General features: G+C 69.1%; 51 protein-coding genes and 1 pseudogene (2 of these 52 only partly in view). 21 read left to right on the top strand and 31 right to left on the bottom strand.

The window, feature by feature from the left end; genetic code table 11:
• From BDD16_RS03475 to BDD16_RS03445, 7 genes are all read right to left on the bottom strand, one after another.
• A protein-coding gene (locus BDD16_RS03475; RefSeq protein ID WP_179632661.1) for an ABC transporter ATP-binding protein crosses the window boundary here: on the bottom strand, nt 1-18 show its 5' end (the start). It extends 795 nt beyond the left edge of the window; only the first 18 of its 813 coding nucleotides appear in the window; the start codon lies at nt 16-18; the stop codon falls past the left edge of the window.
• Between the two features lie 52 nt (nt 19-70).
• Nucleotides 71-1,408, bottom strand: a complete 1,338-nt coding sequence (locus BDD16_RS03470; RefSeq protein WP_179632660.1) for an ABC transporter substrate-binding protein — start codon at nt 1,406-1,408, stop codon at nt 71-73.
• Nucleotides 1,409-1,469: 61 nt separating this feature from the next.
• On the bottom strand, nt 1,470-2,534 hold the full coding sequence (locus BDD16_RS03465) for a branched-chain amino acid ABC transporter permease (protein WP_179632659.1): 1,065 nt from the start codon (nt 2,532-2,534) through the stop codon (nt 1,470-1,472).
• A 12-nt stretch (nt 2,535-2,546) separates the two neighbouring features.
• Nucleotides 2,547-3,476, bottom strand: coding sequence for a branched-chain amino acid ABC transporter permease (locus BDD16_RS03460; protein ID WP_179632658.1), 930 nt, complete (start codon nt 3,474-3,476; stop codon nt 2,547-2,549).
• Nucleotides 3,477-3,480: 4 nt separating this feature from the next.
• Nucleotides 3,481-4,437, bottom strand: a complete 957-nt coding sequence (locus BDD16_RS03455; protein ID WP_179632657.1) for an IS1595 family transposase — start codon at nt 4,435-4,437, stop codon at nt 3,481-3,483.
• 117 nt (nt 4,438-4,554) lie between these two features.
• Nucleotides 4,555-5,352 carry an ABC transporter ATP-binding protein gene (locus BDD16_RS03450; RefSeq protein ID WP_179632656.1) on the bottom strand — a complete coding sequence of 266 codons (798 nt, stop codon included), beginning with the start codon at nt 5,350-5,352 and terminating at the stop codon, nt 4,555-4,557.
• Entirely contained in the window at nt 5,353-7,299 is a 1,947-nt protein-coding gene (locus tag BDD16_RS03445) for an AMP-dependent synthetase/ligase (RefSeq protein ID WP_179632655.1), read from the bottom strand.
• Nucleotides 7,300-7,475: 176 nt separating this feature from the next.
• On the opposite strand from BDD16_RS03445, the gene BDD16_RS03440 reads away from it, so the two are divergent.
• On the top strand, nt 7,476-8,213 hold the full coding sequence (locus tag BDD16_RS03440; protein ID WP_179632654.1) for a Crp/Fnr family transcriptional regulator: 738 nt from the start codon (nt 7,476-7,478) through the stop codon (nt 8,211-8,213).
• A gap of 156 nt (nt 8,214-8,369) precedes the next feature.
• Entirely contained in the window at nt 8,370-10,103 is a 1,734-nt protein-coding gene (locus BDD16_RS03435) for a diguanylate cyclase (protein WP_179632653.1), read from the top strand.
• Here BDD16_RS03435 and BDD16_RS03430 read toward each other — a convergent pair.
• Nucleotides 10,100-11,110, bottom strand: a complete 1,011-nt coding sequence (locus BDD16_RS03430) for an AAA family ATPase (RefSeq protein ID WP_179632652.1) — start codon at nt 11,108-11,110, stop codon at nt 10,100-10,102. The two genes, BDD16_RS03435 and BDD16_RS03430, sit on opposite strands and share 4 nt — an antisense overlap.
• A gap of 214 nt (nt 11,111-11,324) precedes the next feature.
• On the opposite strand from BDD16_RS03430, the gene BDD16_RS03425 reads away from it, so the two are divergent.
• The 3 genes from BDD16_RS03425 (at nt 11,325) to BDD16_RS03415 (ending at nt 14,626) form a co-directional block, all read left to right on the top strand.
• On the top strand, nt 11,325-13,109 hold the full coding sequence (locus BDD16_RS03425) for a diguanylate cyclase (protein WP_179632651.1): 1,785 nt from the start codon (nt 11,325-11,327) through the stop codon (nt 13,107-13,109).
• Between the two features lie 84 nt (nt 13,110-13,193).
• Entirely contained in the window at nt 13,194-14,363 is a 1,170-nt protein-coding gene (locus tag BDD16_RS03420) for a WD40/YVTN/BNR-like repeat-containing protein (protein ID WP_179632650.1), read from the top strand.
• 5 nt (nt 14,364-14,368) lie between these two features.
• Nucleotides 14,369-14,626 (top strand): MoaD/ThiS family protein, encoded by a 258-nt coding sequence (locus BDD16_RS03415; RefSeq protein ID WP_179632649.1) that lies wholly within the window; start codon nt 14,369-14,371, stop codon nt 14,624-14,626.
• 27 nt (nt 14,627-14,653) lie between these two features.
• Here the strand turns inward: BDD16_RS03415 and gspF are convergent, their stop codons facing one another.
• The 11 genes from gspF to gspG all read right to left on the bottom strand — a co-directional run bounded on the left by gspF (nt 14,654) and on the right by gspG (nt 25,316).
• A complete protein-coding gene (gspF, locus tag BDD16_RS03410; protein ID WP_179632648.1) occupies nt 14,654-15,877 on the bottom strand; it encodes a type II secretion system inner membrane protein GspF in 1,224 nt (407 codons plus the stop codon).
• Nucleotides 15,878-15,901: 24 nt separating this feature from the next.
• Entirely contained in the window at nt 15,902-17,317 is a 1,416-nt protein-coding gene (gspE, locus tag BDD16_RS03405; RefSeq protein WP_179632647.1) for a type II secretion system ATPase GspE, read from the bottom strand.
• 2 nt (nt 17,318-17,319) lie between these two features.
• Entirely contained in the window at nt 17,320-19,503 is a 2,184-nt protein-coding gene (gene gspD / locus BDD16_RS03400) for a type II secretion system secretin GspD (RefSeq protein WP_179632646.1), read from the bottom strand.
• Between the two features lie 2 nt (nt 19,504-19,505).
• The gene (gene gspN, locus BDD16_RS03395) at nt 19,506-20,414 is read right to left on the bottom strand and encodes a type II secretion system protein N (RefSeq protein WP_179632645.1); all 909 of its coding nucleotides are present in this window, start codon (nt 20,412-20,414) and stop codon (nt 19,506-19,508) included.
• Between the two features lie 18 nt (nt 20,415-20,432).
• The gene (gene gspM, locus BDD16_RS03390; RefSeq protein WP_179632644.1) at nt 20,433-20,957 is read right to left on the bottom strand and encodes a type II secretion system protein GspM; all 525 of its coding nucleotides are present in this window, start codon (nt 20,955-20,957) and stop codon (nt 20,433-20,435) included.
• Nucleotides 20,954-22,198, bottom strand: a complete 1,245-nt coding sequence (gene gspL, locus BDD16_RS03385; protein ID WP_179632643.1) for a type II secretion system protein GspL — start codon at nt 22,196-22,198, stop codon at nt 20,954-20,956. The genes gspM and gspL overlap by 4 nt, the downstream gene beginning before the upstream one ends.
• Nucleotides 22,199-22,280: 82 nt before the next feature.
• Nucleotides 22,281-23,270, bottom strand: a complete 990-nt coding sequence (gene gspK / locus BDD16_RS03380) for a type II secretion system minor pseudopilin GspK (protein WP_179632642.1) — start codon at nt 23,268-23,270, stop codon at nt 22,281-22,283.
• Between the two features lie 11 nt (nt 23,271-23,281).
• Complete coding sequence (locus tag BDD16_RS03375; RefSeq protein WP_179632641.1) at nt 23,282-24,022, bottom strand: PulJ/GspJ family protein; 741 nt, start codon at nt 24,020-24,022, stop codon at nt 23,282-23,284.
• 14 nt (nt 24,023-24,036) lie between these two features.
• Nucleotides 24,037-24,414: a type II secretion system minor pseudopilin GspI gene (gene gspI / locus BDD16_RS03370; RefSeq protein ID WP_179632640.1), complete on the bottom strand. Its 378-nt coding sequence runs from the start codon at nt 24,412-24,414 to the stop codon at nt 24,037-24,039.
• Nucleotides 24,395-24,883, bottom strand: coding sequence for a pilus assembly FimT family protein (locus tag BDD16_RS03365; protein WP_310732868.1), 489 nt, complete (start codon nt 24,881-24,883; stop codon nt 24,395-24,397). The genes gspI and BDD16_RS03365 overlap by 20 nt, the downstream gene beginning before the upstream one ends.
• Before the next feature lie 4 nt (nt 24,884-24,887).
• Nucleotides 24,888-25,316 carry a type II secretion system major pseudopilin GspG gene (gspG, locus tag BDD16_RS03360; protein ID WP_179632639.1) on the bottom strand — a complete coding sequence of 143 codons (429 nt, stop codon included), beginning with the start codon at nt 25,314-25,316 and terminating at the stop codon, nt 24,888-24,890.
• 112 nt (nt 25,317-25,428) lie between these two features.
• On the opposite strand from gspG, the gene BDD16_RS03355 reads away from it, so the two are divergent.
• Nucleotides 25,429-26,001, top strand: a complete 573-nt coding sequence (locus BDD16_RS03355; protein WP_179632638.1) for a hypothetical protein — start codon at nt 25,429-25,431, stop codon at nt 25,999-26,001.
• A 3-nt stretch (nt 26,002-26,004) separates the two neighbouring features.
• Here BDD16_RS03355 and BDD16_RS03350 read toward each other — a convergent pair whose 3' ends face one another.
• Both BDD16_RS03350 and ilvA read right to left on the bottom strand, forming a co-directional pair.
• Nucleotides 26,005-27,096 carry a nicotinate-nucleotide--dimethylbenzimidazole phosphoribosyltransferase gene (locus BDD16_RS03350; RefSeq protein ID WP_179632637.1) on the bottom strand — a complete coding sequence of 364 codons (1,092 nt, stop codon included), beginning with the start codon at nt 27,094-27,096 and terminating at the stop codon, nt 26,005-26,007.
• Between the two features lie 122 nt (nt 27,097-27,218).
• Nucleotides 27,219-28,751 (bottom strand): threonine ammonia-lyase, biosynthetic, encoded by a 1,533-nt coding sequence (ilvA, locus tag BDD16_RS03345; RefSeq protein WP_246332454.1) that lies wholly within the window; start codon nt 28,749-28,751, stop codon nt 27,219-27,221.
• Between the two features lie 258 nt (nt 28,752-29,009).
• Here ilvA and BDD16_RS03340 point away from each other — a divergent pair, with 258 nt between their 5' ends.
• Nucleotides 29,010-29,450 carry an OsmC family protein gene (locus BDD16_RS03340; RefSeq protein WP_179632635.1) on the top strand — a complete coding sequence of 147 codons (441 nt, stop codon included), beginning with the start codon at nt 29,010-29,012 and terminating at the stop codon, nt 29,448-29,450.
• A 25-nt stretch (nt 29,451-29,475) separates the two neighbouring features.
• On the opposite strand, the gene coq7 is transcribed toward BDD16_RS03340, so the two are convergent.
• Nucleotides 29,476-30,123, bottom strand: a complete 648-nt coding sequence (coq7, locus tag BDD16_RS03335; protein ID WP_179632634.1) for a 2-polyprenyl-3-methyl-6-methoxy-1,4-benzoquinone monooxygenase — start codon at nt 30,121-30,123, stop codon at nt 29,476-29,478.
• Nucleotides 30,124-30,417: 294 nt separating this feature from the next.
• Between coq7 and BDD16_RS03330 the strand changes: the two genes are divergently transcribed.
• The 7 genes from BDD16_RS03330 to BDD16_RS03300 all read left to right on the top strand — a co-directional run bounded on the left by BDD16_RS03330 (nt 30,418) and on the right by BDD16_RS03300 (nt 37,826).
• Nucleotides 30,418-31,410 (top strand): porin, encoded by a 993-nt coding sequence (locus BDD16_RS03330; protein ID WP_179632633.1) that lies wholly within the window; start codon nt 30,418-30,420, stop codon nt 31,408-31,410.
• A gap of 79 nt (nt 31,411-31,489) precedes the next feature.
• On the top strand, nt 31,490-32,185 hold the full coding sequence (locus BDD16_RS03325) for a DUF3047 domain-containing protein (protein WP_179632632.1): 696 nt from the start codon (nt 31,490-31,492) through the stop codon (nt 32,183-32,185).
• Nucleotides 32,186-32,288: 103 nt separating this feature from the next.
• On the top strand, nt 32,289-33,272 hold the full coding sequence (locus BDD16_RS03320; protein WP_179632631.1) for an ABC transporter permease: 984 nt from the start codon (nt 32,289-32,291) through the stop codon (nt 33,270-33,272).
• 69 nt (nt 33,273-33,341) lie between these two features.
• A complete protein-coding gene (locus BDD16_RS03315; protein WP_179632630.1) occupies nt 33,342-34,916 on the top strand; it encodes an ABC transporter substrate-binding protein in 1,575 nt (524 codons plus the stop codon).
• The gene (locus BDD16_RS03310; RefSeq protein WP_179632629.1) at nt 34,913-35,836 is read left to right on the top strand and encodes an ABC transporter permease; all 924 of its coding nucleotides are present in this window, start codon (nt 34,913-34,915) and stop codon (nt 35,834-35,836) included. The genes BDD16_RS03315 and BDD16_RS03310 overlap by 4 nt, the downstream gene beginning before the upstream one ends.
• Nucleotides 35,837-35,844: 8 nt before the next feature.
• Nucleotides 35,845-36,834: an ABC transporter ATP-binding protein gene (locus tag BDD16_RS03305; RefSeq protein ID WP_179632628.1), complete on the top strand. Its 990-nt coding sequence runs from the start codon at nt 35,845-35,847 to the stop codon at nt 36,832-36,834.
• Nucleotides 36,831-37,826 carry an ABC transporter ATP-binding protein gene (locus BDD16_RS03300; RefSeq protein ID WP_179632627.1) on the top strand — a complete coding sequence of 332 codons (996 nt, stop codon included), beginning with the start codon at nt 36,831-36,833 and terminating at the stop codon, nt 37,824-37,826. The genes BDD16_RS03305 and BDD16_RS03300 overlap by 4 nt, the downstream gene beginning before the upstream one ends.
• Before the next feature lie 99 nt (nt 37,827-37,925).
• On the opposite strand, the gene BDD16_RS03295 is transcribed toward BDD16_RS03300, so the two are convergent.
• A complete protein-coding gene (locus BDD16_RS03295) occupies nt 37,926-38,963 on the bottom strand; it encodes a quinone-dependent dihydroorotate dehydrogenase (RefSeq protein ID WP_179632626.1) in 1,038 nt (345 codons plus the stop codon).
• A 58-nt stretch (nt 38,964-39,021) separates the two neighbouring features.
• On the opposite strand from BDD16_RS03295, the gene rpiA reads away from it, so the two are divergent.
• The gene (gene rpiA, locus BDD16_RS03290) at nt 39,022-39,684 is read left to right on the top strand and encodes a ribose-5-phosphate isomerase RpiA (RefSeq protein WP_179632625.1); all 663 of its coding nucleotides are present in this window, start codon (nt 39,022-39,024) and stop codon (nt 39,682-39,684) included.
• Nucleotides 39,685-40,016: 332 nt separating this feature from the next.
• Here rpiA and BDD16_RS03285 read toward each other — a convergent pair whose 3' ends face one another.
• Entirely contained in the window at nt 40,017-41,096 is a 1,080-nt protein-coding gene (locus tag BDD16_RS03285; RefSeq protein WP_179632624.1) for an IS5 family transposase, read from the bottom strand.
• Between the two features lie 63 nt (nt 41,097-41,159).
• Between BDD16_RS03285 and BDD16_RS03280 the strand changes: the two are divergent.
• The 5 genes and pseudogenes from BDD16_RS03280 to BDD16_RS03260 all read left to right on the top strand — a co-directional run.
• Nucleotides 41,160-42,335, top strand: a pseudogene (locus BDD16_RS03280) (GTP cyclohydrolase II); the annotation flags it as partial.
• A 2-nt stretch (nt 42,336-42,337) separates the two neighbouring features.
• Complete coding sequence (locus tag BDD16_RS03275) at nt 42,338-43,615, top strand: DUF1688 family protein (protein ID WP_179632623.1); 1,278 nt, start codon at nt 42,338-42,340, stop codon at nt 43,613-43,615.
• Nucleotides 43,599-44,276: a uracil phosphoribosyltransferase gene (gene upp, locus BDD16_RS03270; RefSeq protein ID WP_179632622.1), complete on the top strand. Its 678-nt coding sequence runs from the start codon at nt 43,599-43,601 to the stop codon at nt 44,274-44,276. Before BDD16_RS03275 ends, upp begins: the two co-directional genes overlap by 17 nt.
• Nucleotides 44,277-44,278: 2 nt before the next feature.
• Entirely contained in the window at nt 44,279-44,959 is a 681-nt protein-coding gene (locus BDD16_RS03265) for a TetR/AcrR family transcriptional regulator (RefSeq protein ID WP_179632621.1), read from the top strand.
• The gene (locus BDD16_RS03260; RefSeq protein WP_179632620.1) at nt 44,952-46,217 is read left to right on the top strand and encodes an amidohydrolase family protein; all 1,266 of its coding nucleotides are present in this window, start codon (nt 44,952-44,954) and stop codon (nt 46,215-46,217) included. The genes BDD16_RS03265 and BDD16_RS03260 overlap by 8 nt, the downstream gene beginning before the upstream one ends.
• An 8-nt stretch (nt 46,218-46,225) precedes the next feature.
• On the opposite strand, the gene BDD16_RS03255 is transcribed toward BDD16_RS03260, so the two are convergent.
• Complete coding sequence (locus BDD16_RS03255) at nt 46,226-48,103, bottom strand: hypothetical protein (protein ID WP_179632619.1); 1,878 nt, start codon at nt 48,101-48,103, stop codon at nt 46,226-46,228.
• 142 nt (nt 48,104-48,245) lie between these two features.
• Here BDD16_RS03255 and BDD16_RS03250 point away from each other — a divergent pair, with 142 nt between their 5' ends.
• Nucleotides 48,246-49,556, top strand: a complete 1,311-nt coding sequence (locus BDD16_RS03250) for a spherulation-specific family 4 protein (protein ID WP_179632618.1) — start codon at nt 48,246-48,248, stop codon at nt 49,554-49,556.
• A 926-nt stretch (nt 49,557-50,482) separates the two neighbouring features.
• Here the strand turns inward: BDD16_RS03250 and BDD16_RS22785 are convergent.
• From BDD16_RS22785 to BDD16_RS03220, 6 genes are all read right to left on the bottom strand, one after another.
• Nucleotides 50,483-51,322: a BRO-N domain-containing protein gene (locus BDD16_RS22785; protein WP_218897678.1), complete on the bottom strand. Its 840-nt coding sequence runs from the start codon at nt 51,320-51,322 to the stop codon at nt 50,483-50,485.
• 77 nt (nt 51,323-51,399) lie between these two features.
• Nucleotides 51,400-51,741: a hypothetical protein gene (locus BDD16_RS03240; RefSeq protein WP_179632617.1), complete on the bottom strand. Its 342-nt coding sequence runs from the start codon at nt 51,739-51,741 to the stop codon at nt 51,400-51,402.
• Complete coding sequence (locus BDD16_RS03235) at nt 51,722-52,258, bottom strand: hypothetical protein (RefSeq protein ID WP_179632616.1); 537 nt, start codon at nt 52,256-52,258, stop codon at nt 51,722-51,724. The genes BDD16_RS03240 and BDD16_RS03235 overlap by 20 nt, the downstream gene beginning before the upstream one ends.
• The gene (locus BDD16_RS03230) at nt 52,258-55,431 is read right to left on the bottom strand and encodes a DUF927 domain-containing protein (RefSeq protein ID WP_179632615.1); all 3,174 of its coding nucleotides are present in this window, start codon (nt 55,429-55,431) and stop codon (nt 52,258-52,260) included. The genes BDD16_RS03235 and BDD16_RS03230 overlap by 1 nt, the downstream gene beginning before the upstream one ends.
• A complete protein-coding gene (locus BDD16_RS03225) occupies nt 55,428-55,748 on the bottom strand; it encodes a hypothetical protein (RefSeq protein ID WP_179632614.1) in 321 nt (106 codons plus the stop codon). The genes BDD16_RS03230 and BDD16_RS03225 overlap by 4 nt, the downstream gene beginning before the upstream one ends.
• A protein-coding gene (locus BDD16_RS03220) for a hypothetical protein (RefSeq protein ID WP_179632613.1) crosses the window boundary here: on the bottom strand, nt 55,745-55,933 show its end. 315 nt of this gene lie beyond the right edge of the window; the window shows 189 of its 504 coding nt (coding positions 316-504); its start codon lies off the right edge, out of view; it ends in the stop codon at nt 55,745-55,747. The genes BDD16_RS03225 and BDD16_RS03220 overlap by 4 nt, the downstream gene beginning before the upstream one ends.

The raw sequence follows: 55,933 nt of genomic DNA, 5'->3' as shown, positions 1-55,933 counted from the left end.
AATGTTCGGAGTGCTCATGGGGCGTGTGTCACCTAGGGTTGCGGCGCAGGACGTTCAGCCAATCAGCCGATCAGGACTGGCAGTCTTCCGGCTTGCGGCGCTCGATCTTCTTCTCGGCGGCGTACTTGTCGGCGGCCGCACGGACCATCGGCTTGAGGATCATGTCGTCGGCCTGCAGCCAGTCGGAGGTGAAGTTCCACTTCTTGCCGTCCCAGGTGTGCACGCGCACCCAGCCGGCACCGACGTGGTCCTGGCAGCTGGTCGAGACCGGGCGCATCACGCCGGCGAAGCCCATGCCATCCAGCTTCTTCTGGTCGAGCGCGAGGTTCTCCAGACCCCAGCGGACCTGCTCGCCGGTCATGACCTTGCCCTTGCCGAAGCGTTCCTGGGCGCGCCTGACGCCTTCGACGCCCAGCATGGACGACAGCATGCCGCGCATGTAGAGCACCGAGCCGACCTCGTCCTTCGGCCCCGTGCCCTGGCTCTTGCCGTGGACCTTGGCGAGGATGTCCTGCACCACCTTGGCTTCAGGCTGTGCACCGTGCTGCATGGCGGCGGCGTTGTAGCCCTTGGCAGCGTCGCCGACGTCCTTCACGTCCGGCTCGGCGCCGGCCCACCACACGCCGTACATCTTCTCGCGCGGGTAGCCGGTGGCGACTGCTTCCTTCAGCGCGGTCGAGTTCATCACGCCCCAGCCCCACAGCATCACGTAGTCGGGACGGCTCTGGCGGATCTGCAGCCAGGTGGACTTCTGCTCCACGCCCGGTGCGGTCACCGGCAGCAGCTGCAGCTCGAAACCGTGGGTCCTGGCGCGTTCCTGGATCAGCGGGATCGGTTCCTTGCCGAACGGCGAGTCGTGGTAGACGAGGGTGATCTTCTTGCCCTTGAGCTTGTCGAGGCCGCCTTCCTTCTTGCCGATCTGCTGGATCAGCGCATCGGCGGCGATCCAGTAGGTGCCCAGCAGCGGGAAGTTCCACTTGAACACGCCGCCGTCGGCCGATTCGCTGCGGCCGTAGCCGGCGGTGATCAGCGGGATCTTGTCGTTGGGGGCTTTCTCGGTCAGCGCGAAGGTGATGCCGGTGGACAGCGGCTGGAACACGGTCGCGCCCTTGCCCTTCATGCGTTCGTAGCACTCGACGCCGCGGTCGGTGGCGTAGCCGGTCTCGCACTCCTCGAACGAGATCTTCACGCCGTTGATGCCGCCATTGGCGTTGACGAGCTTCAGGTAGTCCACATAGCCGTTGGCGAAGGGCACGCCGTTGGGGGCGTAGGGGCCCGTGCGGTACACCAGCACCGGGAAGAACTGCTCCTTGCCAGCCTGGGCGAAGGCGGCGGGTGCGGCGACAGCGCCTGCAACGGCTGCAACGATGGATGCAGCGAGGGCGAGTGACTTGAACTGGAGTTTCATGGCTGCCTCTGGGTGGTGGTGACGGTCAACGTCAGGTGGGACTGAGGTGGGACGGGACAGGTCAGTGCGGGAACGGCCACAGGCGGAGCTTTTCCTTGCCGATGGACCAGAGTCGGGCCAGCCCGTGCGGCTCGACGATCAGGAAGAACACGATCAGCGCGCCGAAGATCATCGACGTCAGGTGGGCGGCCAGCGCGGTGTCGATCGGGATGCCGAACAGCTGCGGCACGTTGTCCAGGAAGATCGGCAGCAGCACGATGAAGGCCGCGCCGAAGAAGCTGCCCATGATCGAGCCCAGCCCGCCGATGATCACCATGAACAGCAGCTGGAAGGAGCGGTCGATCGAGAAGGCCGCCGGCTCCCAGGAACCCAGGTGCACGAAGCCCCACAGGCCGCCAGCCACGCCGACGATGAAGCTCGACACCGCGAAGGCGGTCAGCTTGGCGTAGACCGGGCGGATGCCGATCACGGCGGCGGCCACGTCCATGTCGCGCATGGCCATCCACTCGCGGCCGATGTTGCTGCGCACCAGGTTCTTGGCCATCAGGCCGAACACGCACAGGAAGGCCAGGCAGAACAGGTACTTCTGCACCGGGGTCTCGATCGGCATGCCCAGCACCTGCAGGCCTGACACGCTGACCGAACCCGACGACGAATCGAGCGTGAACCACTTGATGCGCAGGAAGCTCCAGTCGATGAAGAACTGCGCCGCCAGCGTGGCCACTGCCAGGTACAGCCCCTTGATGCGCAGCGACGGGATGCCGAACAGCACGCCCAGCACCGTCGAGCAGGCCCCCCCCAGCAGCAGGGCCGGGATCAGCGGCATGCCGTCGATGCGGGCGAAGAAGTTGTAGGCCGCGTAGGCGCCGACCGCCATGAAGCCGCCGGTACCCAGCGAGATCTGGCCGCAGTAGCCCACCAGGATGTTGAGCCCGAGTGCCGCGAGCGACAGGATCAGGAAGGGGATCAGCACGGCCCGGAAGGTGTATTCCGAGGCCATGAAGGGCACGGCGATCGCAGCGAAGGCGATCAGTGCCAGCACGCCGAGGCGGTCCTGCGTGATCGGGAAGATCTGCTGGTCCGACGCGTAGCTGGTCTTGAACTGGCCGTTCTCACGGTAAAGCATGGATTTTTCTCCTCAGACGCGGTCGATGATCTTTTCGCCGAACAGCCCTTGCGGCCGCACCAGCAGGAAGATCAGCGCCAGGGCATAGGCAAACCAGATCTCGATGCCGCCGCCGACCATCGGGCCGATGTAGACCTCGGAGAGCTTCTCGCCGACGCCGATGATCAGCCCGCCGATGATCGCGCCGGGCACCGAGGTCAGCCCGCCCAGAATCACCACCGGCAGCGCCTTCAGCGCCACCAGCGACAGCGAGAACTGCACGCCGAGCTTGGAGCCCCAGATGATCCCGGCCACCAGCGCCACGAAGCCCGCCACCGACCAGACGATGACCCAGATGCGGTTCAGCGGGATGCCGATGGACTGTGCGGCCTGGTGGTCGTCGGCCACCGCGCGCAGGGCGCGGCCGGTCGAGGTGTACTGGAAGAACGCGGCCAGCACGGCCACCATCGTCGCGGCGATCAGCGCGGCGTAGAGGTCTTCCGACCCCACCAGCACGCCGCCCTGGAACACGGTCTCGAACAGGAAGATCGGGTCCTTGGGCAGGCCGACGTCGATCTTGTAGATGTCCGATCCGAACAGGGTCTGGCCGGCGCCGTCCAGGAAGTAGGTGATGCCGAGGGTGGCCATCAGCAGCGTGATGCCCTCCTGGTTCACCAGCTTGCCCAGCACGTAGCGCTCGATCACCCAGGCCACGATGACCATCACGCCCATGGCGCCGATGAACGCGAGGATGTTGCCGATGGTCTTGTTGTCGATGTGCAGCAGGGCCGGAATCCATTCGGCGAACCGCGCCATGGCGAGGGCCGCGAACAGCACCATGGCCCCTTGCGCGAAGTTGAAGACGCCGGACGCCTTGAAGATCAGCACGAAGCCGAGCGCGATCAGCGAATACAGCATGCCCGTCATCAGGCCGCCGATGAGTGCTTCGAGGAAAAATCCCACCTGATTAGCAACGATCCTCAGCATTCCCCCGAACGACCCGCTGAGCCCGAGGCTTGCACCGCGAGACATCGATGATGAGCCGAGCCACCAACTCGCGCAGGTCGAACCGACGGTTGAAGCGGTAGGCGAACGCTGCCAGGTAGCTGCTGGCGTACTTGGGGTACTTGAACGCATGGAACGCACCCGACAACGTCGTCTTCAGGTTGCCCAGCACCGTGTTGACCCAGGTGAACTCGGGCAGCTCGCGCGGCTTGCGCTGCCCCACCACGATCGGCGTGTGCAGACAGCCCGCGCTGGTGACCGCGGCGAAGCACCCCAGCCCGTCGCTGACCACCCGCGCTCCCGGCATCAGCGCCGCCTGCGCCCACTGGCCCACCGCCTCCAGCGTGAAGCCGCTCACCGGCGCGAGCTTGACGTACTGCGGATGCCCCTGGTCATTGACCGAGACCGCCGCCACGAACGGCACCTTGTTCTCCGAACCCCGACCCGCCTTGCCGCCGCTGCGCTCCCCGCCGAGGTAGGCATCGTCGAGCTGCACCGTGCCGTCGAGCCGGTGCTGGCTCTCCCGCTCGGCCATCGCGTGCATGATCTTCTGGTGCATCAGCCACGCCGTCGGGTAGCTCACGCCCACCTGCCGCTTGAGCGCCAGCGCCGACAGCCCCGTCTTGGCCTGGCTGAGCAGGTAGATCGCCAGGAACCACGTTCTCAGCGGCAGCTTGGTGCTCGCGAACAGGCTGCCCGCGGTCAGCGAAGTCTGGTGGCGGCAGCCGTTGCATTGATACAGCTTGCGTGCGCCCTGGCCCACCACGTAGTGCGCCGCAGTGCCGCAGCGCGGGCACTCGAAGCCCTGGGGCCAGCGTGCCTGCTTGACCGCCTCGGCGCATTGCTCTTCCGTGCCGAAGCTGCTCATGAACTCCGGCAGCGACATCCCTTGCTGGAACTGGATTCGGTTCATCGGCATGTGCTCGCTCCTGCGCTTTGTCTGCCTTCTACGCTACGCCTGATCGTCGGCTAGGGCCTTGCTGAAGATCATTGCTAATCAGGAAATCCCATGTCAGTGCTCCCGTGATCGTGGCGTTCAGTGGCTGGTGCCCAGATAGGCACTGATCACGTCTTCGTTGGCGCGGACTTCGTCCGGCGTGCCGTCCCCGATCTTCTTGCCGTAGTCCAGCACGACGACGCGGTCCGAGATGTCCATCACCACGCCCATGTCGTGCTCGATCAGCACGATGGTGGTGCCGAACTCCTCGTTGATGTCGAGCACGAAGCGGCACATGTCCTGCTTCTCCTCGACGTTCATGCCGGCCATCGGCTCGTCCAGCAGCAGCACCTGCGGCTCCATCGCCAGCGCGCGGCCCAGGTCGACGCGCTTCTGCAGGCCGTAGGGCAGCCGGCCGACGGGGGTCTTGCGGAAGGCCTGGATCTCGAGGAAGTCGATGATGTGCTCGACGAATTCCCGGTGCGCCGCTTCTTCGCGGGCGGCGGCACCCCAGCGGATCGCCTGCTGGAACAGGTTCGTGCGCATCTTCAGGTTGCGGCCGGTCATGATGTTGTCGATCACGCTCATGCCCTTGAACAGCGCCAGGTTCTGGAACGTGCGCGCCACGCCCATCTCGGCGACCTGCCGGCTGTTCATGTGGCTGAAGGTCTGGCCGCGGAAGCTGATCTTGCCTTCCTGCGGGGTGTAGACGCCGTTGATGCAGTTCAGCATCGAGCTCTTGCCCGCGCCGTTCGGCCCGATGATGGCGCGCACCTCGTGCTCGCGCACGTTGAAGCTGATGTCGGTCAGCGCCTTGACGCCGCCGAAGCGCAGGCTGATGTTGGCGACGTCGAGGATGACGTCACCGATGTTCTTGTCGCTGGTGTTGGCGGACATTCAGGCAGCCCTCCGGACGGCGGGAAAGGTCTTCGTGTCGATGATCTTCAGCGTCGCCGAGACGCTGCCGCTGCGGCCGTCCTCGAACTTGACGGCGGTCTCGATGAACTGCTCGGACTTGCCGCCGTACATCGCGTCGATCAGCACCTTGTACTTGTCGGCGATGGCGCCGCGCTTGACCTTGCGGGTGCGGGTCATTTCGCCGTCGTCGGCGTCGAGTTCCTTGTGCAGCACGAGCACGCGGTGGATCTGGCTGCCGGCGAGCATCTCGTCCTGCGCCAGGTCGGCGTTGGTCTGCTCGACGCACGCGCGCATCATCTCCAGCACCTCGGGCTTGCCCGCGAGGTCCGCGTAGCCGGCGTAGGGCAGGTTGCGCCGCTCGGCCCAGTTGCCGACCGCTTCCATGTCGATGTTGATGAAGGCGCAGACCCGGTCGCGCTTGTCGCCGAAGGCCACCGCCTCCTTGATGAAGGGGAAGAACTTCAGCTTGTTCTCGACGTACTTCGGAGCAAACATCGCGCCGTCGTGCGCACCGCCCTGGAGCCGGCCGACGTCCTTGGCGCGGTCGATGATCTTCAGGTGGCCGTGGGCGTCGATGAAACCGGCGTCGCCGCTGTGGTACCAGCCGTCCTTGGTCAGCACCTCTTCGGTCGCCTTGGGGTTCTTGTAGTACTCCTTCAGCAGCCCCGGCGACTTGATCATGATCTCGCCGGAGTCGGCCAGCTTGATCTCCACGCCGTCGCAGGGCACGCCTACCGTGTCGGCGCGCGCTTCATGGTCGGGCTGCAGGCAGACGAACACGGCGGTCTCGGTCGAGCCGTAGAGCTGCTTCAGGTTGACGCCGATCGAGCGGTAGAAAGTGAACAGGTCCGGGCCGATCGCCTCGCCGGCGGTGTAGGCCACGCGCACCCGGCTGAAGCCCAGCGAGTTGCGCAGCGGGCCGTAGATGCACAGGTCGCCGACCGCGTACTTCAGCTTGTCGAACAGGCCGACCGGCTTGCCGTCCATCAGCGCCGGGCCGACCTGCTTGGCATGCGCCATGAAGGACTTGAACAGGCTCTTCTTGAGGCCGCCGGCGTCTTCCATGCGGATCGTGACGCTGGTCAGCAGGCCTTCGAACACCCGGGGTGGCGCGAAGTAGTAGGTCGGGCCGATCTCCTTCAGGTCGATCGTCGTGGTCGCCGCCGATTCGGGGCAGTTCACCACATAGCCGCAGACCAGCCACTGCGCGTAGCTGAAGATGTTCTGGCCGATCCAGGCCGGCGGCAGGTAGGCGAGCACCTCTTCGCTGCTGGTCAGCTTGTCGAAGGTGGCGCCCGCCTGTGCGCGGTCGGTCAGCGAGCCGTGGGTGTGGACGACGCCCTTGGGATTGCCGGTCGTGCCCGAGGTGAAGAACATCGAGGCCACGTCCTCCGGACGCACGGTCTCGATCGACTTCTCGAAGAAGTTGGCGTTCTGGCGCTCGTAGGCGTCACCGGCGGCGAGCAGCTCGTCGACCGAGGCCAGGCCCGGCTCGCTGTACTTGCGCAGGCCGCGCGGATCGTCGAACCAGATGCGCGTCAGCAGCGGGCACTGGTCCCGGATTTCCAGCAGCTTGTCGACCTGCTCCTGGTCCTCGACCACGGCGAAGACCACTTCGGCGTTGTTCAGCGGGAAGACACACTCGGGGCCGGTGGCATCCTGGTACAGCGGAATCGGGATCGCCCCCAGGCTCTGCGCCGCCAGCATCGTCATCGTCAGGCGCGGGCGGTTGTCGCCGATCACCACGAGGTGCTGGCCACGCTGCAGGCCGGCTGCCGCCAGACCGCCGGCCATGCGGCGGACCTGCGCGGTCAGTGCTTTCCAGCTCAGGGTCTGCCAGATGCCGTATTCTTTTTCTCGCAGGGCCGGCGCATCGGGTCGGCGCTGGGCATGGTCCAGCAGCAGGCGCGGAAATGTCGTGGTCACCACGCGTCTCCTCGGGTTGTGGGGGAAGGGTGAAAAGTGGAGCAGTGCAAGAGAAAAGGCGTCTGAGCCGGTTCGTTGTGGTGCATCGTATGCCCGGGTTTGACGTCAGGATGTCAACCTGACGACAATCCTAGGGACATTCCCAAGCGGAGTTTCCCGTTCTGGAGGAGATCTGGATGAGCCTGACCGCCCTGCGCGAGCGCTCGCGCCTGCCCACCGGGCGCGAGATTGCCGAAATCCCGTGGCTGGCGCAGCTCGCACCGGCGCACCGGCAGCTGGCGCTGGCGTCCCTGCGTTCGGTGCAGGCCGATCCCGGGGAGTACATCTGCCGGGTCGGCCGGCCGGCGACCTACTGGTTCGGCGTCATCGATGGATTGCTCAAGATGAGCAGCGACAACATCATGGGCACGCCGATCACCTTCACCGGCGTGCCCCCTGGCGCCTGGTTCGGCGAGGGCACGCTGCTCAAGGGCGAGCCTTACCGCTACAACATCGAGGCCCTGCGCCGCACGGTGGTGGCGGGTGTGCCGGTCGAGGTGTTCCACGAGTTGCTGGAACACAGCCTGCCGTTCAACCGTTTCGTGCTCAACCAGCTCAACGAGCGGCTCGGCCAGTTCATCGCCGCGCGCGAGATCGACCGCATCAATGACCCGGACTCGCGGGTCGCGCGCAATCTGTCGGCGCTGTTCCACCCGGTGCTGTACCCGGGCGTGGGCGAGGTGCTGCGCATCACGCAGCAGGAGCTGGGCTACCTGGTCGGGCTGTCGCGCCAGCGGGTCAACGAGGCGCTGCGCGTGCTGCAGGCGCGGCAGCTGATCCGCATCGAGTATGGCGGTCTGCGGGTGCTGGACCTGGTCGGGCTGCGCGCCTACGGACCGCTCAGCGCGTCACCGCTGCCGCCTGACCCGGACTGAGCCCGGGCTGCGTCCTGCGTCAAGTTCAGCCGGCAGGCGTCGACAACGAACCTGAACCCGTGCCATGCGGGTTCGCCGTGGGCGCGGGGGGGCGGAGGTTCCCGCGCAGGTCGAGACTGCATGTCACGTTGTCGTTCGTTGTTCCGGAGGTGTGCCGTGGTGGTGGGTCGCTGGCTGGCGGTCCTGCTGGCCGGGTGCCTGCTGGTGGCGGCTGCCCGTGCCGAACGGCCGGTCCGTGCGCCGGGCATTGCGGTGCTGGAGACACGGCAGACCGAGGTCGATGTCTGGCCGCTGCTGTCCGTGCTGACCGAGGAGCGCGCGGTCTGGACGCTGCCCGACGTGCTCGCCCGCCTGTCCGAGCGCCGTCCGCCGCAGGTGCCGACCTCGAATTTCGGCGAATTCGGCGGCGTGGCCTGGCTGGTCTGGGACGTGGAGGTGACGCAGTCCGCCGCGGGTGAGTGGTTGCTGGATGTCGGCTATCCCGCGCTCGACCACGCCGACCTGTACGTCCTGCGCGAGGACCGGCTGACGGCACAACTCCGCAACGGCGACTGGCTGCGCCTGTCGGAGCGGCCGCTGCCGACCCGCACCCATGTGATGCCGCTGAACCTGTCGGCCGGCCGGTACCTGATGGTGCTGCGGGTGCAGACCTCCGGCAGCATGATCGTGCCCGTGCGGCTGACGACACCCCAGCAGCGCCAGATGCGCGAGGAACGGGTGCAGATGCTGCAAGGTCTGGCGACGGGCGTGATGCTGTCGCTGCTGATCTACAGCCTGGCGCAGTGGTACAGCCTGCGCGACCGGATGTTCGCCTACTACGCGCTCGGGGTCGGCGGGGTGGGTATCTTCCAGTTCTCCTTCCAGGGCATGGGCATGCAGCACGTCTGGGGCAACGCGCTGTGGGTGTCGGAGCTGCTGCCGCCGGCCTGCATCCTGGTGGGGGTCATCGGTGCCTTCCTGTTCATCGACCGGGCGCTGGAGATCCGGAGCACCTCGCCCTGGCTGTCCCGGCTGATGCGCGGCGGGGCGCTGGTCTGCACGGTGGCGCTGGTGCTGCTGCTCGCAGGCGTGATCAGCTACCGCGACGCGCAGCGGATCTCGAAGCTGATGGGCCAGGTGCCCACCATCCTGGCATTGCCGATCGCCTGGCGGCGCTGGCGCCGCGGGGACCGGGCGACCGGCTACATCCTGATCGGCTGGGGGGTCTACACGGCGGGCGTGGTCGTGCTGGCGCTGCTGATCAGCGGCCGGATTCCTGCCACCCCCGTGACGATGCACGTGTTCCAGGTGGCTTCGCTGGCCGAGATGGTGATGTGGCAGGTGGTGATGGGCATCCGGATGGATACCCTGCGCCGCGCCGCCGAGCAGGACCGGCACGACGGCGAACGCCTGCGCCGCCTGGCGGACACCGATGCGCTGACCGGCGTGCTGAACCGGCGGGGGCTGCAGGGCGCAGTGGTGCCGATGCTGCAGCGGGCCCGTCCTGATGCGCTGGTGGGGGTTTACCTGATCGATCTGGACGGCTTCAAGCCGGTCAACGACCGCCACGGCCACCACGCGGGTGACTCGGTGCTGATCGAGATCGCGGCCCGGCTGGGCATGCAGATCCGGCAGGCGGATCTGGTGGCGCGCATCGGTGGCGACGAGTTCGTGGTGGTGGTGGGCGAGTTGCGCGACGAGGACGCGGCGGTACGCATCGGCGACAAGCTGCTGCAGTCGGTGCAGGCCCCGGTCTCGCTGGAGGGGGGCGCCTGCAGCGTGGGGGCGACCATCGGCTTTGCGCTGTCCCCGACCGACGGCACCGACGTCGGCCATCTGCTGGCGCAGGCCGACCAGGCCCTGTATGCCGGCAAGCTGGCCGGCAAGCGGCAACTGCGGCGCGCTGGCTAGTGCACGAAACCGATCGGCGTGCGCTTGCCCGCACCGCTGTCGGGCAGGTCCGCCTGCACGATCGTGGTGCGCCGTGCCAGCTTGGCATTGCCGAAGGCGGTCATCCAGGCGCGGCGCATCTCGCGCGGCGCCATCTCGGCGAAACGCTCCAGCACCGCCTCCGACGGCGTGTCGTCGAAGCGTCTGCCCCACTCGTGCGCGGCGCGGATGCCGGCGTACAGCCGCAGCGCGATGCGACGGGCGGCGTCCGCGTCCGGCATCGGCACCTCGTAGACGTTCATCCGGTTGAGGATGGGCTCGGGGATGGCGCGCTCGTCGTTGGCGGTGGCGACCCAGATCACCTGGCTGGCGTCGATCGGGACTTCGGCGAACTCGTCGGTGAAGCTGTGCGCGGTGTCGTGCTCCAGCAGGCTGTAGAGCGAGCCGAGCGGGTCATAGGCGTGTTCGCCGCCGGCCTTGTCGATCTCGTCCACGACGATCAGCGGGTTGGCGTAGGCGCCGTCCACCAGCGTCTCGAACACCTTGCCCGGCCGCGCGCCCTTCCACTGGCTCGACGCGCCCGAGAGCACCCAGCCGGCGGTGAGCGAGCTCATTGAGACGAAGCCCATGCCGGTGCCCAGCAGTTGCGACAGTTCGCGGGCGAAGTGGGTCTTGCCCACGCCCGGCGGGCCGAGCAGCAGCATGGGCGTGATCTCCAGCGCATCGCCGCTGTCCTCGCACAGGGCGAGCTGGCGGCGCACGTCGTCGAGCACGGGGTGGAAGTTGGGCAGCTCGTCGTAGAGGTGGTCCATCACCGGCAGGCCGGAGGGCTTGACCTGGAAGCGTTCCGGGCCTTTTTCCAGCATGCGTTCATAGGTGGAGCGCAGCTGTTCGTGGTCCTTGGACACCAGCCGGGTCAGGCGGCGTTCGACCTCGTCGAGGCGGTAGAGGTGTCGCATCCGCGCGATGGGGATGGCGCTCGAACGGCCGAGGTCGGCGCAGACGAGATCGGTGCAGCGTTGGCTCATGCAAACCTCCGGAAGACACGTCAGGGGTGGGGGGCACCCGTGGTGACTAGCATGCCGCAAGCCAGGTACAGCGCACAGCGGGGAAGCACCCGCAACCGCGGGTAGTTCTGCCGACCGGACCGGGGGAAGCCCCCCCGCGCTTCAGCTTTGGGCCCATCTGCCGAAACCGGAAGACGTTCCCTGATGGACGTTTCCTGATTCTGGAAGGCTCTGAATGACGGTCTGGTGCCGAATCTGGTGTGCGCGGCCGATCCGGGCGCTGCGGCACTGGCGGCGGATGTGGCTGCTGGCGTGCAGCCTCGTCTGCCTGTCGGCGCTGGCGGCCGAGCGCTTGGCGCAAGCGCCGATCGTGCTGAGCGACCGGCACCAGCCGATCAATGTCTGGCCAGCGGTGTCGGTGCTGTACGACGAGCGCAGGCAGTGGACACTCGACGAGGTGCGCACGCGCCTGCCGCAGCGGGAGCGGCCCATGGTGCCCGCCGCCAATTTCGGGGAACGACGGGGTGCCGTCTGGCTGGTCTGGGAGATCGAGCTTCGGTCGTCCGCGCTCGGCACCTGGCTGCTCGACGTGGGCAATCCCCAGCTGGATCTGGTGGATCTGCAGGTGCTGCACGATGGCCGGCCGCTGCCGGAAGCCGCCCAGCGCGCGGGCGACGCGCGCCCCTTGTCCTGGCGCGCCCTGCCGACCCGCACGCATGTCCTGCCGCTGGATCTGGCCCCCGGCCGCTACACGCTGGTGCTGCGCGTGGCCAGCGAGGGCACCGTCATCGCGCCCATCCGCTTCGTCACCCCGGATGTCTACCACCAGGGCGAAGACCGCGTGCAGCTGGTGCAGGGCATCTCCACCGGCGTGATGCTGTGCCTGCTGCTGTACAGCCTCACCCAGTGGTTCAGCCTGCGGGACGCGCTGTTTCTCTATTACGGCCTCAGCGTGTTCGGCATCGGGCTCTACCTGTTCTCCTACAACGGGCTCGGGTTGCAGCACCTCTGGGGCGAGCATGTCTGGGTCTCGGCGGTGCTGTCGCCCGCCTGCGTGCTGCTGAGCGCGCTGGGTGCGTTCCTGTTCATCGACCGGGTGCTGGACATCCGCGGCCTGTCACCGCTGATGTCCCGGGTGATGCATGCCGGGGCTTGGGCTGCGGCGGTCTCGGTCGCGCTGCTGCTGACGGACGTCATCGGCTACCGCAGCGCACAGCAGATGGCCAAGCTCATGGGCCAGCTGCCGATGTTCCTGGCCTTGCCGTTTGCCTGGATGCGCTGGCGCCAGGGAGACCGCGCCGCCGCCTATGTCTTTGTGGGCTGGGCACTCTATGCCGTGGGCGGCGTGACGATGGCCCGGCTGGTGAACGGGCAGGTGCCGGCCACGGTCTACACCATGCATGCCTTGCAGGTCGGATCGCTCGTGGAGATGGTGCTGTGGCTGCTGGTGATGGGGATGCGGGTCGAGCAGCTGCGTGGTGCCGCCGAACGTGCCACCCGCGACAGCGATCGCCTGCGCCAGCTGGCCGACACCGATGCGCTCACCGGCCTGCTCAACCGGCGCGGTCTGCACGGGGCGGTGTTGCCGCTGCTGGCACGGGCCCATCCGGACCGGCAGGTCGCGCTCTACCTGATCGACCTGGACGGGTTCAAGCAGATCAACGACCGCCTGGGCCATGACGCGGGCGACGCGGTGCTGGTCGAAGCGGGTGTCCGGCTGCGCCGGCAGGTGCGCGAAACCGACCTGGCCGCGCGCACCGGCGGTGACGAGTTCGTCGTGCTGGTCAGCGACCTGCCGGACGACGCCGCCGCCCGGCGCATCGGCACGGCGCTGCAGCAGGCGCTGGTGGCGCCGATGCTGCTGCGCGCAGGGCCCTGCGTGGTCGGGGCGACCATCGGCTACGCGCTGTCGCCGGTGGATGGCTGGGACGTGGTCGAGCTGATGCGGCGGGCCGACCAGGCGATGTACCTGGGCAAGCAGGCTGGCAAGGGACAGGTGCGCCGTCTGGCGCCAGCCTGAGCCCGGGCGGGTGCGGGTCCCTGCGGGTGGACGCTGCACCTGCCGCGCGACATACTCGGCGCCGCCTGGTTCGAAGGAGTTCCCATGGCCGATCTGCCGCGCACGGTGTCTTCCCGCTCCCGACGTGTCGGGGCCTTTGTCCTGCTGGTGGCCACGCGCAAAGGCGCGTGGATCCTGCACGGTGACGCGAAACGCCAGACCTGGCGCGTCGACGGCCCGCACTTCCTCGGCCACACGATCAGCCACCTGGTGCTCGATCCGCGCGACGGGCAGACCCTGCTCGCCGCGGCCCGCACCGGCCACCTCGGCCCGACCGTGTTCCGCTCCACCGACTTCGGCCACACCTGGACCGAGGCCGCCCGCCCGCCGGCGTTCGCCAAGGCCCCGGCCGGCCAGACGGGGCGCGTCGTCGACCACACGTTCTGGCTCACGCCCGGCATCGCCAGCGAGCCCGGCGTCTGGTATGCCGGCACCTCGCCGCAGGGGCTCTTCCGCTCGGAGGACGGCGGCGTCACCTGGGCGCCGTTTTCCACGCTGAACGACGACCCGCAGTTCCGCGAGTGGATGGGCACCGTGCAGGACGGCACCCCGGACGGCCCCAAGCTGCACTCGATCCTCGTGGACCCGCGCGACGGCCGGCACCTCTGGATCGCCATGTCCGGCGGCGGTGTCCACGAGAGCACCGATGGCGGCCAGAGCTGGACCCCATGCGTCGGTGGCATGGCCGTGGTCGAGGGCTTCGATCCGGCCGTCGTCACCTTCCACGATCCGCACTGCGTGCGGCTGTGCCCGAGCCGGCCGGACCGGCTCTACCAGCAGAACCACTGCGGCATCTACCGGCTCGACCAGCCCGCCAGGGACTGGGTCTCGATCGGCGCCGGCATGCCGGCCAAGGTCGGCAGCATCGGCTTCCCGATGGTGGTGCACCCGCGCGACGCCGACACCGCCTGGGTCTTTCCGATGGATGGCAGCACGGTCTGGCCCCGCACCAGCCCGCAGGGCAAGCCGGCCGCCTACGTCACGCGCAACGCTGGCCGGACCTGGCAGCGCCAGGATGCCGGTTTTCCGCGCCAGCAGGCCTGGTGGACGGTGAAGCGCCAGGCGATGTGCGCCGATGCGGGCGATCCGGTGGGGCTGTACCTGGGCACGACCAGCGGCGAACTCTGGCTCAGCCGTGACGAGGGTGCCGCGTGGGCGCCACTGATGGCGCACCTGCCGGAGATCTACGCGCTCGACGTGGTGGCTCTACGGTGACGGCGATGAAGGTGCTGATCCCGTCGGCGCTGCAGTCCTACACCGGGGCGGCGCTCGTTGATGGCGCGGGCGGCACGCTGGGCGCCGTGCTGGACGGCCTGGAGGCGCGGTATCCGGGCCTGCGCTTCCGCATCGTCGATGAACAGGAGCGCATCCGCCCGCATCTGCGGGTCTTCGTCAACGGGCGGCCGCTGTTCGACCTGAACGCGCCATTGCCGCCGACCGAGCAGATCAACTTCGTGCTGGCGCTGAGCGGCGGGTGATGCCCCGCCCGCGTCTGCGCCCTGGGCTCACTTGACGAAGGTATTGAGCTGGATGATCGGCAGCAGCACCGCCAGCACGATCACCATCACCATCGCGCCCATCACCACGATCAGCATCGGCTCCAGGATGGTGGCCATCTGCATCGCACGCCGCTGGACCTCGGCGCCGAGCTGGGTGGCGGCGCGCTGCAGCATCACCGGCAGCTCGCCGGTCTGCTCGCCCAGGCGGGCGAACATCGACAGCAGGCCGGGGAAGCGCTTCTTCGACGACAGCGCCGAGGCCAGCGGCGCGCCTTCGCGGACCTGCACCAGCGCGGCCAGCGCGTCGGCGCGCATGGCGCGGTTGGACAGGGTCTCGGCCGCCGCCTGCAGGGCCTTCAGGATCGGCACGCCCGAGCCCGCCAGCATCGCCAGCGTGCCGGCGAAGCGGGCCGCGTTGTAGCTGCGCGCCAGCCGGCCGACGATGGGCAGCGTCAGCACCATCGCGTCGAGTCGTTCGCGCGTGGCTTCATTGCGCCGCGCCATGACGAGCAGCGCGCCCGCACCGATCAGCGCCAGCAGCAGCGCCCAGCCCCAGTGGCGCAGGAACGCGCTCAGCGCCAGCATCGCGCTGGTCAGGAAGGGCAGGGCCTTCTTGCTGCCGGCGAAGACCTGTGCCACCTGCGGCACCACATAGGTGACCAGGAAGACCACGATCACGATCGCCACCACCGACACGATGGCCGGATACAGCGTCGCGCCCACCAGCCGCGATTTCAGCGCCTGGCGTTCCTCCAGGTCGTCGGCCAGCTTTTCCAGCACGCGGCCGAGCTGCCCGCTCTGCTCGCCGGCGGCGACCACGGCGCGGTAGACATCGTCGAATTCGCGCGGTGCGTTGCCGAGCGCGCTGGCAAACGGCGAGCCGCCATTCACCTCGGCGCGCAGGTGGGCGAGCAGTTCGCGCTGGCGCGGGTCCTCGGCCTCGTCGGCGAGGGCGGTCAGCGCACGCTCCAGCGGCAGGCCGGCGCCGACCAGTCCGGCGAGCTGCCGGGTCCAGATCGCCAGCGTCGTGGCCGAGAACACCCGCCGCCGCATCATCGAGCCGCCGGCCGCCGCGGTGGCCGTCGCTTCCGATTCGACCAGCTGCACGTCCAGCGGCACCAGCGCCCGCGCCCGCAGCTGCGAGCGCACCGCCTTGGCGTTGTCGCCGTCCAGCAGCCCGGTCTGGGTCTTGCCGGCGGCGTCGAGGGCTTCGAATCGGTAGGCGGGCATGGGTTCGGGTGTGGCCTGTCGGGATCAGTCGCGCGTGACGCGCAGCAGTTCTTCCAGCGAGGTGACGCCGGTGGCGACCAGCCGCTCGCCGTCCTCGCGCATCGAGCGCAGGCCGCCGGCGCGGGCCGCGGCGATCAGCTCCGACTCGCTGGCGCGGCTGTGGATGAGCGCGCGCACGGCGTCGTCGACCACCATCAGCTCGTACACCCCCGTGCGGCCCTTGTAGCCGCTGTGGCCGCAGGCCTCGCAGCCGACCGGGTGCCAGCGGCCGTCGTCGCCCTCGCGCTTGCACGCCGGACACAGCTTGCGCACCAGCCGCTGCGCGAGCACGCCCAGCAGCGACGAACTCAGCAGGAAGGGCTCGATCCCCATGTCCGTCAGCCGCGTGACGGCGCTCGGCGCGTCGTTGGTGTGCAGCGTGGCGAGCACGAGGTGGCCGGTCAGCGAGGCCTGGACCGCAATCTGCGCCGTCTCGTGGTCGCGGATCTCGCCGATCATGATGACGTCCGGGTCCTGTCGCAGGATGGCGCGCAGGGCCTTGGCGAAGGTCAGGTCGATCTTGGCGTTGACCTGCGTCTGCCCGATGCCCGCGAGTTCGTACTCCACCGGGTCCTCGACGGTCAGCACATTGGTGGTGCTGGTGTCCAGCTGGCCGAGCGCGGCGTAGAGCGTGGTGGTCTTGCCCGAGCCGGTCGGGCCGGTGACCAGCACGATGCCGTGCGGCTGCTGGATGCGGCTGGAGAAGCGCGTGTAGGTGTCGCCCTGCATGCCCAGACCCTGCAGCGAGAACTTGGCCTCGCCCTTGTCGAGCAGGCGCAGCACCGCGCGCTCGCCATGCACGCCCGGCAGCGTCGAGACGCGCACGTCGATGGCACGGCCGCCGATGCGCAGCGAGATGCGGCCGTCCTGCGGCAGGCGCTTCTCGGCGATGTCCAGCTCGGCCATGATCTTCAGCCGGCTGATCAGCGCGGCGTGCAGGGCCTTGTTCGGCTGCACCACCTCGCGCAGCGTGCCGTCCACGCGGAAGCGCACCGCCGACGAGCGCTCGTACGGCTCGATGTGGATGTCGCTCGCGCCGTCCTTGGCCGCCTGCGTCAGCAGCGCGTTGAGCATGCGGATGATCGGCGCGTCGTTGGCGGCTTCGAGCAGGTCTTCCACTGCGGGCAGGTCCTGCATCATCCGGCTCAGGTCGACCGCGCTTTCCACCTCGCCGACCACCGCCGCGGCGCTGGACTCGCCACCCGCGTAGGCCTGCGCGATGCGCTGGGCGAGGCGCTCGGGGGCTTCGCGCTCGATGGCGTCGATGGCGTGCAGGCGCAGCACCTCGGCCAGCGCGGCGCGGGGTGCCTCGGCGTCTGCCCAGAGAACCAGGCGGTCGCCATCGTCTTCGAGCAGCAGGCGCTGGGCCTTGGCCCAGGCGTAGGGCAGGGGATGGCGCACGGTCAGCGGCTCGGCGAGGAAGCGGACAGGGACGGCGACGACGGTGTCGCGCGCTCGCCGCGGCGCTGCTCGGGCAGCACGGGCGACTCGTTGATGCCCAGCACCGACGAGGGTTTGGGCTGGCCGTCCTGCTGGCGGGCGCGGATCATGTCGTAGCGGTCCAGGGTCAGCGCGTTGGCGTCGTCCTGCGTGCGCATCACGACCGGGCGCAGGAAGACCAGCAGGTTGGTCTTGATGCGCTTGCGGTTCTGCGCCTTGAACAGGTTGCCCACCAGCGGGATGCTGGCCAGTCCGGGCACGCGGTCTTCGCCGTCGGCGTACTCGTCCTTGAGCAGCCCGCCCAGCACCATGATCTGGCCGTCGTCCACCACCACCGAGGTCTCGATCGAGCTTTTCTCGGTCGAGGGGCCGGCGCTGGAGGAGGTCGTGCCGGCGATGACGCTGGAGTTCTCCTGGTAGATCTGCATGCGCACCGTGCCGCTTTCGCCGATCTGCGGCTTGATGCGCAGCGTCAGGCCGACGTCCTTGCGCTCGATGGTCTGGAACGGGTTGGTCGAGCCGGTGCCGGTGCCGGTGTTGGTGAAGCTGCCGGTGATGAAGGGCACGTTCTGGCCGATCACGATCTTGGCCTCCTCGTTGTCGAGGGCGACCAGATTCGGGGTCGACAGGATGTTGGCGCCGGTGCTGCTTTCGAGGAAGCGTGCCAGCGCGCCCAGCGTGTAGACGCCGTTGATGGCCTGGATCAGTCCGACGTTCAGGCCGGCCCCGAGGTTGACTCCCGTGCTGGTGGTCGACTGCGACAGGGTGACGAGGTTGGAGCCGGCGCCGCTGGTCGAGCTGTAGTTGGTGCCGGCCACCACGCCGTACTTGTCGCCGTTCTTGCCCAGCAGGCCCTGCCACTGGAAGCCGAACTCAGCCGCCTGGCTGGCGTCCATCTTGACGATCATCGACTCGACGTAGACCTGCGCGCGGCGGGCATCGAGCTGGTCGATGACGGCGCGCAACTGGCGGTAGACCGGCTCGGGCGCGGTGATGATCAGCGAGTTGGTCGAGGGATCGGCCTGCACGAAGCCCCCCGTGGAAGGGCTGGCCGAGGCGCTGACCGGGCTGGTCGACTGCGTCGATGCGCCGGTGCCCGTCTGGCCGCCGATGGCCGTGGACATGCCGCCTGCGTTGGCGCCGGTGGCGCCGAGCCCCGTGCTGCCGCTGGTGCCCGTGCCGCTGCCTGACGCAGCGCTGCCGCCACCACCGCCATAGGCGGCACGCAGCACGGTGGCCAGCCGGGTCGCGTCGGCGTTCTTCAGGTAGACGACGTAGATGTTGCCGGCCGCCGTGCCGGGCGGGCCGGGCCGGTCGAGCTTGTCGATCACGCCGCGGATGACGGCCAGCCGTGCCGCGTTGGGCGCCCGCACCAGCAGCGAGTTGGTGCGCGGGTCGGCCATGATCGACACGCCGCCGGACATCGCCGCCGGCGCGCCGGGCGTGCCGCCGGCCGAGGAGTCGGCGAAGCGCTGCACCATCGGCGCGAGGTCCGAGGCCGAGCCGTTCTTGATGGGAATCACCTCGACATCCGTGGCCGCGGGCGTGTCCAGCGCCGCGATGATGCGGGCCAGGCGCTGCAGGTTGTCGGCGTAGTCGGTGATGACCAGCGTGTTGTTGCCGGGGTTGGCGTTGATGGTGTTGTTGGGCGTGATCAGCGGGCGCAGCACGGTCACGAGGTTGTTGACGTTCTCGTGCTTGAGCGGAAAGACCTGCGTGAGGATCTGGTCGCCGGTGCGCATGACGTTGCCGACCGAGACGGTGCCGGTCTGCAGCTTGGCCTCGGCCTCGGGCACGACCTTGAGCAGCCCGGCGACATCCACCACCGTGAAGCCCAGCCCGCGCAGCACCGAGAGGTAGTTCAGGAAGGCCTCGCGTTCGGTCAGCGGCTGTTCGCTGTAGAGCGTCATCTGGCCGCGCACCCGGGGGTCGACCAGGATCTGGCGCTTGACGATGGCGGCCATCGCGCGGGACACCGCCTCGATGTCGGCGTTGACGAAGTTCACCGTCACTTTGGCCGTGGCGGGGGTTGCCGCGCGGCGGGATTGCTGCGCCTGCAGCGGCGTGAGGTGGCCGAGGGCCAGGGTGCCGGCCAGCGCCGCGGCGAGCACGCGGCGCGGGGCGGAGGGGCGGGGGCACAGCGTCATGGTCATCCGATCGTGAGCAGGGAGCGCGCGCCTTGGCGCCGTCCGATGATGTTGAGCAGGTTGTTCAGGGCCGGGCGGTCGGCATCCGTCGCGGTGGCTTCGCCGCGCAGGCGCAAGCCGCCCTTGCTCCAGCTGCCCGAGCCGTTGAGCCGCAGGGCGCCGTCGAGGGTGTCCAGCGTCACCATGGCGGTGCCGGCCTGGGCCGGATCGCCACTGAGCGTGACCCGGTAGCTGCCGAGGCGGGGCAGCGTCGACAGGCGGGAGGAGAAGTCGCGCAGTTCCAGCCCCGCGCTGCCGGTCATCGCGAAGCGGCCCTGGGCCCAGCTCAGCGACAGGGCCTGCGTGGTCAGCCGCAGCGCGCCACCGGGGCGCAGCGTGTTCCAGGGTGTGCCCAGCCCGACCAGCCAGGCCGCGGGCCACTGGCCGACCCAGTCGCCCTGTTCCGCCCGGCCGGGCTGCAGCGCCACCTGCACCTGGCCGAAGCCGGGGCGCACCAGCAGCAGCTGTTCGCCGTTGAGGCAGCAGTCGTGCTGCAGACCCAGGCGCAAGGCCATGCCGGACGGGCGCAGGGTCCAGCGGATGCGGCCGGGCAGGGCGCGGGCGTCCCGGCTGCCGGCGCCGGCGCCGAGGATCAGCACCGCATCGCCGGACCAGACCGTGCCCTGCGCGTTGGCCAGCAGCACCCGCTGCTGCGTGGCCGAGGCGACCGCCTGCGCCAGCCAGTGCGCCGGCGCGAACGCGACCAGCGCGACGGTCGCGCCGACGACGGCACCGACCACGGCCCAGCGCCGGCTGGCCCGCGCCTGGGCAACCCAGCCGTGGCCGGGGGGCTTGCGTGCGGCCGTGCCGAAGATCGACGGGTGGGCCGAGGGCTGGTAGGTGGGGCGCCAGGGGCTGCCGTGGAGGGCCATGTGCGGGCTCGAATCCTGTCAGCGCGGGGTCGCGGCGGAGGTGGGCAAGGTCAGCACGACACTGCCGCTGTAGCCATTGCCGGTGCGGCCGAGCTGGGCTTCGATCACACGGACACGGGCGGCAGCGCGGACCTCGGCCAGCCAGCCCATCATCGCGGCCGGCTCGACGCTGGTGAAGGTGACGCTCAGGCGCTCGCCGCTGCGCTGCAGGCGGGCCGTGGCGCCCAGGCGCTCGGTGGCCGATTGCAGGGCCGCGTCGGCCTGCGCCGGATCGACCGGCGGCAGGGCACGCAACTCGCCCGCCTCGGCCGCCAGCCGCTGCATCTGGGCCAGCTGGGCGTCGAGCGCGGCCTGCTGGGCCGGGGCCGTGCGCAAGGTCTTGAGCGCGGGCTGCACGCCGAGGGTCCAGAGCAGGAACACCAGCAGCAGCCCGCCGCCCAGCGTGGCGCCGAGCCGCTCGCGGGGGGCCAGGGCCCGCCAGCGCTGCTGCAGCGGGGCCAGTTGCTGGCGCAGGGCGTCGGACTGCAACAGGGCAGATTTCATCGGGCGGCTCCCGGCGTGGTCGGGCGGCTCAGGGTGACCTGGTTGTCGGTCTGGTCGATCCGCCAGCCGGCAGGCTCCAGCGTGGCTTTCATGCGGCTGATCTCGTCCGCCCCGATGCCGGGTGCGCCCAGTGACAGGCGGCCGTTCTCGTAGCGCAGGACCTGCGGCGGGCGGCCTTCCGGCCAGACGCTGGCGGCGGCCTGCAGCAGCGGCTCCAGATCGGTGTCGCCCGGCCGGCCGGCGCTGGCGCGCAGCAGGTCGTTCTCGCGGGCCATCTGCAGCGGGGCGTCCAGCACGGCGCGCACCTGCGGGTGGGTCGTGCGCAGCAGGTTGGCGACCGCCGTGCGGCGCACCTGCAGTTCGTTGCGCTGCATCCAGGCCCAGGCGTTCAGGCCGGCCAGATTCGCCAGCAGCAGCCCGATCAGCCCGAGCCGCACCGGCCGCCAGCCCGGCGTGAGGAACTGCTTGCCCGCGTCGCGCAGCAGGGCCAGACCGCGGTGGCGCGCAGCCAGCTCGAACTGGCGCAGGTTCCAGCCGCTCTGCGCCGACGCCAGCAGGCGGGCGCCCATGCCGAGCACCTGCACCGGCTGTCCGAGCCAGCGCTCGGCCGGGGCGGCGGCGGCCGGGTCGGCCGTCCACAGTGTGTTGTCGGCCAGCGGCTCGGGCAGCAGGCCGCGCGACAGGCTGCCCTGCAGCGGCCAGGTGCTCACGCCCTGCGCATCGGCCCAGGTCAGCAGCGTCTTCGGCTTGTCGTCGTCATAGGGCACGTGGAAATGGCCGTGGGCCTGCACGTCGGGCCACAGTCCGGGCACGACCCGGTCCACGACCACGCCGACGGTCTCCAGCGCGGCCAGCTCCGCCGTCAGCCACTCGCGGTCGATGGCCGCGACCCAGGTCTCGTCGCCGGGGCGGGCATCCGGGGCCAGACTCAGGTGCAACTGCTCCACGTCGTCGAGCACCTGTTCTTCGAGGATGCCGGCCAGCGCGGCACGCAGCCGGGCGGCCGGCGCCTTCGGGCAGGTCAGGCGGTGAAAGGCGACATCGGCCGGGGCCAGCACGGCAACCACCGCGGTGGCCTTGGGCAGCAGCGATGCGGCGCACTGGCCTTCGGACTGGATCGACTGCCCGTCCGGACTGAGCACGAAGCCCAGCTCGGCCCGGACGCCCGCGCCCGGCGCAGACCCGCGGCTCTGCGGATGCAGCCGGGTGCGGGTGGGCAATTGGATGACGAGCAGGCTCATGGGTGGGGTGGACGTGTTCGGCGGATTGTAGGTGCGGGTCTGCCCATCGCCCGCGCAGCACGGCCGAACCGGGTGACAGTGTTCATTGCTGCAGCGAACTTTCCAGTTCGGCCGGGTCGCGCAGGCGCTGCGTGGACAGCGTGCGCACGTCGCGCCCGTTGCGCTCCAGCAGCGAGCGCTGGGCGACAGTCACCTGGTCCAGCCGCAGCGCGCCGTAGACGATGAAGTAGTTCGAGTTGACGCTGACCCGCCGTGCGTCGGTCAGCGCGCGCTCGCCCAGCACGGTCTTGGCGTCGGCCGGGCTCTTCAGCGGATCCCGCAGCCGCGACTGGACGAGCCGCTCGGCGGTGGCCAGGTCGATGCCCGGCAGCACTGCGGCGATGACCTCCTTGGGCGCCGTGTTGAGGTTGACCGGCGTCTCGCGCGGCAGCAGCACGACATAGGGCTTGAGGCGCCGGACCGTGGCGGCGTCCAGCCCGAGCCAGCCGAGGTCCTCGACCGAGGCGGGCATCAGCGGCAGGGTGGTCGTCGTGGTGCCGGCGTCGGAGGGCGCTTCGGTGGCGCTGCCCGGCGTGGCCCGGCGCAGGGCTTCGGCCAGGCGCGGCGCGACATCGCCGTTCAGCCCCAGGAAGCCGCACAGGCGCTCCAGCGTCTGCAGCTCGCTGCGGCTGACCTTGCCCTGCTGGACGAGGTTGCGCAGGTTGTAGCGCGACTGGGCGTCCACGATGCGGCCCGACAGGAAGGCGTCGGGCGCGTCCTCGGCCATCGAGCGGTCGGCCGCCAGGAAGGTGGACAGCCGGGCCTCGGCCAGCGGCGCGGCCCAGGGCTCGCCGAGGTGGTCGGCGCCGCCTTCGCGGGCGTCTTCGCGCAGGATCATGCGGGTCCAGTCGAGGGCGCCCTGCAGCACCCATTCCGACTGGGTCTGTGCGCGCTCGGCCGCCTCGACCTGCAGCGCGCGCCACTGCTGCCAGACCATGCCCGAGGCGAGCGTCGCCACGACCGTGACGATGATCATCGCCGTCAGCAGCGCGGCGCCACGCTGGCGGGCCGGTGGGGCGCAGGGACGCGTCATGGGGGTCGGTGTCATGGGTGGATGAGCCGCACTTCGCGGGTCAGCGTGCCGTCGGCTGCACCGCCCGGCGCAAACTGCACCACCATCCGCAGTCCGTCCGGCAGCGCGTCGTGGTTGACGGCCACCGGCGGGGCCGCGCTGACCACTCCGTTGCCGATCACGGTGCCGGCGCCCGAGGCCCCCGCGTCCGGCACCGGGGGCGGCGGATCGACCGGGGCTGGCGGCGCAGTCTGGACGACGTCCCCGCTCGACTGCGCGTTGCTCCAGCCATTGCTGCTGGTCAGGAAGACGAAGAGCTGCCACTGCGCGATGTGGTCGAGCATCTGCAGCGTGCCGGGCTCGTTGCCGAGCAGCTGGTAGCTGCGCATCCAGCCGTCCTGCAGGGTGTCCAGCGCGTTCGAGGTCGGTGCGCTCCAGCGGTACAGCTGGCCGCCGCGCAGCGTCCAGGCGACCACCTGCACGCCTTCGGGCTGGCGGCGCGTCAGGCGCAGCGTGGCGCCGTCGAAGTTGAGCCCCGGCACGACCTGGGTGTCGATCACCTCGTGCACGTCGGCCTCCCACTGCGCGAGCACCGTCTGCAGGCGCAGCAGCCGGTCCATGCGGGCCTGGGTCGATTCGCGGCTGCGGGCGATGGCGTCCACGCCCTGCCAGGCCATCGCCGACATCAGCGCCAGGATGAACAGCGCCACCAGCACCTCGATGAGCGTGAAGCCGGCGGAGCGGGACGGGCGGAGGGAACGGGTCGGGCGCATCGGTCCTGGGCGGCTCAGAGACGGGACATCACGGTGGTGTAGAGCAGCAGGTGCTGCCCTTCGGGGTCGAGCATGTGCACGTCGATGCGGCGGAACAGCGGATTGGGCGTCGGGCGCACCGAGACGCGCCCCAGGTAGGTCTGTCCGACCTGCTCGCAGCTGAACTCGCTGTCGCCGACCGGCGGCAGCTGCCGCTCCAGGCGCAGCCGGGTGAGGTAGTTGTCGGCACACCACTGGCCGGCCAGCGTGTCGGCCAGCCGCTGGGTGTTGCCGGTGAGGGCGCCCGCGGCCTTGATGCCGGCGGCCAGCGTGATCGCGACGATCGCCAGTGCCACCAGCACCTCGATCAGCGTCAGCCCCCGCTGGCCCGGCTCACTGCGGCGCGGGTGCATCGGCGATCACGGCAAAGGCGCTCAGGCCATCGGTGGACAGGCTCAGACGCTGGTCGTCGAGCTGCAGGGTCAGCGTCTGCGGCGGGATCACGGGCTCGGGGCCGAGCAGCAGGCCGGACTGGCCCGGCGCCAGCACCACGCCGATCCTGCCCGCCAGGTCGGCGTCGGACCAGCGCTCGGGCAGGCCGCTGTTCTCCGGCAGGCCGGTGAAGTGGAAGTCGGGGCCAGGCTGGTCCGGGCTGTCGTTGGCGGTCTGGCGCGGGCGGCCGGGCACCCAGCGCACCGGGGCACCCAGCGAGCGGGCCTGCACCCGCGCGGTTTCGAGGATGGCCACCAGCCGGGTCGCCTCGCGCTCCAGCCGGGTGCTGGCCGGGTCCGGCAATGCCAGGGTGACGATCGAGCTGGCCAGCGCGATGATCGCCACCACCACCATCAGCTCCAGCAGGGTGAATCCGCGTGCACGGGTCACGGCGTCACTGCCAGGAGCCGATGTCCTCGTCCTTGCCCTCGCCGCCGGCCTGTCCGTCCGCGCCGTAGCTGAACACGTCGATCGGTCCCTTCACGCCGGGGTTGGCGAACTGGTACGGGCGGCCCCAGGGGTCGTTGGGCAGCTTGTCCAGCGTCGGCTTCCAGTTCGGCGGGATCGGGCCGGTGGTCGGCTTGGCGACGAGTGCCTGCAGGCCCTGCTCGCTGGTCGGATAGCGCTGGTTGTCGAGCCGGTAGCGCTTCATGGCTTCCATCAGGCTGTTGACGTCGGTGCGGGCGGCGGTGACCTTGGCCTCGTCGACGCGGTCGAGCACGCTGGGCACGACCAGGGACGCCAGCACGCCGATGATCACCAGCACCACCATCAGCTCGATCAGGGTGAAGCCGCGCTGGGCGGCGTGTCGCAAGGATTTCATGAATGGAGGATCCGAAGTGCACTGAGAGCAGCGGGGCCGTCGATCATAATCCGCCCCCATGGCAGCACGTTGGACAGCATGGTTGGTGTGGGCCGCTCTCGCGGGAAGTCTCGTGTTCTGGGGCTTGCGCCTGTTCGCGCGTCCCGGGGCAGTGCCGCCCCAGGTGCAGACGGTGGCGATCGACCAGGCGGTGCGTGGCGATGTGCTCCGCCTGCTCGGGGCGGTGGCGCCGGTGGGGGATGCCGTGGCACCGCCTCCCGCGGCTGCAGCGCGTTTCAAGCTGGTCGGTGCGGTGGCATCGACGGGCGCCGGGGCGAGTTGGGCGGTGCTGTCGGTCGATGACCTGCCGGCCCGTGTGGTGCGGCTGGGCGCGTCGGTCGATGGGCAGTGGGTGCTGCAGGGCGTCACCGCCAAGGGGGTGAGTCTCGGCCCGCCCGGTGCGCCTGCGCAGCTCACGCTGGATCTGCCGCAGCTGCCGCCGCCCGCCACTGGCACGCTGCCGGCCGCTGTTCCCGTCGGAGCGAGCCCGCCGCCAGCAGCGGCCGTGGGGTTGCCGGGCGTGGTGGCGCCCCAGTTCGCCCCGGGCGTGCCGCCGGTGATGCAGCCTCCGCCACAGCAGGAGCCGGTCCCGGACCAGGCCGGCAGTGTCACGGGCGGTGTGGTCGATCCGAACCAGGCCCGCTGATCGTCAGGGCGTCCGGATGCAGTCCTGGTCGATGTCGGCGGAGGGTGTGGTCTGTTCCGGCTCATCGGATGGCGGCAGCGGCTCGACCGTGTCGACCACCTCGGTCAGCAGGGCGGCAGCGGCCCGCACCAGCGGCCAGCTCAGCGTGATGCCGGTGCCATCCAGGCTTTCCAGCCCCAGCGCGAGCAGGGCGGTGCTCTCGAAGCCGGCCAGCGCCGTGTCGAGGCCGTGGTGGTCGGTGCTGCGGCAGAACAGGCAGTAGTCGATCACCGGACCGGCGATGTGGGTGGCGATGAGCAGTGCGGCGCAGGCCGGCAGCCCGTCGACGAGGATCAGGTGCCGCTGCTCGGCCGCCTTGAGCATCGCGCCGACCATCATCGCCATCTCGAATCCGCCAAAGGTTGCCAGTGCCTGCACGGGGTCCTCGATCGGGCCGTGCCGGTTCAGTGCGGTCTGCAGCACGGCGAGGGTGTGCTCCAGCTCCTCGCGGCGCATCTTCGGCCCAGCGTAGACCAGATCGTGCAGGGGGCGCCCGGTGACCCGCGCGATGACCAGTGCCGCGGATTCGCGCGCGCCCACCCCGATTGCCGCGCAGCCCAGCACATTGCCCGGCAGCGCCTGCGCGATTTCCATGCCGGCGCGGATGGCCGAATTCACCTGGTCCAGCGACATGGCCGCCGTCAGCCGGCTGTTGCGCGTGCCGTGGGCAATCTTGCGGGAGATCACCCCCGGTCCGATCGGCAGCGGGGTGGCCAGACCGGCATCGACCACGCTCACGCTCAGGCCCTGCTGGTGCGCGAACAGGGGCAGCGGCACCCGGTTCTCCAGCACGTCATGCACCATCGAGGTGGTGCTGAGGTGCTGGGGCGGGTTGAGATCGACGGCGATGCCATGGTCGCCGACGAAGAGCAGCAGCTGCGGCTGGCGCAGCCGCGGACGCAGCGCGTGCTGCAGCAGGCCGATGCGCATGGCCAGCGGCAGCAGCTCGCCCAGGTGTCCCGCCGTGCTGACCCGGCGCCGCAGCTTGAACTGCAGGGCCTCTTCCAGAGCGGGGTGGGCAGTCGGCGGAATCAGGGGCGTGGAGTCAGGGCGCATGGCCCCGGATTGTGCGCGTGCACGTCTGGCCGACCGGTCCGGTCCGGGGCATTTCAGTGCATTTCCGCGCGGTCAATCTGCACACCCCACGCAGGCAGGGGGGGGCTGCACAGCAGGCTGGTTCAGCGCAGGAACAAGCGGTAGACGGGGTTGTCCGTCTCGTCGACGCAGGGGTAGGCCAGCGTGTCGAGGAACTGCTGGAAGGCCGAGCCGTCCGCGTCGGGCACCTGGATGCCGACGAGGATGCGGCCGTAGTCGGCACCCTGGTTCCGGTAGTGGAACAGGCTGATGTTCCAGTCCGGGTGCATCGACGAGAGGAAGCGCATCAGCGCCCCCGGCCGCTCCGGGAACACGAAGCGGAACAGCCGCTCGTTGACCGCCAGATCCGAGCGTCCGCCGACGAGGTGGCGCAGGTGCGCCTTGGCGAGTTCGTCGTGGGTCAGGTCCAGGGCGGCGAAGCCTTGCGTGGCGAACAGGTCGCCGATCTGCGCCGACTCGCCGCGCCGGCTGGTGCTCAGGCCGACGAAAATGTGGGCGCGGCGCTCGTCGCTGATGCGGTAGTTGAACTCGGTGACGCTGCGCGGGCCGATCAGCTCGCAGAAGCGCTTGAACGAGCCGCGCTCCTCGGGGATCGTCACCGCGAACAGCGCCTCGCGTTCTTCGCCCACATCCGCCCGCTCGGCGACGAAGCGCAGGCGGTCGAAGTTCATGTTGGCGCCGCAGGTGATCGCCACGAAGGTCTTGCCGGTGCAGCCTTCGCGGGCCACGTACTGCTTCACCGCCGCGACCGACAGCGCGCCCGACGGCTCCAGGATCGCGCGGGTGTCCTGGAACACGTCCTTCATCGCCGCGCAGACCGCGTCGGTGTCCACCACGATGAACTCGTCCACCAGCTCGCGGGCGACGCGGAAGGTCTCCTCGCCGACGAACTTCACCGCGGTGCCGTCGGCGAACAGGCCGACGTCGTTCAGGCGGACCCGGTGGCCGGCGCGCACCGACTGCAGCATCGCGTCGGAATCGACGGTCTGCACGCCGATCACCCGGATCTCCGGCCGCACGGCCTTGAGATAGGCCGCAACCCCCGAGATCAGCCCGCCACCGCCGATGGCGACGAACACGGCGTCGATCGGCCCCTGGTGCTGGCGCAGGATCTCCATGCCGATCGTGCCCTGACCGGCGATGACCAGCGGATCGTCGAAGGGGTGGACGAAGGTGAGGCCCTCGACCTCGGCGAGCTGCATCGCGTGGTCGTAGGCGTCGTTGTAGCTTTCGCCGACCAGCACGACCTCGCCGCCGAGCGCCCGCACGGCATCGACCTTCACCCGGGGTGTCGTCTCCGGCATCACGATCACGGCGCGGCAGCCCAGGCGCTTGCTGCCGAGTGCGACACCCTGCGCGTGGTTGCCAGCGGACGCGCAGATGACGCCACGGGCGAGCTGCTCCGCGGTCAAATGCGCCATCTTGTTGTAGGCACCGCGCAGCTTGAAGCTGAACACGGGCTGGTTGTCCTCGCGTTTCAGCAGGACCTGGTTGCCCAGGCGCGCCGAGAGGCTGCGGGCGGGGTCCAGCTCGGTCTCGCGCGCCACGTCGTAGACCTTGGCCGTGAGGATGCGTTGGAGGTAGCTGGTCAGCAGGGTCTGGCGCTCGGAGGGCATCATGGAACTCGCAGTGACGGAACTCGGTGACGAAAAAAAGCCCGAGGTTTTCACCTCGGGCTCAATCCACCTTTGGAGGAGGGTGGAGGAGACAACCGTTGCTTGGGAGTGCCTGATGTTGGAAAAGTTCTAGGTGGCAATCCCGATTGCTTGTTCGAAAGTGTACCAAAGCGAATGCTGCGATGCAACGAAGGGGGCTGGGTCATTTCTGCGTCAGCAAGTCACAATCCAGGCTTGTTCTTCTGGATTCCTCGCGTCATGGACTGCACGATCAATTGGATGCCGGCTTCCGGCATGGCGTTTTCGGCCGAAACCGGCAGTGGCCACCTGCTGATGATGGACGGCGCGCCAGAGGGTGGTGGCCGCAATCTGGCCCCCCGGCCGATGGAAACCCTGCTCGCCGGTGCAGGCGCCTGCACGGCCTACGACGTGGTGCTGATCCTCAAGCGCGGCCGGCAGCAGGTGCAGGGCTGTCAGGTCAAGGTCCATGCAGACCGGGCCGAGACCGAGCCCAAGGTGTTCACCCGCATCGTGATGCAGTTCATCGTCAGTGGCGTGAAGCTGTCGGAGCCGGCGGTGCGCCGTGCGGTGCAGATGTCCTATGACAAGTACTGCTCCGCAACGGCAATGCTGGCGAAGACCGCCGAGATCGAGTTGCAGGTCGAGGTGGTCGACACGTCGGCTCCGGCCGCAGCCTGAGCCGGGACTCGGCAGCCGGAGCCGGTCAGATGCGGTGTGCGGTGGTCGTCATGACCTTCGCCGCCGCACGCATCAGCCAGCGGACCGGCAGGGGCGGGCGCACGCCACCCGCCTGCTGCGCGGCCTCGGCATGCCGGATCTCGTCATCGCGCATCTGCGTGACGATGGCCCTGGACGCGAGGTCGGCCGCGGGCAGGCGCGCCAGATGGCTGTCGAGATGGGCCTCCACCTGCCGCTCGGTCTCGATGACGAAGCCGAGACTGCTGCGATCGCCGAGTCGCGCGGCGACCGTGCCGATGGCGAACGCACCCGCGTACCACAGCGGATTGAGCAGCGAGGGCCGGTCTCCGAGTTCGCGCAGGCGCTGTTCGGTCCAGGCGAGGTGGTCGGACTCTTCCTGGGAGGCGGCCTCCAGATGCGCGCGCAGACCTGCGTCGCGCGTGGCGAGTGCCTGGGCGGTGTAGAGCGCCTGGGCACACACCTCGCCGACATGGTCGACCCGGATCAGGGCCCCTGACAGGCGGCGCTCCGCCTCGTCGAGTTCGGGTGGCGGGACGCTGGGTGCGGCTTCCGGGCGCGGGGCCGGACGCTGGGCGTGGTGATGCCCCCAGATGGTGCGCAAACTCTGGTCCGCCACGGACAAGAGGCGGTCAATGGGCGTGATCGTTCTCATGGTGAACGAGTTTAGACGGCCTCCAGACGCCGCTCTGCCAGACCGGATCAATCTCGATTCCACTGAAATGGTGTGTCCGGCGACATCGTTGTGTCATATTGGATCGAGGATCTGATGGCTTGTTGCACCCTGACAACGGCGATGTGCCTATTCACGAAGTCCCGCTTGGCAATGGATGAACCGGTCTGGTGCAATAGTGGCAGCTTCCGCTGAGGAGGTCGGCCTGTCCGGGCAGTGTCGTGAGACGACACCTCGCGCTGCAGGACCCTCTAGTTCAACCTAGGAGATATTTGCATGAAGAAGTCTCTGCTCGCTCTCGCCGTTCTGGGCGCATTCGCTGGTGCCGCTTCGGCTCAATCGTCGGTCACGCTGTACGGCAAGGTTGACCTGGGTGTCGGCAAGGCCGCAGGCACCAAAGACAAGACTGTCATGGACGGTTCGGGTAGCCGCGTTGGCCTGAAGGGCTCGGAAGATCTGGGCGGTGGCATGAAGGCTCTGTTCGGCTTCGAACACCGCTTCAACCCGGACACTGGTACCCAAAACGGTGCAGCATTCTGGCAAGGCTACTCGACCGTTGGTATTGGCGGCGCTTTTGGCACGGTGAACCTGGGTCGCCAGTACACCTCGGCGTTCTCGCTGGCACAAAACGTGTTCGACCCGTTCGGTGGTGACTCGGAAGGCCGTCTGCGTGCTCTCAGCCTGACGCCTTCGACCCGTCTGACCACGGATGCGGCAACGGCAGCAGCCACCGGCGCAGCCAAGATCCGTACGCAAGACTCGATCCGTTACGATGGAACTTTCGCTGGTCTGAAGATCGCTGCAGACATTGCTGAAGGTACCGCGACGACCAAGCGTCCGTACTCGCTGGCTGCTCAGTACGCTGTCGGCCCTGTGATGGTTGCTGCCAGCTACGAGAACCCGGGTGCCGCCAAGGACAACCTGACCACCGCAGGCGTTGCGTACACCTTTGGCCCGGCCAAGTTGGCCGCTGCCATGAGCACTGGCAAGGACGCCGACGGTGAGAAGATCCGCGGCTATCTGCTGGGTGCAACGGTCAATGTCGGTCCTGCTGGGCAAGTGCTGGCTGGCTACGCGCAACTCAAGGAAGGCACCGCGACGCCGGCTAAGAAGGCATCGGTTGGCTATCGCCACAACCTGTCGAAGCGTACGCAACTGTATGCTGACTTCAGCCGTGTCAACGAGCCCGCTCTGTCGCTCAACGCCAGTACTGGGCGTAACACTTCGGAAAAGAACGCCTACGACTTCGGCGTCCTGCACGCGTTCTGATCTTGGCGCCTGCGCAAGCAGGTGTTTCGATCTCACGTCAAAAAGCCACCTTCGGGTGGCTTTTTTCATGGAAGTCTGCATGAATCGGATTTTTCACATCTCTGCTGCGGCCGTGGCGGCACTGCTGTGCGGCTGTGTCACTGTCTCGACGCCCGACCCCGTGACAGCCCCGGGTGGAATCTGGTCCGCGCAGCACCTGCCCGGCAAACGCACCACCGACTACACGCCTGCGCTGCGTGCCGGGCACCGCTGCACCCAGGCCCGTGCCAACCGCTCGGCCAGCCTGTGGCGCCGCAGCCTGAGACTGGAGCCGGCGGCGTGGCGCAAGCTGCAGTTTTCCTGGTGGGTCGACACGCTCAGTCCTGGGGCCACGGTGGCGGAGGTCGACCGTGACGATGCCGCAGCCCGGCTGGTGCTGGCGTTCGATGGCGACACGGCGCGCCTGTCGGCGCGCAACCAGATGCTGTTCGAACTGGCCCACACGCTCACCGGCGAGCCGCCACCCTATGCCACCCTGATGTATGTCTGGGACGCCGCGGCGCCGATCGGCACCATCATCACCAGCGGTCGATCCGACCGGATCCGCAAGATCGTTGTCGAGTCCGGCCCCACGCGCCTGCGCCACTGGCAGCACTACGAGCGCGATGCGCAAGCCGATTTCCTGGCCGCCTTCGGTGAAGCGCCGGGTGCGCTGATCGGCATGGCCTTCATGACCGACGCCGACAACACCCAGAGCCGGGCTGAAGCCTGCTACGGTCCGGCCAGCCTGCGTTGAGTGCTGGTTTTCGCGAGCTTTCATTGCTTGCAATTCAGCGACGGCGCTGGCACTGTGGCGGGGTGCCCGCCTGCTGCTTCCTCTCCCGTACCGTTCCGCGTCGATGACCGTTTTCCTTCTTCGCCGTCTGGCCCAGGGTGCACTGGTGATGCTCTCCGTGGCACTCATCGCATTCATGCTGTTCCGGTATGTGGGTGATCCCGTCGTTTCCATGGTGGGTCAGGACGCCACGCCCGAGCAGCGCGCCCAGTTGCGGGCCGACCTCGGGCTGGACCAGGCCTTTCCCGTGCAGTTCGCCCGCTTTGTCGGGCAGGCGGTGCAGGGCGAGTTCGGGCTGAGCCTGCGCCAGGGCCGCAAGGTCTCGGCCCTCATCCTGGAGCGCCTGCCGGCCACGCTGGAACTGGCCCTGGTCGCCGCGGTCCTGGCCCTGGTGATCGGGATTCCGATGGGGGTCTACGCTGCGCTGCGCCGTGGTCGCTGGTCTGCCCAGGCGCTGATGCTGTTTTCGCTGCTGGGCGTGTCGCTGCCGACGTTCCTCATCGGCATTCTGCTGATCCTGGTGTTCGCTGTCTGGCTGAACTGGCTGCCGAGCTTCGGGCGGGGGGAACTGGTCGCGCTGGGCCACTGGCAGACCGGCCTGCTCACGCTCGATGGCTGGCGCCATCTGCTGCTGCCGGCCACCACGCTGTCGATCTTCCAGCTCACGCTGATCATGCGACTGGTGCGGGCGGAGATGCTGGAGGTGTTGCGCACCGACTACATCCGCTTCGCCCGCGCCCGGGGCCTGAGCGACCGGGTGGTGCATTTTCGCCACGCTCTGAAGAACACCCTGGTTCCTGTCATCACCATCACCGGGCTGCAACTGGGCTCGCTGATTGCTTTTGCCATCATCACCGAGACGGTGTTCCAGTGGCCCGGCATGGGCCTGCTGTTCATCCAGGCGGTGCAGTTCGCGGACATCCCGGTGATGGCCGCCTACCTGTGCCTGATCGCGCTGATCTTCGTGCTGATCAACATGGTGGTGGATCTCTTGTATGTGACGGTCGATCCGCGGCTGCGGGTGGCGACGACGCCGACAGCGCGTTGAGTCGATGCCGCGGCGACCGGTCTGTTGTTCCTGGCGTTCCCTGCTTGCACGACAAAGGAGTCTTCCATGATGAAGCCCAGACTTGCCTCCCTGACCTGTGCCCTGCTGCTCGCCCTGGCGCCACTGGCGCATGCGGTGACGCTCAAGGTGGCCAACCAGGGCGATGCGGTGTCGATGGACCCGCATTCGCTCAACGAATCGCTGCAGCTCAGCTTCACCGGCAATGTCTACGAGCCGCTGGTGGCGCGCGACAAGAAGCTGGGGCTGGTGCCGGGTCTGGCGACCGCCTGGAAGCAGATCTCGCCCACGGTGTGGCGCTTCGAGCTGCGGCCGGGCGTCAAATTCCACGACGGCGCCCCCTTCACCGCCGACGACGTGGTGTTCAGCTTCAGGCGCGTGGCGGGCGACGGCTCCGACATGAAGAGCTACACCTCCAGCATCAAGGAGGTGCGCAAGGTCAGCGACCTGGTGGTCGAGATCGAGACGCTGACGCCGTTCCCGATCCTGCCCGACGTGCTGACGCTGGTCTACATGATGAACCGCGCCTGGTGCGAGACGAACAAGGCCGTGACGCCGGTCGACCGCCGCAAGGGCATCGAGAACCTGGCCTCCTTCAAGGCCAATGGCACGGGGCCTTTCCGCGTCAAGGAGCGCCAGCCGGGTGCCCGCACGGTGCTGGTGCGCAATTTCCAGTACTGGGACAAGGTCGACGGCAATGTCGACGAGGTCGTGTTCACGCCGATCGGCAATGACGCGACCCGCGTGGCCGCGCTGATGTCCGGCGAAGTCGACGTGATGGAGCCAGTGCCGCTGCAGGACGTCGCACGGCTGAACACCAGCCCGGCGCTGACGGTGCTGCAAGGCCCCGAGCTGCGCACCATCTTCCTCGGCATGGACCAGAAGCGCGACGAGCTGCTGTTTTCCAGCGTCAAGGGCAAGAATCCGTTCAAGGACGTGCGCGTGCGCCGGGCCTTCTACCAGGCGATCGATATCGAGGCGATCCGCAGCCGCGTGATGCGCGGCGCGGCGACCCCGACCGCGCTGATGGTGGCTCCGGGCATCCGGGGCTTTGTACCGGAGATGAACAAGCGGCTGCCGTTCGACCCGGAGGCATCGAAGAAGCTGCTGGCCGACGCCGGCTATCCGTCGGGCTTCGAGGTGACGATGAACTGCCCGAATGACCGCTACGTCAACGACGGCGAGATCTGCCAGGCGGTGGCGTCGGGTCTGGCCAAGGTGGGGGTGAAGATCAACCTGCAGGCCGAGAGCAAGGCCACCTATTTCCAGAAGATCCTCAGCCGCAACACCAGCTTCTACCTGCTGGGCTGGACGCCGGGCACCTACGACGCGCACAACGTGCTGAGTTCGCTGATGGCCACGCCGACCGACAAGGGCCAGGGCCAGTTCAACCTCGGCAGCTACAGCAACCCGAAGGTGGACGAGCTGACCCTGAAGATCCAGAGCGAGACTGACCAGCCCAAACGCAACGCGATGATCGCCGAAGCCTTCAAGTTGCACGCCGATGACGTCGGCCACCTGCCGCTGCACCAGCAGGCGCTGGCCTGGGGCATGAAGAAGTCGGTGACGCTGACGCAGCTGGCCGACAACATGATGTTCTTCAAGTGGGTGACCGTGAAGCCATGACGGTGGCGACGACGGCGGTGCGCGGCGGGTGGCGCGACAGCGAGGTCTGGCACAGCTTCACGGGGTCACCCGCCGCGATGGGGGCGGCGTTCGTGTTCGTGGCGTGCCTGATCGCGGCGTTCGGCGCGCCCTGGATCGCGCCGCACAACCCCTTCGACCTCGCCAGCCTCGACCTGATGTCGTCCCGGCTGCCGCCTGCATGGTCGCCGGAGGGCCAGCGGCAATACCCACTTGGCACCGACGACCAGGGCCGCGACATCCTCTCCGCGGTGATGTACGGCGCCCGCATCTCGCTGCTGGTGGGGCTGGCGTCGGTGCTGCTGTCGCTGGTGGTCGGGGTCGGGCTGGGGCTGCTGGCGGGGTTCGTCGGCGGGCGCACGGACGCGCTGATCATGCGCATCTGCGACGTGATGCTGTCGTTCCCGTCGATCCTGGTGGCGCTGCTGATCGACGGCGTCGGCAAGGCGCTCTGGCCGAACGCGCACGACCTGCTGGCGTTCTCGGTGCTGGTGCTGGCGATCTCGTTGACCGGCTGGGTGCAGTACGCCCGCACGGTGCGCGGCTCGACGATGGTGGAGCGGCAGAAGGACTACGTGCAGGCGGCGCGGGTGATCGGGGTCACGCCGCTGCGGATCATGCGCCGGCATGTGCTGCCGAACGTGCTCGGGCCGGTGCTGGTGCTGGCGACCGTGCAGGTGGCCACCGCCATCATCACCGAGGCGACGCTGTCCTTCCTCGGTGTGGGCGTGCCGCCGACCTCGCCGAGCCTCGGCACGCTGATCCGCACCGGCAACGATTTCCTGTTTTCGGGCGAGTGGTGGATCACGGTGTTTCCAGGTGCGATGCTGGTGCTGATCGCGCTGAGCGTGAACCTGCTGGGCGACTGGCTGCGCGATGTTCTCAATCCCCGGCTGCGGTGACTGTTTTGGTGAAACCTCTGCTTGAAGTCGATCACCTGCGGGTGGAATTTGCGCACCGCCACGGCGCGCTGCGGGCGCTGGACGATGTGTCCTTCAGCCTCGCCGCAGGCGAGATCCTCGGCGTGGTCGGTGAGTCTGGCGCTGGCAAGTCGCTGACCGGCGCGGCCATCATCGGCCTGCTCGACCCGCCCGGCCGCATCGCCGCGGGCGAGGTCCGGCTCGACGGCCGCCGCATCGACAACCTGCCGCCCGACGAGATGCGCAAGGTGCGCGGTCGGCAGATCGGCATGGTGTTCCAGGATCCACTGACCTCGCTGAACCCGCTGTTCACGGTCGGGCAGCAGCTCGTGGAAACCATTCAGGCGCACCTCGGTTTCGATCGGCAGGCGGCGCGGGCGAGGGCGGTGCAGTTGCTGGCCGACACCGGCATTCCCGCCCCCGAACAGCGGCTCGACCACTACCCGCACCAGTTCTCCGGCGGCATGCGCCAGCGGGTCGTGATCGCGCTGGCGCTGGCCGCCGAGCCGCGGCTGGTCATCGCGGACGAGCCGACGACGGCGCTCGACGTGTCGATCCAGGCGCAGATCATTGCCTTGCTGAAGCGCGTCTGCCGGGAGCGCGGCGCGGCGGTGATGCTGATCACGCACGACATGGGCGTGATCGCCGAGACCTGCGACCGCGTGGCGGTGATGTACGCCGGGCGCATCGCCGAGATCGGGCCGGTCGGCGCGCTGATCCACCGGCCGGCGCACCCGTACAGCGTCGGCCTGATGGGCGCGATCCCGTCGATGGACGAGGACCGCGAGCGCTTGCTGCAGATCGACGGCGCGATGCCGCGGCTGAACGCGATGCCGACGGGCTGTGCCTTCCATCCGCGCTGCGAACGGGTGGTCGAACGCTGCCGTCGCGAGCGGCCCGAGCTGATGGCGACTGGCGGTGAAACCCGCGCCGCCTGCTGGCGTGTCTCGCCCGGGGCGGCGACCGAGGGGATCGCATGACGGCGCCGCTGGTGGAGGTCCGCGACCTGACGAAGACCTTCGATGTCTCGGCGCCGTGGCTGAACCGGGTGATCGAGCGCCGGCCGCGGCAGTGGGTGCATGCGGTCGATGGCGTCGGCTTCGAGATTCCGAAGGGGCAGACGCTGGCGCTGGTGGGCGAGTCTGGTTGCGGCAAGAGCACGGTGGCGCGCTTGCTGGTCGGCCTGCACGCGCCGACCCGCGGCGAGGTGCGCATCGACGGCCAGCCGCTGCACGCCACGCTGGTCACGCCGCAAGGGCAGGCGCTCAGGCGGCGTTTGCAGATGATCTTTCAGGATCCGTATGCGAGCCTGAACCCGCGCTGGACGGTGGCGGACATCGTCGGCGAGCCGCTGCTGGAACACGGGCTGCTGACCGGCCGCGCGGCGCTGCGCGAGCGGGCGGCTGAGCTGCTGACGCAGGTGGGGCTGGCTGGCGCTGACCTCGACCGCTTCCCGCACCAGTTCTCAGGCGGCCAGCGCCAGCGGGTATCGATTGCCCGCGCCTTGGCGACGAGTCCCGAGTTCCTGGTGTGCGACGAGCCGACCTCGGCGCTGGATGTCTCGGTGCAGGCGCAGGTGCTGAACCTGATGAAGGATCTGCAGCGCGAGCGCGGGCTGACGTATCTCTTCATCTCGCACAACCTCGCGGTGGTGCGGCATGTGAGCGACCGGGTGGGCGTGATGTACCTCGGGCGGCTGGTCGAGGTGGCGGACAAGCGGACGCTGTTTGCCCAGCCGCGCCATCCGTACACGCGGATGCTGCTGGACGCGATTCCCGACATCCGCATGAGCGGCCGGGCGCGCACGCCGGTGCAAGGGGAGGTGCCCGATGCGCTGAACCCGCCCGCGGGCTGTGCGTTCAACCCGCGCTGTCCGCATGCCAACGCGCGGTGCCGCGCGGAGCGGCCGGTGCTGACCGAGGTGGACGGGGTGCGCGTGGCGTGCCACGCGGTGGAAGAGCGGCGGATCTGAGGCGTCCCGCCGCTCGCTTTCTCGTCATTCCCGCGAAAGCGGGAACCTACGGGCTGCGCAACGGGTGGGTCCTCGCATTCGCGAGGATGACGGGGTGGGTCAGCGGCGCAGGGCTCGCGCGCACTCGCTGGCCAGCGCCGGGCCACGGTAGATGAGGCCGGTGTAGACCTGCACCAGATCCGCCCCGGCTTGCCGCTTGGCCTTCGCATCCGCGCCGCTGAGCACGCCGCCCACGCCGATGATCGGGTACGCGCTGCCCAGCTCGGCGCGCAACTGGCGGATCACCTTGTTGCTCGCCTCGAACACGGGCGCGCCGGACAGGCCGCCCGCTTCCTCTGCGTGCTTCAGGCCCTTCACCGCGTCGCGCCCGATGGTGGTGTTGGTGGCGATCACGCCGTCGATGCCGTTGTTCTTCAGCGTCGCGGCGATCACCTTGACCTGCGCCTCGTCGAGGTCGGGCGCGATCTTCACGAACATCGGCACCGTGCGGCCGTGCTCCTTCGCGAGTTGCAGCTTGCGCGCCTGCAAGGCCGACAGCAGTGCGTCCAGCGCCTCGTCGCTCTGCAGCGCGCGCAGGTTCTTGGTGTTCGGGCTGGAGATGTTGACGGTCACGTAGTCGGCGTGCGGATAGACGCCGGCCAGTCCGATCAGGTAGTCATCGACCGCGTTCTCGATCGGCGTGACCGCGTTCTTGCCGATGTTCAGCCCGAGGATGCCGCCCGCGCGGCGGAAGCTGGTCGCGCGCTTCACGTTGGCGAGGAAGCTGTCGAGCCCCTCGTTGTTGAAGCCCAGCCGGTTGATCAGCGCGTTGGCTTCCGGCAGGCGGAACATGCGCGGCTTCGGGTTGCCGGGCTGGCCTTTCGGCGTCACGGTGCCGACCTCGATGAAGCCGAAGCCCATCGCGCCGAGGCCGTCGATGCAGCGGCCGTTCTTGTCCAGCCCCGCGGCCAGCCCGATGCGGTTCGGGAACTTCAGCCCCGCCACCGTCACTGGGTCACTGACACGGCTGTGCGCCCAGAGGCATTGCAGCGGCGAGTTCTGGAAGCGCGCGATCGAGTCGAGCGTCAGTTCGTGGGCGGCTTCCGGGTCGAGTCCGAACAGGAAGGGGCGGGTGAGGGCGTAGGGAACGAGGGCCATAATCGTGCGATTGTCCCCGATTCAATCGCCTTCAATGCCTGCCCCTGCGCACTCCACCATGACCCAAGACGAACTCAAGGCCCTCGTCGGCCAGGCCGCCCTCCAGTACGTGCAACCCGGCTCCGTCGTCGGCGTCGGCACCGGCTCCACCGTCAACAAGTTCATCGACGCCCTTGCGACGGTGAAGGACACGATCCGCGGCGCCGTCTCGTCGTCCGTTGCCAGCACGGCGCGGCTGCAGGCGCACGGCATCCCCGTGTTCGACGCGGCCGAGGTCACCTCGATCCCCGTCTACATCGACGGCGCCGACGAGATCGACGCGGCCGGGAACATGGTCAAGGGCGGTGGTGCGGCGCTGACCCGCGAGAAGATCGTCGCCGACCTGGCCGAGCGCTTCATCTGCATCGCCGACGAGAGCAAGCTGGTGGACGTGATGGGCCGCTTCCCGCTGCCGGTCGAGGTGATCCCGATGGCGGCGGCGCAGGTCGCCCGCCGCTTCCAGGCGGCTTACGGTGGTGACGCGACGTTGCGTCAAGGCGTCGTGACCGACAACGGCAACCACATCCTCGACGTGCGCGGCCTGCAGATCACCGACCCGCTGGCGATGGAGACCGAGGTCAACCAGTGGCCGGGCGTCGTCACCGTCGGCATCTTCGCGCGGCACAAGGCGCGTGTCTGCCTGCTGGGCACGGCCAGCGGCGTGCGCACCATCACGTACTGAGTTCTGCACGGTTCTGCCCTGTTGCGGTGCGGGAACCTCGGGTAAGCACTGGCACGCAACTCGCTATGAAGGGATGAAAGTTGACCGACTGGTCAAGTTTCAGAGTTCCGAAGTCCCCGGAGTCCCTTCATGGCTGAGCACATCGTCCTGACGTCCCATCCCCAGCGGCGCGACCTGTCGAGCACCGAGGTGCATTGGGGCACTTCTAGAAACCGGCCCTGCAGCCCTGAACCTGGTCTGAGCCTGCACAAATCCAGCTCAGACGAGCAGTGGATGACGGCGGCGAGCCCCTGTCCCCGCCGCCGCGGTGCCCCGCGACGGGGTTTTTCCCCTCACGCGGGCTGTGCGGACGGACCTGCGCTCTTGACCAGCCACACCAGCCTGCGCGCGTTGTAGGCCGCGCACTGCAGCGTGATCGCCAGCGCATTGCGCGCCAGCGTCATCGCCCGCACGCACTTGCCGCCCTGCTGGCTCAGCGCCGCGAACACGTGCTCGACCCGCGCCCGCGTGCGGTTGATCGTCTTGTTGCGCTGCTTGAGTCGAACCTTGGCCGTCTGCCCTGGCTTGGCGCGACGCGCGATGCCGTCGGCCAGTCCGTGCTGCTGCAGCGTCTGACGGTTGGCCGCGCTGTCGTAGCCCCGGTCGGCCAGCAGCCGCTTGCGCGTGTTCGCCACCTGCAGCACGTCGGGCAGTTGCTGTCCGTCGTCGGCGTTGGCCGCCGTGATCTTCATCTGGCGGATCAGCTTGTAGCGTGCGTCCACGTTGCCGTGCAGCTTGTAGCCGTAGTACGACTTGCCGTGCTTTTGCGTCCAGCGCGCGTCCCGGTCGGTGTGCGCCAGGCGCTTCTTGCTCCAGCCCTCGGGCGCCTCCCCCTTGTTCAGCGCATCGCGCTCCCGGGCGTTGGCCTGCGTGATCGGCGCCTGCACGATGCTGGCGTCCACGATCTGCCCGCCCCTCGGGATGAAGCCGTGCCGCTGCAACTGCTGGCTCAACGCCTCGAAAATCGCCCGGCCTCCCAGCCCGCCTTCGGCCAGCCGCTGCCGGAAGTTCCACAGCGTGCGTGCGTCCGGAATGTTCAGCGCGCCGTCCAGCCGGCAGAACCGCTGGAAGCTCATCCTGTCCAGCACCTGGTGCTCGCACTGCTCGTCCGACAGGTTGTACAGCCCTTGCAGGAACACCATGCGCACCAGCGCCTCGGTCGGGTACGGCGGGCGTCCGCCCTTGCTGCGGTCAGCGCGAGGGCAGGCCTTGTCCACCGCCGCGGCCATCGCTGCGAAGTCGATCAGTTCGTCCATCGCCGCCAGCGTCTGTACGTAGCCCTCCAGCTTGGCCTTGCGCTGCTGCACCACGAACAGGTCGTCCGCGGCCTCCTCAGGAAAGAAGCTCGATGGCTTGGTGCGGGGTGTGATCATGGGGCGGTATCTTGCCGCAGCGCGCGGCTCAGGCGGCGGTCAGGGTCGGTTTCTAGAAGTGCCCATTGGGGCGCCGCCACCCCCGAGGCCCGCGGCCCGATCATCGCGAGCCTCACCAACCCGGCGCACCGCAACGCCATCGGCTCGCACTCGGGCGCCTACGCCGTCTACCGCGCGCTGGCCATCGCGTCCGGCAAGCTGCAGCGGCTGCACAAGCCCGACCTGACCGACACGGCGCCCGCCGAGCCGATCGGCCCGCATCCGCAGTGGGCCGACCCCGAGAAGATCGTCTCCTTCGACCCCTGGGGTCACCGGGCCGGGCAGGTCTTCAGCGCCCAGATCGCGCAGGGCATCGACGTCCGCCCGACCATCGCGGTCACCAAGGCGCACATCAACATGCCCGAGCTGCTGGCCGCGATCCAGTCCGGCCGGCTGGTGCCCGATGGCGAGATCCTCAACGCCAACGGCGACGTGCGCGTCACCAAGGCGGCGATCGACCCGGTCTGGTACCTGCCGGGCATCGCCAAGCGCTTTGGCATCAAGGAAAGCACGCTGCGCCGCAACCTGTTCGAGCAGACCGCCGGCATGTTCCCGGAACTGGTCACGCGGCCGGACCTGAAGGTGTTCCTGCCGCCGATCGGTGGGATGACGCTGTACTTCTTCGGCGACGTGTCCAAGCTGGGCCAGCCGGAAACCAAGGTGGCCTGCCGCGTCCACGACGAATGCAACGGCTCGGACGTGTTCGGCTCGGACATCTGCACCTGCCGCCCCTACCTCGCGCACGGCATCGAGGTCTGCATCGAGATGGCGCAGCAGGGCGGCGTCGGCGTGGTGATCTACAACCGCAAGGAAGGCCGCGCGCTCGGCGAGGTCACCAAGTTCCTCGTCTACAACGCCCGCAAGCGCCAGGTCGGCGGCGACCGCGCCGAGACGTATTTCGAGCGCACCGAGTGCGTGGCCGGCGTGCAGGACATGCGCTTCCAGGAGCTGATGCCCGACGTCTTCCACTGGCTCGGCATCACGCGCATCGACCGCTGGGCCTCGATGAGCAACATGAAACACGACGCGCTGACGGCGCAGGGCATCGAGGTGGTCGAGCGCGTGCCGATCCCTGATGAGCTGATCCCCGCCGACGCGCAGGTGGAGATGGACGCGAAGAAGGCCGCCGGTTACTTCTCGACCTACACGCCCGACGCCGAAGAGCTGACCGTGGCGAAGGGCCGCGGGCTGGAGGCGTGAGCATGGCGGCATCAACACCCACGCCAGATCCCTGGGGCGGCCCCGGCTGGCACACCCCTGTCCCGGCGGACCACCCGGCGACGCCGCTGCTGAGCGCGCGGGCGGTGCGTGCGCGCAGCCATGCGGTGCTGGACCACGTCGCGGCGGGGCGCTCGCCGCACTGGCGCTGGGAGCCGTCGCGGCTGGCGGCGACCGTCGCGGCGGTGGTCGAGACGACGCGGGCGAGTTACCCGGACCTGCGCGTGCCGGTTCACAGCCGGTGGCGCCATTTCGAGGCGGGTGGCGCGGATCGCTGGGCTGCCCTCGCCGACGCGGCCGGGCTGGCGGGCGAGGCGCAGCGCCTGGAGCGCGCCCGGGTACGCATCGACCTCGTGATCCCGAGCGTGCTGCTTGATGCCGGTGCTGGCGCAGCTTGGCATTACGACGATGCGGCGCATGGCCAGCGCCTGTCGCGCTCGGAAGGGCTGGGCGTGGCGAGCTTCGACTGGTTCGCGCGTGGGGGTTGGTCGGCGGATGCCAAGGCGCCGCTGCGCACCGACGCCGCCGCGCTCGCCGCGGTGACGCCCGACGCGCTGGCCGGTGCGTTCCAGGTGGGCGCCGACAACCCGCTGGTCGGGCTGGACGGTCGGGCTGCGCTGCTGCGGCGGCTCGGCGAAGTGATGGCTGCGACACCCGCGGTGTTCGGTGTGCCGGCGCGGCTGGGCAACATGCTCGATTTCCTGCTGATGCAGGCCGAAGGCGACCGGATCGACGCCGATGTGGTGCTCGGCACCTTGCTGCGCGCGCTGGGCCCGGTGTGGCCTGGGCGGCTGGCGCTGGAGGGCGTCAACCTCGGCGACTGCTGGCACCACCCGGCGACCGCCGATGGCTGGATGCCGTTCCACAAGCTGACGCAGTGGCTGACGTATTCGCTGCTGGAGCCGCTGGCCGACGCGGGCCTGAGCGTCACTGGGCTGGACGCGCTGACCGGCCTGCCCGAGTACCGCAACGGCGGGCTGTTGCTGGACACTGGCCTGCTGATGCCGGCGTCGGGGGCGTTGCCGACCGTGCTGCTGTCGGTGGATGATCCGGCCATCGTCGAGTGGCGGGCGGTGACGGTGGCGGCGCTGGACCTGATTGCGGAAGGGGTCCGGGCCACGCTGGGGCTGTCGGCCGAGGCGTTTCCGCTGGCGTGTGTGCTGGAAGGCGGCACCTGGGCGACCGGACGCCGACTCGCCGCCGCCCGCCGACCGGGGGGCGCGCCGCCGCTCAACATCGCCAGCGATGGCACCGTTTTTTGACGATCCAACGTTTTTGACAAGGAGAGCCGCCATGTCTTCAGTCCATGTCGTGGACCACCCGCTGATGCAGCACAAGCTGACCTATGTGCGCAGCCAGGACACCACCACCGACAACTTCCGCCGCCTCGTGCGCGAGATTGCCGCGATGCTGGCCTACGAAGTCACGCGCGATCTGCCGACCGAGCTGATCGACATCCAGACGCCGGTGGCCGCGATGCGCTCGCCGGTGATCAGCGGCAAGAAGCTGTGCCTGGTGTCGATCCTGCGCGCGGGCAACGGGATGCTCGACGGCATGATCGACCTGCTGCCCGGCGCCCGCGTCGGCCACATCGGGCTGTTCCGCGACCCGACCACGCTGGAGCCGATCGAGTACTACCTGAAGCTGCCCGAGGACATCCAGGAGCGCACCGTCATCGTCGTCGACCCGATGCTGGCGACCGGCAACTCGGCGGTGGCGGCGCTGCACCGGCTGAAGGAGGCGGGGGTGACGAGCCTGAAGATGGTCTGCATGATCGGCTCGCCCGAGGGTGTGAAGGCGCTGACCGAGGCGCACCCGGACGTGTCGCTGACGCTGGCCGCGATCGACGATCACCTCAACGACCACGGCTACATCGTGCCCGGCCTGGGCGACGCGGGCGACCGGATCTTCGGCACGAAGTGACCATGCCGACCGCGCGCGGCGGGCGCATCCGGCAGGCGCGCGAGGCCGACATCCTGCGCGCGGCGGCCGGTGTCTTCGCCGCGGAAGGGTTTGCCGGCGCGACGATGCAGGACATCGCGGCGGCGGCCGGTCTGCCCAAGGCGAGCCTGCACTACTACTTCCGCCACAAGCAGGCGCTGTACCGCGCGGTGCTGGCCGACCTGCTGCACGACTGGCTCGCCCCGGCCGACGCGCTCACCGCCGACCGCCACCCGCACGACGCGCTCGGCCACTACATCACCGAGAAGATGCGCCTCACCGCCGAGCGGCCCGAGGCGTCGCGGCTGTTCGCCAGCGAGGTGCTGCGCGGCGCGCCCGAGATCGGCGACCTGCTGCGCACCGAGCTGCGCGCGCTGGTCGAGGACAAGGTGCGCGTCATCGACGGCTGGAAGGCGCGCGGCTGGATCGCGTCGGACGTGGACGCGACGCACCTGTTCTTCACGGTCTGGGCCGCGACGCAGACGTATGCTGACTTCGACGCGCAGGTCTGCGCCGTGCTGGGCGTGGCGCGGCTCGGCCCCGACGACCTGCAGCGCGCCACCGACCATGTGCTGCGGACCGTGCTGCGCGGCTGCGGTGTCACCACGCCTCGTCATCCTCGCGAATGCGAGGATCCACCCCAGGAGATCCGCTCCGATGCTTGACCTGATCCTGCGCCACTGCACCCTGCCGGACGGCCGGCGCGACCACGACATCGGCGTCCGCGACGGCCGCATCGTCGCCGTCGAACCCGCGCTCGCTGCCACCGCCGCCGAGGAAGTCGATGCCGCCGGCCAGCTCGTCACGCCGCCGTTCGTGGACGCGCATTTCCACATGGACTCGACGCTCAGCTACGGCCTGCCGCGCGTCAACCAGAGTGGCACGCTGCTGGAGGGCATCGCGCTGTGGGGCGAGCTGAAGCCGACGCTGACGCAGGACGCGATCGTCGAGCGGGCGCTGGCGTATTGCGACTGGGCGGTGGGCAAGGGGCTGCTGGCGATCCGCAGCCATGTGGACGTGTGCGATCCGCGCTTGCTGGCGGTCGAGGCGTTGCTGCAGGTGCGCGAGCGGGTGAAGCCGTACCTGGACCTGCAGCTCGTCGCCTTCCCGCAGGACGGCGTGCTGAGGTCGCCTGGTGCGCTGGCGCTGCTGAAGCGGGCGCTGGACCTGGGCGTGGACGTGGTCGGCGGCATCCCGCATTTCGAGCGGACGATGGGCGAGGGCGCGGAGTCGGTGCGCCTCCTGTGCGAACTGGCGGCCGAGCGCGGGCTGCGGGTGGACATGCACTGCGACGAGACGGACGACCCGCTGAGCCGGCACATCGAGACGCTGAGTTTCCACACGCAGCGGCTGGGTTTGCAGGGCCGGGTGGCGGGGTCGCACCTCACGTCCATGCACTCGATGGACAACTACTACGTCTCCAAGCTGCTGCCGCTGATCGCCGAGGCGGGGGTCGCGGCGATCGCCAATCCGCTGATCAACATCACGCTGCAGGGTCGCCACGACACGTACCCGAAGCGCCGCGGCATGACGCGGGTGCCAGAGCTGCTGGCCGCGGGCGTGCCGGTCGCGTTCGGGCACGACTGCGTGATGGACCCGTGGTACAGCCTGGGCAGCGGCGACATGCTGGAGGTTGCGCACATGGGCCTGCACGTCGCGCAGATGACCTCGCAGGCGGCGATGCGGCAGTGCTTCGACGCGGTGACGACGACGCCGGCGCGGATCCTCGGGCTGGAGGGCTACGGGCTGGACGTGGGGTGCCGGGCGGACCTGGTGCTGCTGCAGGCGCGGGATGTGGTCGAGGCGCTGCGGCTCAGGGCGCACCGGCTGCTGGTGCTGCGGGCGGGGCGGGTGGTGGCGCGCAGCGAGCCGGTGGTGACGCGGCTCGACCTGCCCGGCCGCGCCGCCACGCTGCGCGGCTGATCCAGCCGCTACCGCTTGCAGAACACCGCGACCACGCCACCACGCCCCGCGTCATCGTCCTCGCCATCGGTGAGCTTCAGGCTGCGCGTGAACGTGACCATGTAGGCGCACTGCGGCCAGCCGCTGGTGTTCAGGTGCACCTGGCCGTGGCCGCCGCGCACCGAGCTGAACTGGTCCGGTGGCACCGGTGGCACGCCCAGACCCGGCAGCGTCGGCGTGCCGCCCGGGATCGGGGCGGACGTCGAGATGCCCAGCGCCCACGTGCTCACCAGCGCGTGGTCCATCGTGTAGCGCAGGTCGACCATGTTGGTGATGCCCTCGCACGGCGTCGCGCCCGGTGCGGTGAACTGGTCGAGGCTGAACTCGGCGACCTCGATCCAGTTGTTGACGTGCAGCCGGTCGAGCTGGTTGCCGAGCGTCGCGCCGGGGCCGGAGACCGGGGCGGCCTCGAAGAAGATCGAGACATCGACGCCGTTCTTCAGGGCTGCGGCGGGGATCGCGTTGCCGGCCCCTGCGCCGATGGCCGTGCCGCCCGGCACCAGCGCGTTGGTGTTGACGCGCAGCAGCGGCCCGGAGAAGCCCTGGTTGGTGGCGTCCGGCGGCATCGTGACCCAGCCGTCGGCGTCCGGCTGCTGCAGCAGCGGCGGCATCGGGCCCCACGATCCGGGCGGCGGTCCGGGCGGCGCGGCGGGGAAGGGCGCCGGCATCGGCCCGGTGTAGCCGCCGGACGGCACGACCCAGATGTCCTGTGGGCGGGTGGCCGGATCGCCCGGCAGGCCGTAGTTCCACGTCACCGGCCGGGTGCCGACCTTCTGCGCGACGACCATCGCCGGCCCGGTGATCGGCGCAGGCGCGGCCAGGCTGCCGGTCGGGCGCCACAGGAAGCGGTAGCGCAGCGGCTGGCTGGTGGCGGGGTGGCGGGTCGGGCAGTCGCCGACGAGGCGGGGGCTTTGCCAGAAACCGTAGCCGGGGCCGCCGTGCTGGTTGGGGAAGCCGGCGGGCTGGGCGGTGGTGGTCAGGCCGGTGCTGCTGTCGATGTCGCTGTAGAGGTTGAAGTCGCCGACGCGGGTGAACCAGGCGTGTTCGACGGGCGGCGCTTCCTTCACGCACAGCGCGACGCAGCAGCAGGGGCCGACGTTCTCGCGCCCGGGGGCGCGGCCCTGGCTGGAGGGCTCGGTCAGCAGCGGGGTGCCGGAGGGGCCGTCGATGCGGAAGTAGACATCCGGGCCGCCGATCAGCTCGATGTTGATCCAGGTGCCGCGCCGGAAGTCGGCGCCGAGGTAGTCGATGCGGAACTTGCCCGAGGCGTCGGTCAGGCCCGAGCCGATGGGGTCGTCGGCCAGCCAGTCGCGGTCCAAGGCGTAGACGGTGAGGCCTTCGGCGGCCTGGCCGGTGCTGCAGACGGTGACGCGGCCGCAGAGGACCCAGGCGTCGAACAGCGCGCGGATGTAGCACCAGAAGCGCCGGGCCAGGCAGTGGTCCCAGGCGGCGATCTGGTCGTTCTCGCGCTGGCGCCACTGGGGCTGGACGGTGGTGATGGTGAACTGGACGGGGCCCTTGGGCGGGGGTTCGGGGCGGCGGTGCGGCACGGTGCCGCAGTGGACATCGACCTCGAAGGCTTCGCCGGCGTACTGCTGGTCGTCGCCCAGCCGGGCGGTGAAGTGGCCGGCCTCGTCGGTCGTGCACTCGGCGAGCAGGGCGCCGGACTTGGCGCGGACCTGCTCGTCGGTGAGCACGGCGAAGGTGTCCTTGGTCTCGGCGACGGCGAGCCGGGTGGCGTCCTGGTCGCTGCGCAGGCGGTAGAGCCGGACCTGGACATTCGCCAGCGGCTCGAAGCAGTCGTCACACAAGGCGCCACACAGGCGACCGCGAAAGAGGTAGGCCATGGTCTGCTCCTGGGGGTCTGATCGATGGATCGAGACTGCTTGTAGTCCTCCGGGGTCGGAGCGTCATCCTCAATGCTGTGGATGGGGAGCGATCAGGCTTGAATAGTGCAAAATTACAATTTTCATTATTTGCATTTCAGGAATGAGCGCCATCCCACCGTCGAAATCCTGTTCCCCGCGCCTGCAAAACGCCCTTCAACAAACCCGCTGGTTGGCTCGCCGATTGGCGGCCGCGGTCGGCCTTGCCTTGCCGATGGTCGCGTCGGTGGCCGCGCAGACGGCCACGACCGGCGTAGGGGTGATCAGCTACTGGGGAAGCACCGATACCGCGCTCTACGACCAGTTGCCGGCCAGCAGCCTGGCGGTTGTCAACCCGGATAGTGGCGTCTTCGTCGCGGCAGGCCAGACGACCACACTGGTGCCGGACCTGCTGACGTGGCGCACCCTGTCCGACCGCGCGGCCTCGCGTGGTGTGCAGCTGCTCGGCTACGTGCCGACGGGTTATTTCAACCACACCTGCAATGTCCCGGGCAAGTGCCAGACCTGGGAACGGATCGAAGCCCAGATCGCGGCCTACTTTGCCCAGATGCCGTCGCTCGGCGGCATCTTCTTCGACGAGGCCGCTCCCTCGACCTGGAATTGCAGCGTCTTCGTCACCGAATACCAGCAACTGCGTGCCCTGGTGGCCAAGTACCGCCCGGGCGCAAAAATCGCGTTCAACGCGGGTGTGCCGGACAACTGTGTCGTCGGCGGTGCCCTGGCTGGCGAGACGGTGGTGCTGTTCGAGAGCAGTGCCACCGACTACACCGCGCAAGCCACCCAGATCAGTAACGCCACTGCGGTGGCCCGCACCAAGGGTGTGCAGACCTGGCACCTTGTCCACAGCGTCTCGACGCGGGCCGACATGATCAAGTTGGTCAGCAGCGCGCGCCAGATGCAGACCAATCTGGTGTACATCACCAGCATCGGTGGCAACTGGCAGGCTGGGGAGAATACCTGGGGTTCGCTGCCGGTCTACTGGGCCAGCGAGGTCCAGCAAATCCAGGGCGTAGCCCCAGGTCTGAACTGGGGCAGCATGACCAAGAAGCTGGCCAACTACAGCAGCTACCTGTGCCTGCGTGGTACCGGCACCCGACTCGACCAACAGTCCTGTGCCAGCACCACGGCCTGGACCTTGACCGTGCAGACCGTTTCCGGGCTGCCGTATTACCAAGTGCGCTATGGCAACAAGTGTGCAGCACAGCCCTCTGTTGGCAGCACAGCGCTGACCTGGGCTACCTGCTCGGCTACCGCGGCCAGCCAGATGTGGGCCCTGAGGCAGTCTGGCAGCCTGCTCTACTTCGAGAACCGTCAGAGTGCCCAGGTGCTGTCGATGCCTGGCACCACCGCCGGTTCGACCGCCATCGCCGAGAACTACAGTGGCGCGGCACGCCAGTTGTTCTACTTCCAGTAAAGAAAATGCCCTGGAGCGTTGATTCTCCAGGGCATTTTTGCGGCTCGGCGAACTCTTGCGAGCTTTGCCGAACGCTTGACTGGGCCGGGGCCAACATGATCAGCCACCTAAGTAACTGATCCTGAACGTATTTTCAGTTTCTTGCTTCAGGTTCTTCATGGCCGGTTCTTCCTTCCGGGATTGCGGGTCTGGCTGGTCGGTGGCCCCTGTCGGGGTCGTGTCTTGCACCAGGGCGAAGGGGTCGGGCGCATCTGCTGCAGGACTTGAACCCGGATCGGTCCACATACCCCCCTGACGTATTTAGGGGTGCATCGCTACCTTGACTTCAAAACAGACGGGGACAACGGGGACACGGGGACGGGTCGCCCGCTTGTGCCCGATTGGGTGCGCATGGGTTCACGCCGACGTTTTCCAGCCGGGGACACTGCCGGGGACAGGTCGCAAAGTGCCGGGGACAGAACCCGGGGACGGGCAGGGAACACGGGGTCCGGCCCGGGTTCAGTGGTCACTTCGGGGTGCCCGACTGGTCCCGGCTGGCCGTTTTTGCCTGAAATACCCTGTAGGGGTATGGTTCGGCGTGCGTGTTCTTGTGCATCAGTGCCGACACCCCGCAGCACCGGCAACGGGTGCCGATCGTGTCGGCGTGGTCTGCCAGGACAACACGAACCGGGGCGGCCCCGGCTGGTCGATCGGCTTCGCATGAAACTTTGTTTCAGCTTTCCGAGTGGGTTGGTTTCATGATGCGCCGTGGTTTTACCCCGATAAACGCGATCACTAGCGATAACCTTCACTTATCGCTAGTGATAAACCGCGTGTTTCCGGGTCGCGTTTTGGGGTGTGAACAGGCACCCGCTGTAACTCGGAAGGGGTGCTGGGAACAGGAAAGCCGGCACGCGGCCGGCTTCTGGTGTCGGGTCGATCTGTGGTCAGTGCAGGATCTCGGGCTTGATCGCGTAGACCTTCACCTTCCCACCCTCCCCGGGCAGGCGCTGGGTGATGGTGCAGCGGTCTGCCTCGTGGCGCAGGTGCCCAGCGTCTCGCAGTGCAAGTGCCACCTTGCGGGCGTCCAGTCCGTTGCAGATGACTTCCGCGAACGTGTACGGGCTGATGACGTATTCGGCCGGCTGGGTGCGTCGGAAGTCGGACACCCGCGGCCGTGCGCCATCCGGACGGGTCAGGACCAGCGCCCGGACCTCGCTCAGCTCGGGCAGCGCCGCGCCGTGCTGCTGCAGCCAGTCGCGCACGATGGCCACCAACTCGCCCGGGTCGGGCTGGTCGGGTGTCTGCTTGGGGGCCGGTTCGGGCACCAGGTGCAGCAGGTCGGGCGCGATCTCTTGGACCACGGCCCGCACGGCAGCGTCACGGGCCGGACCTCGAAGGCCCCGCGCTTTCACCGCCGTGCCCGCCACGTCGAACACGTCCCGCACTCGCCGGGCATGGTCGCCCATGCTGTAACCGCCAGTCTTGCGGATCGACGGCAGCACCTCGCCCGTGACCCAGCGCCGGAACTGTCGGGCTTCAGGCTTGCGGCTTTTCAGGATCGCCGCGTACAGGCCGGATTCGCTGATGATGGTCATCTCTTGCGGCCCGCCAAGGGTCTGCACAGTTGACAGCCCCTTTTCGTCGTCATCGAGGTGGCGAGTCATCGCGGCCGTTTCGCTGTAGTCCAGCACGGCCGCCAGATCGGCGGCCACGAACCACGGTTCACCGTCGCGCAGCACGGCACGCACGGGCAGGGTGTCGAAGATGAAGGGGATGATGTTCACGGGGGTTCCTTTCGGTCAGGGTGTTTGAAGTGGGCGCCGACAGTGCTGGCGCTCGTCGGGGCGCGGTCGTGCGGGCTTCAGCTCCACGCTTTCAGCAGCTCCGCTATGGCCCGCGCTTGCAGTTCTCGTTTCTCGCTCCGCTTGCGCGGTGGGTCGCCCTCCTTGCGCAGCCGATACAGCACGGGGGGGCGAGTCTGGCCGGGAATCCCGCGGGCTACGCCCACGTTCACCAGCTCGCCGCGCCTGTATGCCTCCCCCACTGCGCGGTGAAGCAGTCGCAGATCCCCCGGCGCCAGTGCCGCACCGATCACCCCCCGGCGTGCCAGCTCTTCAGCCACAGTGCGCCAGGTCATCGGCTCAGACTGGCCCCCGAATACCTCCAGCATCGCAATCGTGACCTCACTGCGTGGCCGGGCCATGCTCTCTCCTGTTCGTGTGTGAGTCGCGCATGCGCATGCAGCCCGCTTCCATGAGGGGCACCCGTTGCCGCAGGTCGCGCCCGGGCCGAGCGTGCGCTGACACCAGCGCCAGCCGGCCCCGCATCTCCACATCGAAGCTCAGCCAGGCGCGACCCCGCGCCACGTCGTTCAACAGCCGGGGCGCGGTCGTGCTGGCGCTGGTTGCCGTCTTCACCAGCGTGACCAGTGGGAACAGCACCGGCAGCAGCGCCAGCACCCACCTGTCACGGCCTGGCAGCGCCACGGGTTCGGGCCGGCCGTCGCCGTGGCGCTCGATCGTGCAGGACAGGTGCCAATCCAGCCCGCACAGGCTCACGACGAACCGCAGCGCCGCCGTGCCGCTGTCCACCTCGGCCAGCACCTGCGCAGCGCGGCCGGGCTGCTCTTGTTCCAGGAACTGACGGGCCAGGGCTTCCAGGCCGATCAGGGCGCGATCCGCTGCACCCGCTCCGGATGCCAGCGTTTTCGGGGTGGCCATCATGATTCCAGCGCCTCCACGTCAACGGAGAAGATCGACGGCAGGATGTGGAAGATCTTGGTCTTCCCGATGCCCGGCAGGCGGGCACTGTTCGTCAGCCGGTCGCGTTCGTGCTTGAGGCACCCGGCATCCTTCAGCACCTGCGCCACGAAGTCAGGGCGCAGGCCCTTGCACATCTCGGTGCGGAACTGCTCGGGGAGTACCAGGTACTCCAGGGACAGGCCCTCATCGTCCACGGTGCGTGAACCGTCAGATGCCCGGGCGTCGCAGTAGTCATCGGCGGTGGTGCGCTTGATCGGCTCGCCCTTGTCGTCCACCCAGCGTTTGAACCCGGCCCGAAGCGCCGTGTTCGGTCGGTGGTCGTCGGTGGCCCGGTGCATCCAGGTGAACAGCGCGTCCCCGTTCTTTTCCAGCCAGCCCCGCACCTGCAGCACGGCCGCGACCTTCTCCCCGCTGCCCGAGTGCCCGCGCCCCGCCAGCCAGTCGGAGAAGCAGCGCCGCGCCCCTTCGATCGCCTCGCCCGCTTCCCAGCCTGTCAGGCCCGCCCGCGTGGCCAGCTCGCCCGCTGCAGCGGCCAGGGCGAAGCGCCGGGCCACCCGCCACACCTGCGGGTGCGCGTACTGCGGAACCGCCAGCGTCTCGAACTGGTTGACCAGTTCGCCCGCTGCGCCCTCGATGTCGCCCATGTGGTCGGCCAGGTGCTGCAGCCACTTGCGGCCCGCGTGCCCGTAGTGGGCGGCCGTGACCTTCTGCAGCGTGTCGGAGAAGTCGCGGCCGTTGTCCAGGTCGTGCAGCTCTTCCAGCATGCCCAGCCCGGCCCCGGCATCGGCCGTGATCGACGGCATGCGCACCTCTTGCCCCTCGTTGATCTTGCGGCCAGCCTCGCGCATGTAGTCGCTCAGGCTCTTCTCTCCGCTGCTCAGGAACAGCAGGCGCCAGGTGCGAACCTTCCGGGTCAGCCCGCCGCGGGTCGCCCGTCCCTTCTCCATCTCGTTGCCCAGCAGGTAGACGCATTCACCGACGATGCGGCCGTCTGCCTGCCCGATCTCGTCCAGGATCAGCGGCAGGTCGCAATGCTGCGCCGCCACGCTCTCCAAGGCGTTGTCCGTCTGGCGCCACTGCTTCTTGAACTTGTGCGGCCCCCACACGCTCGCGGCCGTGAGTAGGGCAGTGGTCTTGCCGAGGCTGGAATCCCCCTGCAAGTGGAACCCGCCCGTCGCCACGCCCAGCGCGTTCGACAACGGGGCCGCGAAGGCGCACGACAGCACGAACGACAGGCGGCTGTTCCCTGCGCAGCGCCGGGCCACGCCGTCGCGCCAGGCGTCGAAGTCGCCCCCGGTAGCCAGCGTGTCCTCCACGCTGCTTTCGGACTGGAACACGTACAGCCGGCCCGCGCCCTCGGGGCCGACGGTGGTGCTCGGGGTCACGAACACGCCGCCGTCGTGCCAGCCGGTGCGGTCGGTGCTGGTGATGCGCTCCCTTACCTCGCGGCTGTCGATGTACTGCGCCAGGAGCGCACGGGCGCCCTTGGTGGTGCTGGTGCGCAAGCCCATGTCCCGCAGGCGGGCGAACCACTCCGCACCGTCGCCGCCCAGCGCTGCGGCCGGGATCGCCCAGACCTTCAGGCGGCCGTCGCGGTCGGTGAACTCGCTCAGGAACCCCCAGCCGTTGCCGTCCGTGGCGCGGCTGATGGCCGTGATGTGCAGCGGGGCGGCCAGCCAAATCGGCTTCTTCCGGTTGCCCTCGGAGTCGCGGGGCACGTACCACACGCCGTCATCGTCCAGGCGGAACCAGTCTTTGCCTGCGCTGGTGTCGTCATCAGCGCCAGCATCCCCAGCGCTGGCGCTGCGGCCCGTGCTGGCCTTGCCGCGTGGCTTGCGGGGCTTGGCGCCCGCGCTGGCGCTGGCGGCCGGGCCGGGGTCGCCCGGGATCGGGTCCGGGCAGTCGTCACCAGTCGGGCCGGGATCTTCCGAGCACCAGGGCAGGGGGTCGCCTTCGGGGTGGCTGGCGCTGGTGTCGCCCGCGTCGGCGGCAGGCTGGGCAGCGTCGGCGTGTGCAGGCGCCTGCACAGCCGTGCCGATCAGCGCCGCCACGGCCTCAAGCCCGGCGTGCGCAGCCAGGTCGTTGAAGTCGCTGGCACCTTCCGGCAGTGGCTCGGGGAAGCACACCCGCACCGGCCCGGCGTTGGCGGCCCGTGCGGCAGCGGCTGCAGCCTTGCGGCCGGGGTTGCCCTTGCCGCGTGCCTCGGTCGGCTTGTCGTCGTCGCCGCAGACCAGCAGCAGCGCGGTCGGATGCTGCGCCCGCAGCGCCTGGGCGATGTGGCGCAGGTTGCCGCCGTCGAAGCACACGGCCACGGGGTGCCCGGTCGCCTCGTGCAGCGTCGCGGCCGTGGCGTAGCCCTCGCCCAGCAGGATCACCAGCGCCGCGCCGGGCGCCGGCTCGCCGATGGTGCCGACCAGGTGGAACAGGCCCGTCTTGCGGGATCGCACCTTGTCCTTTCCGCCCTTGCGCGGTGGTGGCCCGTACAGCTTGTTCCCGATCACCTCGCCGGATTCGCGGTCTACCAGGTCGGCGGGTAGCAGGCGCTGCAGGCTCCACAGCTCGCCCGCCGTGTCGCGCATGGGCACCAGGGCCGTGCCGTCGCGCAGGTAGCGCAACCCGTGGCCCTGCACGCCCTTGCGGGTGAGGTACGGGCAGCCGGTGGCCGGTGGTGGTGTCTCGCTGGCGCTGTCCCACAGCTTCCGGCAGCGCTGCGCCGCCTCGTGGTGTTCGGCCTGCAGCGCCTCGGCTTCCTCGGCGTCACGCCGCTCGCGGGCGGCCCGTTCGGCGGCCAGCTCGTCAGCGGTGCGGGCAGGGCGCCCGGCCCGGGGTGTCGTGCCATCGGCGGCCAGCTTGGGCAGCTTGAACCCGTACTGCTTGGCGATGTGGAAGAGCGTCCCGACCTTCACCGGCCCGCCCTTGCAGACGCTGCGCCAGGTCGCGGCGTCCTCGGTGGCGCTGGCGCCTTGCCGGCGTCCTGCCCATGCCTTCCAGGCGTCGGCGCCTGACGTGCCCAGCCCGTCGAAGACCGCGAAGGCGACACGCACCCGCTCATCGTGCGGGATGTCGGGCGGGATGAAGCTCAGGGCGTCATCGATCAGGGCCGGCGTGATCTCGCGTTCGGGGCGGGTCATCGGGTCACCTCGTCGAACAGGTTGCCCTGTGTGCGGCCTTCAGGGCGCGACACCAGCACGTACAGCATGGTCCGGCGTCGCGTGCCTGCCTTGGTCAGTTCGGCGCCGCGTCGTTTGGCGATGACGTACCCAAGCCCGCGCCGCATCTCGGACAGCAGTTTCGTGACGCTGCCCGGGTCGCAGGCGTGCTCGATCTCGCTGCGGGTGGCCCCGTCCGGGCGGGTATCCAGGTAGTCGGCTACCCGGGTCGCCTGTGCTCTCCGGCTGTCGTTCAGTGGCCCCATGTGCAGGGGCTGGGTGTCGCTGGGTTCGGTCATACCTTGCCCCTTTGGGTCGCAAGCTGGCGCGGTTTGCCGGGCTTGGATCGGGCCAGCAGGCTGCCATTCGTAGCCAGGTAGACCGACAGCACGCCCGGATAAACGCAGGTCACCCGCAGCGGGATTCCGTCGGTCCATTGGCCCGTGACGCCATCCGTTCGGCGAACCCCGAGGTTCACCCGCTC

This window comes from Sphaerotilus montanus, from assembly GCF_013410775.1.
GTDB lineage: Bacteria > Pseudomonadota > Gammaproteobacteria > Burkholderiales > Burkholderiaceae_C > Sphaerotilus > Sphaerotilus montanus.
This window is presented reverse-complemented; position numbering and strand designations above follow the sequence as displayed.

What these genes read in the sequence shown, in the direction of transcription:
- BDD16_RS03470 (WP_179632660.1), bottom strand. Translation starts at nt 1,408, where the DNA reads ATGAAACTCCAGTTCAAGTCACTCGCCCTCGCTGCATCCATCGTTGCA.
- BDD16_RS03465 (WP_179632659.1), bottom strand. Translation starts at nt 2,534, where the DNA reads ATGCTTTACCGTGAGAACGGCCAGTTCAAGACCAGCTACGCGTCGGAC.
- BDD16_RS03455 (WP_179632657.1), bottom strand. Translation starts at nt 4,437, where the DNA reads ATGCCGATGAACCGAATCCAGTTCCAGCAAGGGATGTCGCTGCCGGAG.
- BDD16_RS03450 (WP_179632656.1), bottom strand. Translation starts at nt 5,352, where the DNA reads ATGTCCGCCAACACCAGCGACAAGAACATCGGTGACGTCATCCTCGAC.
- BDD16_RS03440 (WP_179632654.1), top strand. Translation starts at nt 7,476, where the DNA reads ATGAGCCTGACCGCCCTGCGCGAGCGCTCGCGCCTGCCCACCGGGCGC.
- BDD16_RS03430 (WP_179632652.1), bottom strand. Translation starts at nt 11,110, where the DNA reads ATGAGCCAACGCTGCACCGATCTCGTCTGCGCCGACCTCGGCCGTTCG.
- BDD16_RS03425 (WP_179632651.1), top strand. Translation starts at nt 11,325, where the DNA reads ATGACGGTCTGGTGCCGAATCTGGTGTGCGCGGCCGATCCGGGCGCTG.
- BDD16_RS03420 (WP_179632650.1), top strand. Translation starts at nt 13,194, where the DNA reads ATGGCCGATCTGCCGCGCACGGTGTCTTCCCGCTCCCGACGTGTCGGG.
- BDD16_RS03415 (WP_179632649.1), top strand. Translation starts at nt 14,369, where the DNA reads ATGAAGGTGCTGATCCCGTCGGCGCTGCAGTCCTACACCGGGGCGGCG.
- gspF (WP_179632648.1), bottom strand. Translation starts at nt 15,877, where the DNA reads ATGCCCGCCTACCGATTCGAAGCCCTCGACGCCGCCGGCAAGACCCAG.
- gspD (WP_179632646.1), bottom strand. Translation starts at nt 19,503, where the DNA reads ATGACGCTGTGCCCCCGCCCCTCCGCCCCGCGCCGCGTGCTCGCCGCG.
- gspN (WP_179632645.1), bottom strand. Translation starts at nt 20,414, where the DNA reads ATGGCCCTCCACGGCAGCCCCTGGCGCCCCACCTACCAGCCCTCGGCC.
- gspM (WP_179632644.1), bottom strand. Translation starts at nt 20,957, where the DNA reads ATGAAATCTGCCCTGTTGCAGTCCGACGCCCTGCGCCAGCAACTGGCC.
- gspL (WP_179632643.1), bottom strand. Translation starts at nt 22,198, where the DNA reads ATGAGCCTGCTCGTCATCCAATTGCCCACCCGCACCCGGCTGCATCCG.
- gspK (WP_179632642.1), bottom strand. Translation starts at nt 23,270, where the DNA reads ATGACGCGTCCCTGCGCCCCACCGGCCCGCCAGCGTGGCGCCGCGCTG.
- BDD16_RS03375 (WP_179632641.1), bottom strand. Translation starts at nt 24,022, where the DNA reads ATGCGCCCGACCCGTTCCCTCCGCCCGTCCCGCTCCGCCGGCTTCACG.
- gspI (WP_179632640.1), bottom strand. Translation starts at nt 24,414, where the DNA reads ATGCACCCGCGCCGCAGTGAGCCGGGCCAGCGGGGGCTGACGCTGATC.
- gspG (WP_179632639.1), bottom strand. Translation starts at nt 25,316, where the DNA reads ATGAAATCCTTGCGACACGCCGCCCAGCGCGGCTTCACCCTGATCGAG.
- BDD16_RS03350 (WP_179632637.1), bottom strand. Translation starts at nt 27,096, where the DNA reads ATGCGCCCTGACTCCACGCCCCTGATTCCGCCGACTGCCCACCCCGCT.
- ilvA (WP_246332454.1), bottom strand. Translation starts at nt 28,751, where the DNA reads ATGCCCTCCGAGCGCCAGACCCTGCTGACCAGCTACCTCCAACGCATC.
- BDD16_RS03340 (WP_179632635.1), top strand. Translation starts at nt 29,010, where the DNA reads ATGGACTGCACGATCAATTGGATGCCGGCTTCCGGCATGGCGTTTTCG.
- coq7 (WP_179632634.1), bottom strand. Translation starts at nt 30,123, where the DNA reads ATGAGAACGATCACGCCCATTGACCGCCTCTTGTCCGTGGCGGACCAG.
- BDD16_RS03330 (WP_179632633.1), top strand. Translation starts at nt 30,418, where the DNA reads ATGAAGAAGTCTCTGCTCGCTCTCGCCGTTCTGGGCGCATTCGCTGGT.
- BDD16_RS03325 (WP_179632632.1), top strand. Translation starts at nt 31,490, where the DNA reads ATGAATCGGATTTTTCACATCTCTGCTGCGGCCGTGGCGGCACTGCTG.
- BDD16_RS03320 (WP_179632631.1), top strand. Translation starts at nt 32,289, where the DNA reads ATGACCGTTTTCCTTCTTCGCCGTCTGGCCCAGGGTGCACTGGTGATG.
- BDD16_RS03315 (WP_179632630.1), top strand. Translation starts at nt 33,342, where the DNA reads ATGAAGCCCAGACTTGCCTCCCTGACCTGTGCCCTGCTGCTCGCCCTG.
- BDD16_RS03310 (WP_179632629.1), top strand. Translation starts at nt 34,913, where the DNA reads ATGACGGTGGCGACGACGGCGGTGCGCGGCGGGTGGCGCGACAGCGAG.
- BDD16_RS03300 (WP_179632627.1), top strand. Translation starts at nt 36,831, where the DNA reads ATGACGGCGCCGCTGGTGGAGGTCCGCGACCTGACGAAGACCTTCGAT.
- BDD16_RS03295 (WP_179632626.1), bottom strand. Translation starts at nt 38,963, where the DNA reads ATGGCCCTCGTTCCCTACGCCCTCACCCGCCCCTTCCTGTTCGGACTC.
- rpiA (WP_179632625.1), top strand. Translation starts at nt 39,022, where the DNA reads ATGACCCAAGACGAACTCAAGGCCCTCGTCGGCCAGGCCGCCCTCCAG.
- BDD16_RS03285 (WP_179632624.1), bottom strand. Translation starts at nt 41,096, where the DNA reads ATGATCACACCCCGCACCAAGCCATCGAGCTTCTTTCCTGAGGAGGCC.
- BDD16_RS03275 (WP_179632623.1), top strand. Translation starts at nt 42,338, where the DNA reads ATGGCGGCATCAACACCCACGCCAGATCCCTGGGGCGGCCCCGGCTGG.
- upp (WP_179632622.1), top strand. Translation starts at nt 43,599, where the DNA reads ATGGCACCGTTTTTTGACGATCCAACGTTTTTGACAAGGAGAGCCGCC.
- BDD16_RS03265 (WP_179632621.1), top strand. Translation starts at nt 44,279, where the DNA reads ATGCCGACCGCGCGCGGCGGGCGCATCCGGCAGGCGCGCGAGGCCGAC.
- BDD16_RS03260 (WP_179632620.1), top strand. Translation starts at nt 44,952, where the DNA reads ATGCTTGACCTGATCCTGCGCCACTGCACCCTGCCGGACGGCCGGCGC.
- BDD16_RS03255 (WP_179632619.1), bottom strand. Translation starts at nt 48,103, where the DNA reads ATGGCCTACCTCTTTCGCGGTCGCCTGTGTGGCGCCTTGTGTGACGAC.
- BDD16_RS03250 (WP_179632618.1), top strand. Translation starts at nt 48,246, where the DNA reads ATGAGCGCCATCCCACCGTCGAAATCCTGTTCCCCGCGCCTGCAAAAC.
- BDD16_RS03240 (WP_179632617.1), bottom strand. Translation starts at nt 51,741, where the DNA reads ATGGCCCGGCCACGCAGTGAGGTCACGATTGCGATGCTGGAGGTATTC.
- BDD16_RS03235 (WP_179632616.1), bottom strand. Translation starts at nt 52,258, where the DNA reads ATGGCCACCCCGAAAACGCTGGCATCCGGAGCGGGTGCAGCGGATCGC.
- BDD16_RS03230 (WP_179632615.1), bottom strand. Translation starts at nt 55,431, where the DNA reads ATGACCCGCCCCGAACGCGAGATCACGCCGGCCCTGATCGATGACGCC.
- BDD16_RS03225 (WP_179632614.1), bottom strand. Translation starts at nt 55,748, where the DNA reads ATGACCGAACCCAGCGACACCCAGCCCCTGCACATGGGGCCACTGAAC.